Here is a 57,397-nt window from a genome sequence, read left to right on the forward strand (position 1 = left end):
AGCATAGACAGGCGCTGAGTGCATAACTACGAGACAAAGTCCCTCGTGATGCACTCCAACAAAACATCCGCAGCCCCCGAAAAAGGGATTACTACCATCCTGTTACTACCTTTTAGGTTTTACGGCCGAGCCTCACCTCATCGATGCAGCACCCCGGGCAGCTTCAACATACCCGTGTGCAGCCCGAACGCGACAGCACCACCGATCAACACCGCCAAGATTCCGAGCACGATACCAACGATGCTGCCCGTCGAGGAGCCTGGCGTAGGTGCTGCCGTCGGTTTCGCTTGAACAGTCATTTTCGTTTCGTTGCCGGCAGCATCACGAACCTTCACGACGTCCCCCGCACGCAACGGCCGCGACAACCGGAGACTCCACCTCTTTTTGTTGTTCGCCTGCACAGCCGACTCGCCCTGACCTGTTACCGACACTGTTAGCCTCTGCCCCGCATGGTCAGCGCCACCTCGGAGCTCTGTCACCCCCTCAACGAGGGCATCCAAAGTCGGTGCCTTCGTTGTCCGCGGGGCGGACGGTTTCGTGGTCGCGGTTGTCCGCGGGGCGGAACTTTCAGCGCTCGACGGAGCAGGCCTAGTTGTCCGCGGGGCGGACGGTTTGGTCGTTGCGGTTGTCCACGGCGTGGACTTCGGAGCCGGCCTCGTAGCCGACGGTTTCGTGGTCGTGGTTGTCCGCGGGGCAGACGGTTTGGTCGTTGCGGTTGTCCGCGGCGTGGACTTCGGAGCCGGCCTCGTAGCCGACGGTTTCGTGGTCGTGGTTGTCCGCGGGACGGACGGCTTGGTGGTCGTGGTTGTCCGCGGCGCGGAACTTTCAGCACTCGACGAAGCAGGCCTAGTTGTCCGCGGCGTGGACTTCGGTGCCGGCCTCGTAGCCGACGGTTTCGTGGTCGTGGTCGTGGTTGTCCGCGGCGCGGACGGTTTCGTCGTTGCGGTTGTCCGCGGCGTGGACTTCGGAGCAGACGTCGTGGCTGACGGTTTCGGCTTCGCGGTTGTCCGCGGCGCGGACGGTTTCGTCGTTGCGGTTGTCCGCGGGGCGGACGACTTGGTGGTTGCGGTTGTCCGCGGAGAGGTCTTCGGAGCAGACGTTGCAGTTGAAGGCTTCGGCTTCGCGGTTGTCCGCGGCGTGGAACTTTCAGCACTCGACGGAGCAGACGTAGTTGTCCGCGGCGCGGACGGCTTCGACTTCGGAGTAGACGTCGAACTAGGCGCTACACTCGGCACCACACTCGGCGCCGAACTCGACGGCGTGGCCTCAGCCTCAGCTGCGGACACTGTCACAGCGACAGTAACCGTCTCGGTGGACTGGTCCGGGTAGGTAACCAAAACCGGGACGTCGTGGCGCCCGGCCTTTGTCCCGGCGGGCGGTGCGACAGTGAGGGAACCGTCGGAGGATACGGTGACCCAATCTTGTGTGTGGGCGTCGCGGGCGAAGCTGATGTCGTCAGGCGCGGGACGACTTGTGGGGGCGAGTGTGGGTGACGGCGCCGTGGTGCGCTTCCCTGCCTCGACGGTGATTGGTTGCCATTCCGGCTGGTAGTCCTCGGCGAGTGGTTTGGCGCTGACTGAGAATTGCGCGGAGTCCACAATTTGGGACTCGAGCATCAATCGACCCTGGAAGGTGGCGCCGTCGGGGGTGTCATCGGGGACGGTGAAGGTGCAGGTGTTGAGGTTGTCGTCGTTGCAGGCGCCGACGATTTCGCCTCGTGCGTTGGTCCACTCGATGTCGGCGGACTGGCCAAGTGCGGAAACCATTTCTACGAAGGGGTGCACGTCGGCTCCAGGCGCGGCGCGGTGCAGGCCGGTGGAGGCGCTGAGGTGGAGGCGGGGGTCGGAGGCGTCGGGGACGAGGGCGAAGTGGACGCCGTCGGCGGCGAAGATGCCTTCCGCGCGGTACTGGGCTGCGGGGAGTACGGAGTGTTCGCCGGCGGGGCCAAACATCGGCACGGACCATCCCGAGTACGCCGGGAGCACCTGCTGCGTTGGCCCAGAGTGCTTCGAGCCTGCGACGACGAAGCCGTACAGCGAGTCTTCGGTTACGCGGCCGCTGAATCGCACGGTGTAGTGGCCGTGCTCGACCTTGGCCATCACGGTTTCAGCGATCGCTTCGGGGTGTTCGCGCAGGTATGCGGCTTGTGCGCGGGAAAGCTCGGCAGGGTCTGCGATGTCGCCGGTGGCCTCGCTGAGCTTTTCGACGCCCTCTTCGCTCAACCGGCTCATCACCACGTAGTGGCCGTCGCCATCTTGGCCTTCGGTTTTGCGCGGGAATCCGTCTTCCTGGTTGATACTGGACCAGTACACCGCGCCGGAGACTGAGTACTGTGGTCGATCTCCGGCGGGGCCGTGCTCGTCGAGTTGCCACTCAGCGCGCGGGCGGGCGAACGCGAAGGGGGCGTCGGCGGTGGAGGGTTGTTCGGAGGCGTAGATGTGGGCGTGCGTCAGTGCGGAGCCTTCGATGACTTTGGCGCCGAGTAATTCGTCGGTGTCGGGGCTCATGAATCCGACACCGGAACCTGGTCCCTGGCGCAGCGTGACCAGGGTGTTGCCAGCGGGGCCTTGCTGGTTGGGGCGCAGCCACAGCTTGTAGCGGGTCCGTTTGCCTCCAGATTCCGGGGCGAAGCGGTGCAGGGCGCCTTCGGAGTCGACCCAGTCGAGGTTGTCGAAGACGAAGTAGCCTTCTCCCGGAGGGGTGCCGTCGGCAAGTGTGTGGGTGCTCGCAGTGAACACTGGCGACGCCGGGGACGTGTTGTCCATCCACTGCAGGTAGACGGTGTAGCCGTTTCCAAGTCCCTGCTGTTGTGCATTCAGCGAGTAGGCGTCCGTAGCCAGCACTGCGCGGCCCTGCACGACTCCCTGCACCTGCTGCTGCTCGATCTGCTCCAACGAGGTGACGCGGCCGGCGGCGATGGCGTCATTTTCAGATTGTGCCTGCTCTACAGCGGGGTGCGGGTCCGCCGCGAGAGCGGGCGCGTCGTTAAGCGCGAGTGAGCAGATGATGGTTCCGGCGATCAGCGCACGTCGGCGGGCGGCGCGGGACGCTCCAAAGTTTCGCATGAGGGGTGTCCTTTCGGAGGCAATAAAATCGCCCTGATGCTACTTCAAAGTTTCCCGAAAACACGCATCCTAATTAGCCCGACAAAAACATATGAAACACGGTAGACAATTCTCCTGCCTGCACGTTTACGAGCTGTCACACCTTGGCCCATTCAGTACATTTTCAGCGCCTGGTCACAAACAGGCGCCGCACACTAACGAAACTTCAAGGTCACAAAAACATCCACCACGCACTCGCGCGGTGGATGCCTCACAAAGAATATAGACCGTAAATTGCGTGGTGATTTCCACCACACTCGGCGCTGAGGGGCTACGCCTCGTCGGTCGACAGCGCCGCGACGAACGCCTCCTGCGGCACGGTGACCGAGCCGATCGCCTTCATACGCTTCTTACCGGCCTTCTGCTTCTCCAGCAGCTTGCGCTTACGCGAAATGTCGCCGCCATAGCACTTGGACAACACGTCCTTGCGCAGCGCACGGATGTTTTCACGCGAGATGATCTTCGAACCAATCGCCGCCTGCACGGGGACCTCGAACTGCTGGCGTGGGATGAGCTCCTTGAGCTTCTTGGTCATCTTGTTGCCGTACCACTGCGCGGAGTCCTTGTGCACGATCGCGGAGAACGCGTCCACGGGGTCACCCTGCAGCAGGATGTCCACCTTGACCAGGTCCGCTTCCTGCTCGCCGGCGTCCTCATAGTTCAGGGAGGCGTAGCCCTTGGTGCGGGACTTGAGCATGTCGAAGAAGTCGAAGATGATCTCGCCGAGCGGCATGTAGTAGCGCAGCTCGACGCGGTCCTCCGAGAGGTACTCCATGTTCTTCATGGTGCCGCGCTTCGACTGGCACAGCTCCATCGTGGTGCCGACGAACTCCTGCGGGACGATGATTGTCATGTTGACGATCGGCTCATACACCGCCTGCAGCTTGCCACCTGGCCAGTCGGATGGGTTGTGCACCATCTGCTCCGAACCGTCCTCGGCGATCACGCGGTAGGTGACCGACGGCGCGGTGGAAATCAGGTCCAGGTCGAACTCGCGCTCGAGGCGGTCGCGGGTGATCTCCATGTGGAGCAGCCCCAGGAAACCACAGCGGAAACCGAAGCCCAGCGCCACGGAGGTCTCTGGCTCCCAGGTCAGGGAGGCGTCGTTAAGCTGCAGCTTCTCCAGCGACTCGCGCAGCGCCGGGAAGTCCTCCTGCGAGACCGGGAACAGGCCCGAGTACACCATCGGCTTGACCTCTTCGAAGCCGTCGAGTGGCTCCTCTGCGCCCTTGTTAGCCCAGGTCACGGTGTCGCCGACGCGGGTTTCGCGCACATCCTTCACGCCGGTGATCAGGTAGCCGACCTCGCCGGGGCCGAGCCCCTTGGTCTTCTTCATGGTTGGCGAGACGACGCCGATCTCGAGGATCTCGTGGCGCACGCCGGTGTTCATCATCTGCACTTGCTGGTTCGGCAGCAGCTTGCCGTCCATCATGCGGATGTAGGTAACGACGCCGCGGTAGGTGTCGTAGACGGAGTCGAAGATCAAGGCGCGGGCTGGCGCGTCGGCGTCAAACTCTGACGACGGTGCCGGGATTAGTTCGACGACCTTATCCAGAAGCTCCGGGACGCCCTCACCTGTCTTGCCGGATACGCGCAGCACGTCCTCCGGCTCGCAGCCGATGATGTTGGCGATCTCCAGCGCGTACTTCTCCGGGTCGGCTGCCGGTAGGTCGATTTTGTTGAGGACCGGGATGATTTCCAGGTCATTGTCCATGGCCATGTACAGATTCGCCAGGGTCTGGGCTTCGATGCCCTGGGCGGCGTCGACAAGCAAGATTGCGCCCTCACACGCCTCGAGTGCGCGCGAGACCTCGTAGGAGAAGTCGACGTGGCCCGGCGTGTCGATCATCTGCAGGACCATCTCCTGCCCCTCGTACTCGCCGGAGCGCGGTGTCCATGGCAGGCGCACGTTCTGGGCCTTAATAGTAATGCCGCGCTCGCGTTCAATATCCATATTGTCCAGGTACTGATCACGCATCTCACGGGCCTCGACGACATCAGACAGCTGCAAAATGCGGTCCGCGAGCGTGGATTTTCCGTGGTCAATGTGGGCAATAATGCAGAAGTTTCGGATCCGCTCCGGGTCCGTGAACGTGGTTTCCGCGAAATTTCGTTTTTGGGCAGCCATAATTGTGCCACTCTACCTCGCAGTGCCCCATTTCGAAACACAACCTTGCCCAGGCCAGGCAAAACACTTAAAGTTTGCACCATGGTTTTCTGGCGCAAGCTTCAACAGCAACGGCGTGCCTCCCTCGAGGAGGGGCTCGCGCTGCTCAACGAGCGCCTCGGGCTCACCCCCGGCACCAAGACCCGCACCACCGCCACGCGTATCGACGTCCAACCTACGGAGCAACACGCCCGGAACCTGTATTACGGTCCGGACATGGACGGCAACGCCGAGCCCGGCGAGGTCGTGTGGGCGCTCGTGCCGTCGACTCCCCCGGAGGAACGCGCGATGCTCGTCGTCGGACGCGACCACCACGATGTTCTCGCCCTGCTCATCCACTGCGGCGAGGAGCCGGTGTCGGACCCTGCGTCCGCCACTGAGGAGTGGCTCGGCATCGGCACCGGGGACTGGGACGCCTCCGGTCAGCCCGGCTGGCTGCGCCTGGACCTGCTGCTTGTCGTGCCGGAGGCAAGTATCCACCGGCGAGGCGCCACCCTCCCCGCTCGGCGCTTCGATCGCGTGGCGAACCGGCTGCGCGACACCTACCACTGGACCTAGTAAGCCTGCCACTTGCCCCGTTTCTCGTGGTGGGGTATCTTAGTCGAGTTGTTTGTATCCGGTTTCGGGTGCGTGATCTACGCGGGCAGGACCTTGGGTTCGCGTCAAGTTCAAAGCATTACGCAGCAACAGCCCGTTGCCGAATCTTCGACATTGCAATCGATACCAACTTATTTAAGAGGTGCACATTATGGCTAACATCAAGCAGCAGAAGAAGCGCGTTCTCACCAACGAGAAGCGTCGCGTTCGCAACAAATCCGTCCGTTCCGCTGTCCGCACGGAGATCCGTAAGTTCCGTGAGGCTGTTGAGTCCGGCGACAAGGCTGCCGCTGAGAAGCAGCTCCGTTTCGCTTCCCGCAAGCTGGACAAGGCTGTGTCCAAGGGCGTGTTCCACCGCAACAACGCGGCGAACAAGAAGTCGAACATGGCTCGCGCTCTGAACAAGATGGCCTAAGCTTTTCGCGCATAGCAATCCTGTGCCCCGGCTCCGTCCGGTGCGCAGGATTTTTTGCATTCGTAACATTGCTGGATCTGCTCTACGATACTGAATTTGTGAAGAACTATCGTCGTGCGCTTTGCGCAGCAGTAACAGCTACAACTCTGACGTTGGGCGCCGTAGCGGTGGCCCCTGAGCAGTCCGCCGTCACCCCTACCGCTCAGGCGCAGCAGATGCCTGACCTACGTCAGCTCCAGAAGATGTTGAACCCGCAAAACATTCGGTTGGACCGGCTGGCGCTGCTCGTCGGCCTTGTCGCGGCCATTGTGATTTTGGGCCCGGTCACCGGCACGATCGGCTCCTCGCACGAGCCGGGCCGCCGCGGTTCCCAGGAGCGCCGCACCGTCAATGCTGATGGCCTGTCGCGCTCCTACAATGTGGTGTTGCCTTCGGGCTATGAGGAAGGAAAGTCCTACCCCGTCATCATTGGTTACGGCGGGTGGCAGCACACCGCCGACCAGATGCAGGGCTACGCCCACCTCGAGTCCGCTGCTGCGGGCCGCGCCATCGTCGTCTACGCCGAGGGCGAGTCCCAGGCTTGGGCGGGTGCACCGTACGCACGTACGTCGACGCGCGAGGACATTGCATACACCCGCGCGATTATCGACGACCTCGTCGAGAACTTCGGCGCCGACCGCAACCGCGTGAGCGCCGTCGGACTTTCCAACGGCGGTGGCATGGTGGCCTCGCTCGCCTGCCACGCCCCTGAGCTTGTCAACGGTATCGCCTCTGTGGCGGGCGCCTATTACAACCCGACCGTCGAGGGCTGCAAGAGCGGTTCCGTGCCGACGCTCATCATGCACGGCACCAACGACAACGTCGTCGGCTACGACGGCGGTAACCGCCACGGCAAGCCGTTCCGTTCCGTCAACGACGTGTTCAACCTGTTCATGGACAAGAACGGCTGCATCGCGGGCTCCGCCACCGAGACCCGCCTGGGCAACGTCACCACGTTGAGCCCTGCCTGTGGCGCCCGAACTGAGCTGCAGCGCGTCGAAGGTGGCGGCCACACGTGGTTCACGGATCCATCTGCAAGTACCGCCACCGTGGACTTCCTGCTCAGCCTGCGCTAAGCAGACCACGCACCACGAGGAGCGCGCCAACAACGCAGAAGAAGCCGCCGGAGCCCATATCGATTGCGGGCCCGGCGGCTAGTAATTTGCGCCGCACCCGGTTCGTAGACACCACCTGCGTGAGCACGCCGAACAGGATGAACGAGCTGGCCCACAGCGACAAGATCACCACAATCTGCGTTGCCCACGACGGACTAGCTGGCAGCAGTGGCGCAATCATGGCGGACAACGCCAGCACGATTTTCGGGTTCGCCAGGTTGGTGGACAGCCCCCGAACAAAGCTCGTGCGCAGGCTGCCGAGCCGCTGCTCTGCTTCCTCGAGGGAAAGCGGTGGGTTGCGCCGGTCGCGCCAACCCTGGCGCACCGCGTTGATACCCATCCATACCAGATACGCTCCGCCGATCACCTGCACTACCTGCAGCGCGCGCGGCACGGCGGTCAGCAGCGCCGCCGCACCGAACACGGTCAGCGAGCACCACCACAGCACACCGAGCTGGATTCCGCACGTCGTTGCCCACGCGTGCGGCCGCGAGCGCGTCGCGGTACGCGTGACCAGGATGACGTCGGGCCCAGGCGCGGCTGCACCAACCAAGTTCAGACCGACAATGACCGCGAGATCTGCCGGCGCGATCACCGCTGCGTGCCCTGAAGCAGGTCGATGAGGTCCTCACGGCCGAACATGCTCGCTGTGTCGATGGCGTTTGGGGTGCCGATGGTGGCGTCGGCACCCGCGTTGATAAGTGCACGGGCGATGTCGTCTTCTTTCTTGAAGATCGTCCCTGCCAGCGGGCTTTGCCCGCGCGCGTTCAGCGCGTTGACGTCTGCGCCGCGCGCGATGAGCCCTTCGGTCAGGGCGAGGTGCCCGGAGTAGCCGGCGAGCATCAACAACGAGTTTCCGTCCTGGTTCGCCAGATTGACGTCGACGCCCTGGTCAACGTAATCGAGCAGGGTTGCCTCGCCGCCACGCGCCATCTGAAAGAGGCGGGTGGCGAAGGCTTGAACGTCTTCGGGGATCTCGTTCGGTTGTTGCTGCGTCATAGTTTTCCTACGCTATCACGCGAGTTGGGCAATCCTGCGGACTGCTTCTTCCACCGCGTACTCCGGCTCCCCACCATTGCCCTTCACCGTAGACTCCAGCTCAGCGACGATGATGACGGCTTGCGACACCGCATCACCCGACCACTGGCGCGCAACGTTCATGGTCTTCTTCACCACAAAGGGGTGCATCCCGACCGTTCGCGCGAGCTGGTCCGGGTTACCCCGCACCCCGTACAGCTTGGCGATGTCCCCGACCTTGTGCGCGAGCGCCGCCGCGATCGCCACTGGACTCGTGCCCAGCTGCAGTGCCCGGCGCGTGGAGGCGAGCGCGCGGTCGGCGCGCCCGGCGATGGCCTGCTCCGCGATGTCGAAGCCCGCGACTTCCGCCACGCCCGTGTAGTAGTTGCGCACAGCGTTTACGTCGACTTCCCCGTCGGTGTCCGCCACGAGCTGGCTCACCGCACTGGCGAGTTCCCGCAGGTCAGAGCCGACGGATTCGAGCAGCGCAGCGACAGTGTCCGGGGTTGGGCGCTGCCCGTAGCGCCTAAACTCCTGGGTGAGCCACGAGTGCCGGTCGCGGTCGCGCAGCGGGTTCGCGCGGTGGACCTCGGCAATCTTTTCGAACTTCTTCACATAGGCTTTTTGACGCCCACCTCCGGAGTGCTCGATGATCAGCGTCATACCGGGCGCCGGGTCCACGCAGGCGCGCAGCAGGATCTCGAGCGGTTCCTTGCCTGCCAGCTCGGTGTTCTTGATCAGCACGATGCGTTCCTCGGCGAACAGTGACGGGCTCGTCGCCATGGCCAGCTCGCCTTCGGTGACGTCGCCTGCGCGCAGGGTGGTGCGCTCCGCAGCTGGGCTGAGCTGGGCAATGATGGCTTTGGTGGCGCGTTCGGCGAGGAACTCGTCTTCCCCGAGGACCAGGTGCACTGGGTTGAGCATGCTTCTTAGCGTAGCTGTTGCCTCCCATCTGCGTAGAGGACGGGCACCGCTCCCCGGTTGGGGAAGATGACGGGGATGCCGTCCGGGGTTGCTGCCGGCCGCTTGGGCGCGCTGCCTTCTTCCAACACCACAACGAGCTCGGTGCCTGGCGGGACGGGGAGGATGTCGTCTTTGGTGGCCACGACGTGGCTGCGGAGCGTCGCGGGATCCACAACGGTGCCTCGTGGCCACGCGAAACAAGCGCTTGCTACCACCGCGCAGGTCAGGCACAGCGCCAGTGTCCGGCGGCGCCACGGCACAAGCAACAGCACGGCGACCACCCACCCGTAGCCGATGAGCACCGTCACCGGGTTCGCAGCGACTGTGGCGGCGGGCAGCGCCGCTCCACGTTCAGCCACAGTGTGGACCCACCAGGTCAGCGGGGAGATCACCCACAGCACGATCGCCTCAAGACCTCCCGGCAGCACCGCCAGCACCACCGCGCACAGCCCGAGCACCGTCACCAGGGGCGTGACGGGGGCCACCAGCACGTTCGCGCCAACAGAGACCAGCGAGACCTGCCCCGCCATCGCGGCCACGAGCGGCATCGTCGCAACGTCTGCGGCGATGGCGACCGCGACGGCGCGCACGAGGATGTCCGGCAACGCCGTCGGTGCCAGCGCCCTGTAGAACAGCGGGAAGAGCACCACGATGCCGACGGTCGCAGCCACCGACAGCGCAAACCCGTAGTGCATCGCCAGGTCAGTATCGAAGAAAATAAGCGCAATCACCGCCAGGCACAACGCGTGAATAACCTCCGTTTGACTCGACGCCACCACCGCAACGAGTCCCACCAGCCCCATCACCGATGCCCGCAGCACGCTCGGCTCCAGCCCAACGAGCAAGGCGAACACCGCCAACGCAGCACCCGCTGCAACGAGCCTGCCGTAGAGTCCGATGCGCAGCGCTGCAGCTACTACCACGGCGAACGTCGTCACAATGGCAACGTTCGAACCCGATACCGCCGAGAGGTGCGATAGCCCGGTAGCGATGTACGCCTGCTGCTCCGACGCCCCCTGCATCGAGGTGTCGCCCAGCACCATGCCCGGGATGAGGCCCTGCGAGTGTTCCCCGACGTGCTCGCGCACCGCATCGGCGAACGTTGCCCGCACGTGCTGCGCCCACCCGGATGCACCCGTCGGCCCGGCCAACGGCTCGACCGTGCCATTGACCGCCCACGGGTTCACGCCCACCCGCGACGACTCCGACACGGTGCCGTCCACCCGCACCGTCGCACCACTGACCACCCCATCGGGGACGCCGCCGCGGACAAACACCGGCAGCTCGGCGCCACCGCTCCCGACGCGCACGCGTACCAGCATCCCGCCAGAGGCAAGCTCCTTTGGGGCAGCGGTCACGGTGGCCTCCACCGGCAGGCGCAGCGTCCCCGCCCGCGCCACCGTGATGCGGACCCAGGCCACCACGACGGCCGCCACGCCACCAGAACCGACCAGCACCGCCTGGCCCACCGCACGCGCACACCCGCACAGCACTACCGCCACGGCAACTACAGCGAACCCCGCCCACGGCGCGAGGGCAACAGCCGCGATCGTCGCTATCCAGACGCACAGCGCCGTGGGCACCAGCCGAAGCTCCTGCACCGCTTACAGCCCCACCAGCGGCGCAATCGCCTCAAACTTCGCAGGGCCGATCCCCTTGACCTGCATCAGATCCTCGACCTTCTGGAACGGGCCGTTCGCCTCCCTGTGCGCTACAATCGCCGCCGCGGTCGCCTCCCCCACCCCGGGCAGCGTGACCAGCTCCGCGGCCGACGCCCCGTTGAGCGAAATCTGACCTGTCGCCTCCACAGCACCACCACCATCCCCACCCGGCACGGCAGGGCCTTCACCGATTGCGACGACGTGGAGCTGTTGGCCGTCGACAAGCACTTGAGCGAGATTCAACTGCAGCAAGTCCGCGTGGTCGAGCGGCTGCGCAATATCCAGCGCATCCGCCACGCGGGAACCCTGGTTCAGCGTCACCAGCCCAGGATTTGCCACCTCCCCCACCACCGCAACCACCACGCGCTCCGGCACATCGGTCGCAGTAGCAACGTTTTCCCAAACAGGTGCGTCCTCTTCCGCAACATCCGGTCCGCGGACCTGCACCACCGCCCACAGCACCAGTAGGCTCATCACAACCCCCATCACCGCGGCCGCCGGCTTCACCGGAACGTGCACGCGAGGAGTCGGGTACTTCACCTGCAGCAGCGCCTCCTCACCAGTCGGGCGCGTAAGCTCTTGAATCCGTTCACTGACCTGCATAACCACAGGCTAAAACCGGCGTCCTCGCCCCAACAGACCAAGCAAACCCGCTGTGGACAACCCCCAAACCGCACACCCCGTGCAGGCTACTTCTCCACAGTCGCAGCCAACCCCCTTGACAGCGCCGCTACGTGCGTGAACCAAACACGACCGACAGCCCGATCGCGCCGGGCCCGGTGTGCGCGGCAAGCACATCGACCATTGGCTCCACCAGCACTCGTGAGTGCCGCGGCAGCACCTCATCAAGCATGCCCGCCAGCTGCTGCGCGGACTCTTCCGCGTCCGCATGCTGCACCGCAGCAAACACCGGCTGGGAATCCGCACGCTCCAAAACAAGCTCCGTGAGCTTGGAAAACGCCTTCGTCTGGGTGCGAGTCTTGCCGGCTAACTCGAGCTTGCCGTTGTGCATCCGCAGAATCGGCTTCGTTGCCAGCAACGCCGCCGACAACACCGCAGTCCCCGTGGAAATCCTGCCAGACTTGCGCAACCAGTCCAGCTGGTGCAGGTAGCACCACGTCTCCGAGCGCTTCAGCGTGGACGAGGCCATCGCTTCTACCTCGTCGAGGCTCGCCCCCTCGCGCGCGACGGTCGCCGCGGCCATCGCTGCCGCTCCGACCGCCATACCAACGGTACTGGTGTCGAGCACCCGCACGTTCCCCGGGAACACCCCCGAAGCAGAAACCGCCGCGGACCAGGTGGAAGAAAAGTGCTTCGACAGGTGTAGAGCTACCACGCCATCGTCCCCAGAGCGCTCGAGCTGACGCCCGTAAGCCGCTGCGAGTTCCAAGGCCGACAGCCCGCTCGTCGATACTTCATCGTCTTCGACATGCTCCATGACGTGCAGCGGGAGCACCGTAATGTCGAGCTCACTGGCAATATCAGCTGGCAAACCCGCCGAGGAATCAACAACAACCCGTACCGACATTTAGACCGTCAACCCCTGGTTCCACGCCTCGAGGTACCACTGCACGCCAGTGTCCGGCTCGCCGTAGCGCGGCAACGCCTGCAGCTGCGCAAAGTTCGCGTTACGCAGGCTCTTCATCATCGGGTACTGCGAGATCTCCAGGTCCAGCAGGCTCGACGTCAGCGCCGCGATCGTACCTCCGTGGGCGACAAGCAGCACCGCCGCGTCATCCCACTCGTCGAAGTGCTCCATCAACTCGTCAACAACCGGGCGTGCCCGTTGCGCGACGTCAATCCGGCTCTCGCCTTCCGGCGGCGCCCACGTTGGGGTATTGCGCCAGTGGGCGCGAACGCTGCCGTCGGCACCATCGACCTCGGCGTGTGTCTTGCCCTGCCACTGCCCGAGGTGCGTCTCGCGCAGGCGCCCATCATAGGTCACCGGCAGCTCGAGGTGCTCCGCAACGATCTGCGCCGTGACTGCAGCCCTGCTCAGGTCAGAAGCCACAATCTTGGCGACGCCCATTTCTGTCAACACCGGCGCAATGTTTCGCGCCTGCTGCCTCCCCTCTTCCGACAACTCCGTGTCGAGTTGCCCCTGCATCCTCGACGTGGCGTTATACGTGGTTTGGCCGTGTCGCAGCAAGATGAGTCGTCGCGCCATGGTGTTAGAACTCGTCCTCGTCCTCAGGGGCATCGCCCGCCAACGGAAGGTCTTCAATCTGCTGCGCCGAACGCACACTCTCGCCGTCCGCGAACGCACCAGGGCGTTCGTAGGCTGGTAGGCCCTCCACGCTAATTGCCGGGCAGTCTGCGTACAGGCGGTCCAGGCCGTAGAAGTCCCGCTCCGGGCTGCGCTGCACGTGCACCACGATGTTGCCGTAGTCCAGCAGCACCCAGCGGTTTTCGCGAACGCCCTCGCGGCGCTTCGGCTCGAAGCCGGCGTCGGTCATGTCGTCCTCAATCTCCTGGACGATCGCGTTTACCTTGCGTTCGTTGTCCGCGGAGACAATCACAAAAATATCGGTAATGCCGATCACGTTCGACACATCGATGACGCCGATGTTCTCGCCGAGCTTCTCGTCGGCGGCCTTCGCGGCGATCGCGGCCTGATCAAGAGAGATCTGCAGAGCAGTCAAGTACTCAGTCCTTCGTCAGTAATGAAAAATAGCAGTAACGCGCCTATTGTCCCACGCTAAGGGCGCTGTTCGCCACTTGAACGATATAGGTCGTTTTTCGCAATGTACTGCACCACGCCATCTGGCACCAGGTACCACACCGGGCGGCCTTCTTTGGCGCGCTCGCGGCACCCCGTGGACGAGATCGCCATCGCAGGAATCTCAATCAAATGCACCTGCTCCTGCACGTCTTCGGGCAAGAAGGCCTCGCTCAGCTCGTAGCCGGGGCGCGTCACGCCGACAAACTGTGCCAGGTCAAACATCAGGTCCCAATCGCGCCACGACATTATCGACGCCAAAGCATCCGCACCCGTGATAAAGAACAGTTCCGCCTGCGGCAACAGGGCGCGCAAATCCCGCAGCGTGTCCAGGGTGTAGGTCGGCCCCTCTCTGTCAATGTCTACCCGAGAGACCGAGAACCTCGGATTCGAGGCAGTCGCGATGACCGTCATGAGGTAGCGATCTTCAGAGTCGGTGATCTGCCGATCCGCCTTCTGCCAGGGCTGACCCGTCGGCACAAACACGACCTCGTCAAGGTCAAAACGGTCGGCGACCTCGCTCGCGGCCACGAGGTGGCCGTTGTGGATCGGGTCGAAAGTACCGCCCATGACGCCCACTCGTCGGGCGTCGCGCAATGATGCTGCTACGGCCTCTGCCACGTGCTTACCCGATCCAGACGTTCGCCTGCTCGAAAGCGAGCCAGAACGCTGTAAGCCCCACGCCAACAATTGAGCCAAGCACAATGAGCAGGATGCCCCACCACGGCAACTTCTCCTTGCCTTCTGGGGATGAATCTGGGCGCTGCTTCATCGATGACATCGAGCTGGCGTTGAGGTCTTCACACACCGGCTTGCCATGCTCGTCAAGCACTGGGATGCGCTGCCCGTTGGCGTCGACAAGTACGTTGCCCTTGCCATCCGTCCGGAACTGGCACTTCTGCGACTGGATGTATACCCCGCGTGACGGCGTCGGCACCGCCACGCCTGCTTCAGTCTCCTGAGCCTGCGCAACCGACACCCCACTGGTCAACAGCGTCGCTGTTACAAGAGCGCTACACGCTGCCCGCTTCCACGAAACCATGACTGTGTCCTTATCCTTCCTTCAACTCTTAGCGGTACCGAACCTGATCAACAAAGCGACCAAAAGAGTCTGCCACCTGGTCATCCCAACGGTTCCACCGCAGGAAGTACTGGCCGTGGGTACCGCCCGTCGGGGCAGCGGCCCGCAGGACCTGGACGGAAAGATCGCACACTGCATCCAGCGGCAAGCAGTAGTTGACCTTGTTGCGGGTCGCACCCGCGGTGCGAGTGTTAAACGGCAGGAAGCCGAGCATGCCGCCTGCACCGCCGTTTGCCACGCCCACCGTGCCAGCATCACGCGCGGCAGTCATCGGGTTGCCAAAGTAGACAACGCCCGCCAGCTTGCCGCGGCGTGCCAGCTCACGCTCGTGCTCCAGCAGGATCATCGCGCCCTGTGAGTAGCCGGACAGCACGTACTTCGGATGGCACCCGCTCGCGCGTTCGTAGTCGTTCACCAGCGCCATCACGCCAGTGCGCCCAATGTTGACGGAGTCCATAAAGTCCGTGCCAGCCTGTCGCGCCATCGTAAACAACGGCACCGCGTACTGGATAGCCAAACCCAGCGCCTGCAGCAGCGTCGCGGGTGCTGCGACGGAAGGGACATCATAATCCGGGTAAATCGCTGGGTAGTAGCGCGGCTCCATACCGAGGACTTCCACGTCCTTCATCAGGGAGTTCCCGCCGTGAGTGGCACGGTAGCGCGACTCCGAATAGCGAAGGAAAGCGCGAATGGTCTCCCCCTCCCAACCATTCGAGGTCCACGGGGCTTCCCCGGCATAGCGTGTTCGGTAAATCTGGTTATTCTGACCGGAGCCGCGTGCAGCGATTACCGCGACCGAAGGGCACCGCTGCTGGGCGGTCGCTTCCTCCGTCGGCAGCACGGGGGTAACCACCGCAGCTGCTGCTGCGGCGAACGCAACTGCAGTCACGGGTAGCCGACGACGGAAAAACGTACGCATTTTGCGGAACACTATGCACCTTCTCTATGGATGAGTCACACCTTGGACTCCGGGTGTGAAGAAACTGCGCATTAGTGTAGCCCGCCCACACCATTTTCCTAACTTCGAGTCTGCCCGCTGCCCTCCAGGATCCACTTCGTGCTTGTCAGTTCAGGCAGCGCCATTGGTCCACGTGCGTGCAGTTTCTGGGTAGAGATCCCGATCTCTGCACCCATGCCGTATTGCTCGCCATCCGTAAACGCGGTCGAGGCATTGAGCATGATGGCTGCCGAATCCACGTGGTCCGCGAAGTACTGCAGCACGCGCGCATCGGTGGCGACCACGGCTTCTGTGTGCCCCGAGGAGTAGCGTGCGATGTGCTTCGCGGCCCCCTCAACGCCGTCGACGACGGCGACGGCAACGTCCATCGAAAGGTACTCCTCCGCCCAATCGTGCTCGTCGGCCTCGACTACGTCGCAAGCCCCGAACGCACCAAGTGCTGCCGGGTCCCCGTGGACGGTCACGTCGGCGTCCTGCAGTGCCTTTACGACGGCCAGCTTGTCCGCATCCGGCAACGCCGCGTCAAGCAGCACCGTTTCGGTCGCGTTGCACACCGACACCCGGCGCGTCTTGCCATTGACGACAATGTCGGTCGCCTGCTGAATGTCCGCTGAAGCATCCACGTATACGTGGCAGTTGCCAGTGCCGGTCTCGATGGTTGGCACGGTTGCTTGGGTAACGACGGCGTCGATAAGCCGGGCGCTGCCGCGCGGAATGACCACATCGACGAGGCCGCGTGCCGTGATGAGCGCGGTGACGGAGTCGTGCGAGTCGCTCGGCAGCAGCTGGACCGCCTCGGTTGGCAGCCCCTCCTTCGCCAGCACGTCCTGCAGCACCGCGACCAGCGCCGCGTTCGAATGCGCCGCCGACTTCGAACCACGCAGCAGTGCCACGTTGCCTGACTTCAGCGCCAGGCCAAACGCATCGACCGTGACGTTCGGGCGGGCCTCGTAGACCATGCCCATCACGCCGAGCGGCACGCGAACCTGGCGCATCCGGATCCCGTTGTACATCGTGCCGCCGCGCACCACATCCCCAACTGGGTCGTGGAGGCTCGCGACCTGACGCAGTCCGTCCGCGATGCCCGCGATGCGTTGCTCATCCAGCGCGAGCCTGTCTACCAACGCTTCGTCCATGCCAGCCGCGCGGCCTTCCTCGATGTCGCGGGCGTTGGCCTGCAGAATCTCCGCAGTACGTGCTTCCAGCGCCTGCGCCGCGTGCTGCAGCACAGCGTTTTTGCGGACGGTCGGTAGCGTCGCGATCACCGGCGCCACCTGCTTCGCAGCCTTCGCCAACTGCAGTACCTGAGCTTCGATAGTCGTCATTAGTATCCTTCCTCCACATCAATCTGCGTCGGCAACGGGCGGCCCTCTTGCAGTGCCTCCCAGTTTCGGCGTGTCAGTTCACCCACGCGCGCTTGCATGTAGCGCGGGATGTTCGCGGTGTGCGGGGTAATCAGGCAGCGGTCCATCTGCCACAGCGGGTGATCCTCCGGCAGCGGCTCAGGGTCCGTCACGTCCAGGCCAGCGCCAGCAATCGTGCCATCCTGCAGGGCCTTGGTCAGCGCCTCCGTATCAATCAGTGGGCCACGGCCAACGTTGACCACCACCGCGTTCGGCTTCATCGCGCGCAGCACCTCCGCGTTGACGAGGTGGTGCGTCTGCTTCGTCAGTGGCGCGATGAGCACGAAGTAGTCCGCCTCCGACCACACATCCTGCGCCTCGGACATCGCCACGGTGCGTTTGGCCCCCGGCACCGGGTTGCCGGAGCGGTTCACCGCAATAATCTCCGGCCCGAACGGCTCGAGGAAGCGGATCAGCATCTTACCGATGCCACCCGCCCCAATCACCGCGACCTTCTTGTTGTCGAACAGGTAGTCCGTCTCCTCGTTGAGCTGCCTGTCGTTCCACTGCGGCGTCACCGCCTTGTGCCGGTGCAGCACCCCCAACAGCAGCGCCAGTGCCGCCTCGGCCACAGTGTCGTCGTATATCCCAGCGGCATTAGCCACCGGCACATCGACATCGAGCACCCCTGCCTCTACCAGCTTTTCGACGCCCGCATACGCCACCTGCACAAGCTTCACGCTCGGCGGTAATTCCTCTGGGAAATCTTCCGGATTCCCGCGAAACACCAACACGTCTGGAGACTCGTCGAGGTCCACAAACGTGTGGCCGTGATCTGTCAGGTCATCGACGACTGCGTCCCAAGGTTTCGGTAAGAATGCAAATTTCATGCACCCCAACCTAGCGTGTATTTACAGACGGGTGGCGAAATTTGATAAATAGTCGGCGTGCACGACGGGTTTGCGCTGCCCTTCCGGCAGCTCATCCGTGTGCTTGCCCAGCATGCCGGCAAGCTCCGCGGCATCATACGCAACCTCGCCGCGCCCGACGGCTTCCGAGTCGGGCCCCAGGATCTCCACGATGTCACCGGCGTGGAAGTCCCCCTCGATGTCGGTGATACCCACCGCGAGTAAGCTCGTGCCCCCACTGGTGACGGCCTGCACGGCGCCTTTATCCAGGCGCAGCACGCCTTCAGCGTCCGCGGCGTAGAGCGCCCAGAATTTCCATGCCCTAAGCGTTGACTGCTCACGGGTGTGGAATACGGTTCCGCAGCTTGCGTCCTGCAGCGCCTGCGAGATTTTGGTCGCGCTGGTCAGCAGCACTGGCACTCCGCCGCGGGCTGCGAGCCGCGCCGCCGACACCTTCGCCGCCATCCCCCCGGTCCCGAGCGCACCACCGTCACCGGCCACGACGCCCTCGAGGTCAGCGCCGGTGCGGACCTCAGAGACAAAGCGCGCGCTCGGGTCGGCCGGGTTGCGGTCGTAGAGGCCGTCGACGTCTGAAAGCAACACGAGCGCATCGGCTCCGATGAGCGTCGCCACAATCGCCGAGAGCCTGTCGTTATCGCCGAAGCGCATCTCGGAGGTCGCCACCGTGTCGTTCTCGTTCACGATCGGCACAGTGCCCAGCTGCCGCAGCCTGTCGATCGTGCGCTGGGCGTTCCGCGCGCGCTCCCGCACGCCGGCATCGGCCTGCGTCAGCAGCACCTGGCCCACCGTGCGGCCATGCCTGGCGAAGGAGGCACCCCACTCCTGCGCGAGGTGCACCTGCCCCACCGCTGCAGCCGCCTGCTTCGTCGCAAGGTCGCGCGGGCGCGTTCGCAGCCCCAGAGGGCTCATGCCCGCCGCGATCGCGCCGGAGGACACCACCACGACGTCCGTGCCCGCATCCATGCGGTCCACCAGCGCATCAACGAGGCGGTCAATCTTGACCCTGCTCACCGAGGAATCCTCATTGACCAGTGAGGAGGTACCAAGCTTGACGACGACCCGCTTCGCACCAGCAATGTGCTCGCGAAGCTGCGCCTCCGAAGTTGTTGCTGCGTTCATAGCAGCTCAGTGTAGCGCTAACCCTGCCAACGTTCCCGGTCGGCTGTCTCCCCGTCGCCGAAATCGAACTCGTCGATAAGGCCGCGGCGCGCCTGAGACGCGCGCTTGCGCTCCGATGCGGACGCGCGCGTGGTGTCGTAGAGTCGGGCGTCCTGGCCACGTCCCGCCATGGTTGGGTCACCCGCTCGCGATGGCTCCCAATCAAACGAGATCTCGCCGATGGTGACGGTGTCGCCCTCCTTCGCGCCGATCTTGCGCAACTGGTCCTCCACGCCGGCCTTGTTCAGGCGGTCCGAGAGGTAGCCGACCGCCTCGTCGTTTTCGAAGTCGGTCTGGCGAATCCAGCGCTCCGCCTTCTCGCCAGTGACCAACCAGCCGCCCGGCCACATCGGGTCAGCAACTACTTCGATGCCGCCCTCCTGCGCGTGCCCACGGCGCCTTGGCACAACCGCCTTCGGCCGCAGTACCTCCGTAGGAGTTGCCTTCTCGGCTTTCACGCGTCGCTTCCTGGCACGCTCCACGATGTTCCACAGCGCCCACTTCAGCGGGTCAAGGCCCTCGCGGGTCGCGGTGGAGATCATGTATACATCCCAGCCGAACTTTTCCTTGATGTCATCCTCCAAGAACTCGGCGAGCTCCCGGGCCTCCGGCACGTCCATCTTGTTCAGCACAACGATGCGAGGGCGCTCACGCAGGTCACCGAGACCAGAGTCCAGGTCAAGCTGGTCGGCGTAGGAGTCAAGCTCGTGCTCGAGCGCCTCAATGTCAGAAATCGGGTCGCGCCCCGGCTCCATCGTGGCCACGTCCACGATGTGCGCGAGCACCGCGGTGCGCTCGATGTGGCGCAGGAAGTCCAGACCCAGGCCCTTGCCCTGGCTCGCCCCCGGGATGAGGCCTGGCACATCCGCAATGGTGTACGTGTCATCGCCGACGTTGACCACGCCAAGGTTCGGAGCGAGCGTCGTAAAGGGGTAATCCGCGATCTTCGGCTTCGCAGCCGAAAGCACCGAGATCAGCGACGACTTCCCCGCCGATGGGAAACCAACCAGCCCCACATCCGCCATGGACTTCAGCTCGAGGATCAGATCATGGGCCTCACCCGGCTCGCCTTTCAGCGCAAAACCTGGAGCCTTCCGCTTCGCGGTAGCCAGCGCCGCATTGCCCAAACCACCGAAGCCGCCCTCCGCAGCAAGGAAGCGGGTGCCCGGGACTGTCAGGTCGGCAAGGATCTCGCCGTCCTCACTGCGCACCACGGTGCCCACGGGAACCTCGAGGATGAGGTCTTCCCCTCGAGCGCCGTTGCGGTGGTCGCCTTCGCCGTTGCCGCCTCGCTTCGCTTTGACGTGCGGACGGTACTGGAAGTCCAACAGCGTGTGCACCTGGTTGGACACCTCCAGCACGATGTCACCGCCGTGGCCGCCGTTACCACCATCCGGGCCGCCGAGGGGTTTGAATTTTTCGCGGTGGACAGAGACACAGCCATGTCCGCCGTCACCGGCCTGGAGGTGCAGCACCGCGCGGTCAACAAATTGGGCCATTAGTTCCGCCTTCCTTGCAAAAGAGTTCTAGTAATGGAGGGTACCGGGTTGTGGGAAAGAAAAACACCGCGCACCCGGTCGGGGTGTGCGGTGTTTCAAGTATTGCTACGGGTTACGCAGTTTCCTGTGCGACGCCAGCTGCCTCTGCAGCCTCGAGCACCTCTGCCGAAACGCCTTCGCCGTCCGCTGGGACGATGTTGACGATGCGACGGTTGCGCTTAATGCCGAACTGGACTGCGCCAGCTGCCAGTGCGAACAGCGTGTCGTCGCCACCGCGGCCGACGTTGTCGCCTGGGTGGAACTTGGTGCCGCGCTGACGAACGAGGATCTCGCCCGCCTTTACCTGCTGACCACCGAAACGCTTCACACCGAGGCGCTTCGACTCTGAGTCACGACCGTTCGAGGAGCTTGATGCACCCTTCTTCGTTGCCATTGTCTATTTCTCCTTAGTGCAAGTCTTACTTGATAGCAGTGATCTTGATGGTTGTCTGTGGCTGACGGTGGCCCTGGCGGACCTTGTAGCCGGTCTTGTTCTTGTACTTCAGAATGTCGACCTTCTTGCCTTTGCCGTGCTCGACAATCTCAGCCTCAACAGAAACCTTGGACAAAGCATCAGGGCCTGCGGTGACATCCGCGCCATCGACGAGCAGAACCGGGGTGAGGGCAACCTTGTCGCCCGCTTCACCCTCGATCTTCTCGACCTTGACGAGGTCGCCTTCGGCAACCTTGTACTGCTTGCCGCCAGTCTTGACGATCGCGTACATAGAGGGTTACCCCTTATCTAAACTCGTTGTGTCTCCCCGCATGCATAGAAGACAGTTGGTACAGTTCTCTAGCGCTTTGTGGCCTTTCGTGTTCCACCGTGCCTGCATGCGTAAACGGCGCGGCTTCACAGCCCAAAACAGCGACTGTCAAATACTACACAGAAGCGGGTGCGATTATCAAACCGCACCCCTCTGTCCCTCTATTTGGAAGAGGTTCGGCGTGTCGCGCGTCGCCGCCTGCGCCGCGCACTCGCCTTCGACTCCTGTTTCTTCGTCGCAGGCTTGGTTGCCTTCTGCTTCGTTTCCTTCGCCTTCGGTTGCTCCTGCTGCTGCGGCTGGGACGTCTTGCGCACTGCGCGCCGACGCCCGCGCCGGCGAGGAGACTCCGTCACCTTCACCTTCGGCTGCTCTTGCGCTTCCTCGGGTGGAGCTTCCTTCGCAGGTTCCTTAACGTGCTCCTGGCGTTCAAAGTCTTCACGCTTTGGCTTGTGGTCCGAACGGGAGTTACCGCGGGTCGCTCGCTTCCGGCGCGGGGAGCGCTCGAAGGCGTCGACGGCCTCCTCGTACGTCTGCTCAGGCTTGCCCTTCTCCTGAGCGTGCTCCTGCGGCTTGTCCTGTGGCTTGTCCTGTGGCTTGTCCTGTTCCTGCGCGCGCCCACGCCCGCGGCTCGTGCCTCGACGTCCACGGCGGCGCGAACCAGACTCGCGCTTGGAGGATTCACCTACTGTAGGCGGCTTCGGCTCGTCGTTGCCCTCATGTGCTTCACTCTCTTCGGACACAACCGAGCCGACCAGCTCGTCGATCGCCTTTTCGTCCAGCTTGCTGCGGCGCTTCTCCTCCGCCTTCTTGTTGGAACGCTCGCCGTTCGACTTCCCGCGACGCTTGCCGCGGCCACCGCGGTGCTGCAGGTCATCTTCCTCCGGGTTGTACGTCGCGTGCTCTACAGGCTCCTCGGTGATGATCACACCGCGGCCACCACAGCACTCGCACGGCTTGGAGTAGGTCTCAAGCAGACCATCGCCGAGCTTCTTGCGGGTCAGCTGCACCAGGCCGAGCGAGGTGACCTCGGAGACCTGGTGGCGGGAGCGATCACGGCCCAGCGTTTCCTTCAGGCGACGCAGCACCAGCTCCTTGTTTTCATCCAGGATCATGTCAATGAAGTCGATGACCACCATGCCGCCGATGTCGCGCAGGCGCAGCTGGCGGACGACTTCCTCCGCGGCCTCCAAATTGTTCGCGGTGACCGTCTCCTCGAGGTTGCCGCCGGAGCCAGTGAATTTGCCGGTGTTGACGTCAATCACCGTCATGGCCTCGGTGCGCTCAATAACGAGCGTGCCGCCCGACGGCAGCCACACCACGCGGGCAAGCGCCTTCTGGACCTGCTCGTCGATGCGGTGCTCCGCAAAGGCGTCGGCACCGTCGTGTTCGGAGCGGTCAAACTTGGTCACGCGGTCCAACAGGTCAGGCGCGACGGACTGCAGGTAAGCGTGCGCAATGTTGTAGGACTTCTTGCCGTCGATGATCAACTCAGAGAAGTCCTCGTTGAAGACGTCGCGGACGACGCGGACGATCAGGCGCGGCTCTTCGTAGAGCAGCACCGGGCGCGAGCCCTTCCCGTTCTTCGCGGCTTCTGCCTTTTCCTGCACCATTTCCCACTGTTTGTGCAGGCGCTGGACGTCCTCAGCAATCGCTTCCTTCGACATGCCCTCGGCAGCCGTACGAATAATCGCCCCACCCTTGCCAGGCACAACCTCGTTGAGGATGCCCTTGAGGCGCTTGCGTTCGGTGACGGGCAGCTTGCGGGAGATCCCAGCGTTACGGCCACCCGGCACGTACACGAGGAAACGTCCGGCCAGCGAAATGTGCGTTGTCAGGCGAGCACCCTTGTGCCCGTTAATATCCTTCGAGACCTGCACCATCACCTGGTCGCCGGACTTCAGCGCGTGCTCAATCCTGCGCTTCTTTCCGCCAAGCTTCGCAGCCTTCCAGTCAACCTCGCTGGCGTAAAGCACCGCGTTGCGCCCGGTTCCGATGTCGATGAACGCCGCCTCCATGCCCGGCAGCACGTTCTGGACACGGCCCATGTAAATATTGCCGATGATCGACGCGTTATCGTCCGTGGACACAAAGTGCTCCGCAAGCAGCCCGTCTTCCAGGACCGCTACCTGCGTGATGCGGCCTGGGCCGTCGTTGCGGTCGCGCTCGCGCACCACCATCGTGCGGTGCACCGACTCGCGCCGCGCAAGGAATTCCGCCTCAGAAACAATACGGGAGCGCTGGCGCTCCGCTTCTCGACGCTCACTCCGCCGACGACGCTGCGCCTCCAGACGGGCGGAACCGCTGATCCCCTTCGGCTCGTCAATAACCTCGACCTTAGGTTCTTCCTCTTTGGGCTCCTCAACTTCACCCTTCGGTGCGGCATCCTCATCCGCTTCCTTCGGTTCGGAGGTGCGCACTGCTCGGCGGCGCTTTGGACGCGTCGGCGCCTTGAAGATCGGCGCGTATTCGACCGTTGCTTCCTCTTCAGGTTCGGGCTCCGGCTCTTGTTCGGGCTCCGGCTCTGGTTCAGGCTCTGGTGTTGGTTCCTGCTCTGGCTCGTCGGCGACCTCGAAGGTGGCATCCACCTTCTCCTCGATCTGGTGGATTTCGTTTTCTACGTCCTTGCGCACCCGCTCGCGGATCTTTTCGTCGCTACTGTCTTTCGACTTCTTCGCCTCAGCTTCATCCGCGGGCTGCTGCAGCGCATCGATGACCTTCTCGGCTTCCTCCCGAGTAACCGAGGACTGCGCAACCTTTGTAATTCCCAACTCAGTCAGCGCGACGACAACGTCCTTCGATGCCACCCCCAACGCCTTCGCGAGCTGGAACACCCGCATTTTGTCTTTCAGGGTTGATCGATCAAAGTCCTGAATTTCGGTATGAGATTTTTTCGCCACGTACGTGCTCCTATATTTTTGCATCTGCAAGCTGCGTCAACCGGGCGCGAAGCCGTTGCCGCTGCCACACGGCTGACACACGTTCCTACAGAAAGTTGTAAAAAGCTTGCCTCCATTGTGACACACGACGCCGACTGCGCCTATTTCAACGTCGCCGCCTACACAACAAAACCGCCCACCCTGCCATACACAGCAGGATGGGCGGCTGAAGCGTGGTTCTTACTTGTTCGGGAACCAGATTGCGATCTCGCGCTCGGCGGACTCTGGGGAGTCGGAGCCGTGGACGACGTTCTCACCGACGGTGAGGGCGAAGTCGCCGCGGATGGTGCCAGGGGTTGCCTTGGCGACTGGGTCGGTGCCGCCGGCGAGCTGGCGCCACGCCTCGATAGCGCGCTCACCCTCGACGATGCCCGCTACCAGCGGAGCAGAGGTGATGAAGTCAACGAGTTCACCGAAGAACGGCTTGTCCTTGTGCTCTGCGTAGTGCTTCTCAGCGGTCTCGCGGTCTGCGGTGCGCAGGTCCATCTCGACCAGCTTGAGGCCCTTACGCTCAATGCGGGAGATGATCTCTCCGACGTGGCCGTTTGCAACGCCGTCTGGCTTAATCAAAATCAGTGTACGTTCAGTCATGTCTCCATACCCTACTAAACAACAACCACCGGGTGCGAACATCTTGATGTGGGGGTGATTAAAGTTTGCTCCATGACATATGAGAGTCCCCTGCCGCCAATTCCGGACGTCGGCACGCGAGCGCGCTCCATCACCGATCTGCTCTTCGGCAACCTCGGCGAGCATGCGTCGGCGCCGGCGCTCACGGAGGTCGAGACGGGGCGAAGCGTGACCTATGCGCAGCTTCACCAGGAGGTGCTGGCGCTCGCCGCCACGTTGCGCCGCCGCGGCATCGGTCCCGGGGATTGCGTCGCAGTGCAGCTGCCCAACGGCATCGACTTCGCCGTCACTTTCCTCGCGTTGGTGCAGGTGGGGGCGTCGGCAAGCTTGTTGGGGACGAGTCTCACCGCGGCCGAACGTGACCACCTCTGCGCGCTCGCCAAGGCCAAAGTTCTTCTCGACGCCCCCATCGCCCCCACCGAACCTGCCGAGCACAGCGCCTCCCCAGCCGGGCCGGAAGATATCGCCGCGGTTGCGTTTTCCTCCGGTACCACCGGCCTGCCGAAGGCTGTCGAGCTGACCCACCGCAACCTGTGCGCGAACATGCTGCAGTTTTCGGCCGCGCTGCGCGCAAGCGGTATCGGCGCGGGCACCCCGACACTGGCGCCGCTGCCGTTCGCCCACATCTACGGGCTGAACACGCTGCTGCTGTCGTCGCTCTACGCGCGCCACCATATTCACACGATGGCAAGCTTCGACCTGGGAGCGTTTATTGAGGCGCAGCGGAGCCACCGTATTGAGCTGAGCTTTATTGCCCCGCCGATCGCGCTTGCGCTCTCACGACACCCGGAGGCGACCGCGGAGGCGTTCGCGGACTCCCGGTTCATGGTGTGCGGTGCCGCCCCGCTGGATGCTGCGTTGGCGGACAGCGTTGAGCAGCGGCTCGGCACGGTGATCCTGCAGGGCTACGGCACCACGGAGACGTCCCCGGTGACCCACGTGGGCATTGCCGGGAGGTCGAAGCCGGGCTCGATTGGGTTCGCGGTGCCGAACACGCAGTTCCGCATCATCGACCTTCGCGACGGCCACGACGTCGCCCCCGGCAAACCCGGTGAGATGCTCATCCGGGGCCCGCAGGTGATGCGGGGCTACCGCAACGACCCTGAGGCAACCCAGGCAACGATCACTGGTGGGTGGCTGCACACCGGGGATATCGTCACGCTGGCTGAGGACGGCACCGTCTACATCGTCGACCGGGCGAAAGAAGTGATTAAGTACAAGGGCTTCCACGTCGCCCCCGCTGAGCTCGAAGCGTTGCTGCGCACCCACCCCGCGGTTGCCGACGTCGCCGTCGTCCGCCATATCGTGCGCACCCACGGGATCGACTGCGAGGTCCCGCGCGCCTGCATCGTCGTTGCCGACGGTGCTACGTTGAGCCGCGAGGAAATCATGGAGTGGGTTGCCGAGCGCGTGGCCGGATACAAAAAGATCCGTGAAGTCACCTTCACGGATCTCATCCCCCGCAACGCGGCGGGGAAAATTCTGCGGCGCGAACTCTAGTCGGCGTCCAAGTGCTGCGTGGTCAGGTAGCCGCCACGCATGCGCTGCACAATGTCGGAGCGCAGCTTCACGATGAAGAACCACACCAGGCCGAACATCAGGCCAACCACCGTGACCGACCAGTGCACGAAGAACCCAAAGATGAGCGGCACCTGCAGGGCCAAGTTAATCCACATCGCGCCCGGCGCCTTCTGTGCGAACACCATCACCGCGTGGGCGACGCCGATGACCACGATGTACACCCAGTTGAACGTGGTCCAGTAGGCGCCACCGTCGACTTTAAGAATCACGAGCAGGATGAGCAGCACGGTGATCGATTCCATGATCAGCGTGCCGGAGAGCACCCCGCGCAGTCCTGCGATTGGGTCCTTGACCGGCTCGTGCCCGAGCCCGAGCGGGCTAATCGGCGGTTGGCGTTTTTCTCTGCTCACTCTGGGTCCTTTCCAAACATGGTGCGGGCCTCCCCCGCGGTCACGACAGAGCCGGTGATGATCACACCGGAGCCGGACTGCACGCCGACTTCCGCAAGGGCGTCTTCGGCAAGCTCAACAGCCAGCTCGTAGGCGGACGGCAGGTGCGGCTGCACGTGCACGCGCTCATCGCCGAAGATAGAGCGGGCGATCTCGGCAAGGTCTTCGGCCTCCATCGCGCGTGGCGAGGAGTTCTGCGTAATCACGACTTCCGTGAGCGCCGGCTCAAGCGCCTGGAAAATGCCAGCGGCGTCCTTGTCACCGAGGATGCCCAGCACGCCGATGAGTCGGGTGAAGTCGAAGTCGTGCTGCAGTGCCTCCGCAAGGGCGGTTGCGCCGTGTGGGTTGTGGGTGGCGTCGATAAACGTGGTGGGTGTAGCGCGCACTCGCTCGAGCCTGCCCGGAGAGCGGACCGCCGCAAAGCCTTCCCGCACTGCCTCAATGTTGAGCGGGTGCTCGGCGTGTGCGCCGTGGAATGCTTCGACCGCCGCGAGCGCGACGGCCGCGTTGCGGGCCTGGTGTGGGCCGGACAGCGGCAGGAAGATGTCGTCGTAGCTGCCGGCGAGCCCGCGCAGCCGTAGCTGCTGGCCTCCGACGGCCACTCCGGCTTCCTCAACGCCGAACTCGGAGCCGAGGCGCGCGACGGCGCTACCGACCTGGACGGTCTGCTCCAGCACTACGCGCATGGCCTCCGGCTGCTGGTCGGCGATGACCGTGACGGAGTCCGGATTCGTGATGATGCCGGCCTTCTCGCCCGCGATCTGCTCGATCGTGTCGCCGAGGTACTGCGTGTGGTCGATGCCGATCGGCATGATCACGTTGACGTCCGCATCGATCACGTTGGTTGCGTCCCAGCGGCCACCCATGCCGACTTCTACCACGGCGATGTCCACCGGAGCGTCGGCAAACGCGGCGTAGGCGATGCACACCATGGCTTCAAAGAAGCTCAGCGGCTGGCCGAAGTGGTCGTCAGCCATCGCGAGGTACGGCTGGATCTCCTCGTAGATGCGCACAAAGTCCGCGGGGTGGATTGGTTGGCCGTCGATCCCGATGCGCTCGGTGATCAACTGCAGATGCGGGCTCGTCGTGCGCCCCACCCGGTGCCCGAGGCTGCGCAGCAGCGACTCGATCATCCGGGTTGTCGACGTCTTCCCGTTCGTCCCCGCGACGTGAATCGCTTTGAATGAACGCTGCGGGGAGCCCAGCAGATCCATGACGTACTCGACGCGCTCCAGCGTCGGGTCAATTTGCGTTTCGCCCCAGCGTTCCTCGAGCTGCTGCTGGACCTCACGCAATGCCGCGAGGTCCTCAGGCGTGACCTCGCGCGCGACGACGTCTTCCGTCTCCTCCGCCTGCGGCGCGCCCAGGTTCAGGCGCAGCCCGGACTCCTCGACAGAGATATCGAACTGCTCGGGTAGCTCCGGAAGCTCCGGCAGGTCAGCATTGTCGGCCATCTACGCCTCCGGCAGCTGCGCCAGGCGCGCCGTCACACGTGCGAACTCTTCCTTCGCAACCTGCTGGCGCACCTTGATCTTCTCAACGACCTGCTCCGGCGCGTTCGCCAGGAACTGCTCGTTGCCGAGCTGACGGCCAGTGGTATCGAGCTCCTTCTCCGCCGCCGCGAGTTCCTTCTCCAGGCGCTTGCGCTCGGCCGCAACGTCGACGGTGCCGGAGGTGTCCAGCGCCACGTCGAGCGTCGCCTGGCTCAGGCGCATCTCAATGCTTGCCGACGCCGCAAAGCCCTCAGCAGGCGTCTCCACCCGCGCGATATCGCGGATAACGTTTTCCAGCCCAGCCAGGTCCGCCTTGGCAAAGTCAAGCTTCGCCGGCACCTTCTGGTTCGGCTTCACACCCTGGTCAGCGCGGAAACGACGCAGCTCGGTAATCAGCTTGATCGCATCCTGGATCCTGCGGCGCGCCACATCATCCGTTTCGACGCCACCATTGGTGTCCTCCGCAGTCGGCCAAGGCGCCTGCGTCACCGAAGGCTGCTGCGTCAACGCGGTCCACAGGACCTCGGTGATGAACGGCATCGTCGGGTGCAGCAGGCGCAGCACCACGTCGAGCACGCGGCCGAGCACGATCTGCGTGTTACGGCCCTGCGCAGTCTCGCCCTCGCGCGGGATCTGGGTCTTTGCAATCTCCAGGTACCAGTCACACAACTCATCCCACGCGAAGTGGTAGAGATCCTCGTTCGCCTTCGCGAACTGGTAGTCGTCCAAGTAGGCGTCGACCTTCGCGCGGACTTCTTCCGCGCGGTCCAGGATCCAGCGGTCGGCGTCCGTCAGCTCCTCGCGGGCCGGCAGCGGACCAACCGCTGCGCCGTTCATCAGAGCGAAGCGGGTCGCGTTGTACAGCTTGGTGGCGAAGTTACGCGCGGACGTGGCGTTGTCCTCACCGATCGGCAAGTCCACGCCCGGGTTCGCGCCGCGCGCAAGGGCGAAGCGCAGCGCGTCAGCGCCGTAGCGCTCGACCCAATCCATCGGGTCGATGCCGTTGCCCAGGGACTTCGACATCTTGCGCCCCTTCTCGTCGCGCACCAGGCCGTGCAGGTACAGGTCCGTGAACGGGATGATCGGGCGGCCGTCAACCCCCTCGCCGAGGATCTCCGGGGTGTTCTTTCCAGCAAAGGTGCCGAACATCATCATGCGGGCAACCCAGAAGAACAAAATGTCATACGCGGTGACCAGCACGGACGTCGGGTAGAACTTCTCCAGGTCCGGGGTCTTCTCTGGCCAGCCGAGCGTCGAGAACGGCCACAGCGCAGAGGAGAACCAGGTATCCAACACGTCCGGGTCCTGGGTGTAGCCAGCCGGCGGCTCCTCGTCAGGGCCGACGCAGACCACTTCGTCGTTCGGGCCGTACCAGATCGGGATGCGGTGGCCCCACCACAGCTGGCGCGAAATCGTCCAGTCATGCATGTTGTCCACCCAGTCGAAGTAGCGCTTCTCCATCGACGCCGGGTGAATCTTCGTATCGCCGTTGCGGATCGCATCGCCGGACATCTTCGCCAGCTCTTCAACCTTGACGAACCACTGCAGGCTCAGGCGTGGCTCAATCGGTTCACCGGAGCGCTCCGAGTGGCCCACCGAGTGCACGTACGGGCGCACCTCCTTGACGATGCGCCCCTGCTCCGCCAGCGCCTCGCGCACCGCCACGCGCGCCTCTTCGCGGCTCATACCGTCAAACTTGGTGCCGGTATCGGCGATGTGGCCGGTCTCGTCCATGATGATCGGCATGTCCAGGTTGTGGCGCAGGCCCATCTCGTAGTCGTTCGGGTCGTGCGCAGGCGTGATCTTCACCGCGCCGGTGCCCAGTTCCATATCGACGTAATCGTCGGCAATCACCTGAATCTTCAAGTCATCGCGGAACGGGTGGTCAAACTCCTGGCCAACCAGGTCCGTGTAGCGCTCGTCGTCCGGGTGGACGGCAATGGCGACGTCGCCAAGCATGGTCTCAACACGGGTCGTGGCAACGACCAGGTGCGGCTCGTCGTCGTTGAGCGAGCCGTAACGGATGGAGACGAACTCGCCCTCAACGTCCTTATAAACGACCTCAATGTCGGACACCGCGGTCTCCAGCACCGGCGACCAGTTCACCAGGCGGTAGTCGCGGTAGATCATTCCGGCGTCGTACAGCTGCTTAAAGATCGTCTGCACTGCGCGCGAGAGGCCGTCGTCAAGCGTGAAGCGCTCGCGCGACCAATCCACGGAGTCACCGATAGCCCGCATCTGCGTGGTGATGGTGCCGCCGTACTGGTGCTTCCACTCCCATACCTTGTCCACGAACTCTTCGCGGCCATAGTCGTAGCGGTCCTTGCCCTCCTCGGCCTTCAGCTTCGCCTCGACCTTCGTCTGCGTAGCGATGCCCGCGTGGTCCATACCCGGCAACCACAACACCTCGTAGCCCTGCATGCGCTTGCGGCGCACCATAACATCAATGAGCGTGTGGTCCAGGGCGTGGCCCATGTGCAGCTGGCCCGTCACATTCGGCGGGGGCAGCACCACAGAATAAGCAGGCTTGTCCGAGGAAGCGTCGGCGGTGAAGTATCCCTTCTCCACCCAGCCCTCGTACAAAGCCTGCTCGTGTTCGCCGGGCTCCCAAGACTTCGGGAGCGCATCGGCTCGGTTCTTGCCTACCAAATGTTCAGTCGCGTCAGTCACGGTTGACTATCTTAGCCATCAACCTCCGGTAGGCGCGACCGGTTAGAAAAGCTTGGACGCAATCTCCCACTCGCCGCGCATCGCTTCGACGTTCTTGTCGATGCGCTCGCGCTGGAAGTCGCTGATCTCCAGCCCCTCGACGACCTCCCACTTGCCATCACGGCCAATCACCGGGAAACCGAAGAGCAGCCCCTCCTCGACGCCGTACTGGCCGGTGGAAGGCAGCGCTGCCGTCGTCCACTTGCCGTCGGTGCCATTGACCCAGTCACGCATGTGGTCAACCGCCGCGGAAGCAGCGGACGCCGCCGAGGACTTACCACGAACCTCGATGATTTCGCCACCGCGCTTGGCAACGCGCGGGATGAACTCGTCGACGTACCAATCGCGGTCCAGCTTGTCGGCAATCTTCTCGCCGCCGACCTCAGCGAAGGTCACATCCGGGAACTGAGTATCCGAGTGGTTGCCCCACACCACCATCTTTTCAATTGTCGACGACGGCACCTCCAGCTTCTGGCCCAGCATGGACAGTGCGCGATTCTGGTCCAGTCGCATCAAGGCATTGAAGCGCTCGGCAGGGACATCCGCCGCGGCCTTCGCAGCGATACGCGCGTTCGTATTCGCAGGGTTACCCACGACGAGCACCCGGATATCGTCCGCAGCGCCAGCGTTGATGGCCTTGCCCTGCTCGACGAAGATCTTGCCGTTCGCGGTGAGCATGTCCGCGCGGGACTCGCCCTTACCGCGTGGCTTCGCGCCAACCAGGAACGCGGCGTTTGCGCCCTCGAATGCCTTGAACTGGTCATCGGAAACGTTGATACCAGTCACCAGTGGGAAGGCAGAGTCGTGCAGCTCCATCGCGGTACCCTCCGCCGCGCGGACAGCTGCCGGGATCTCGAGCAGCGTCAGCTCGACCGGCTGATCCGCACCGAAGACGTCGCCGGAGGCAATACGCCACAGCAGGGAGTACGCGATGTTGCCTGCTGCGCCGGTGACAACGACTTTAACGGGAGTGGAAGAATGGTGTGTCATAGAAAAACCTCGGGTCAATAGTGTGCGGTATCTGACATTCAAAGTATAGGTAGCTCAACCGACACACTACCCCCGAAATCGTGCATACCCTCCCCCCTTTAGGCCTAAAAGGCATAGTAAGGCAGACAAATTCCCGTTTTGCACGGTGCAAATTCTCAAATGGGGGCATCATAGAGAAAAGTAGATGTCACCAATGAGCCAACATTCACGCATGCGTAGTAATTCAGGAGCGGATACAACGATGGATTTCCCCACCGACCCCACCTCGGCGAGTATCAAAGCACCTGAACCAGATATCAACGCAGAAATCGATAGTGTTGTTGACATCGCCCTCGACATGTTCGCCCGCGGTGGCTTCTCCCAAACAAAGCTGGGTGCCATCGCGAAGGAAACCGGCATGTCGAAGAGGATGATCCATTACCACTTCAGCGACAAAAAGGGCCTCTACGCAAAAACGATCAGGCGCGCGCTCGACCGCCTGGCTCCACCCGAAGAGATCCTGCAGCGCTCCTACGCAGTCCCAGTTGATGGCATGCGCCGCTTCGTAGACAGCATGTTCCACTCCTTCCAGGACAACCCTGAGGCAGTTCAGCTGCTCATTCGTGAGCGGCTCGAGCCGGTCCTCGAGGACGCCTCGACGGACATTGTGCACGGCCGCAGCGAGATCACGCTGCACGTCGAGCGCCTCCTGCTCGTGGGCCAGGACGCCGGTGCCTTTCGGCCGGGGATCTCCGCCGATGACGTACTCGCGCTGCTCACGGCGCTGAGCACGCTGCGGGTATCGGGCAACGCGGCGTCGATAATTACGAGCCACCTCGACCTCGACGAGCCGCGAAACGTCGAAGGGATGCGGCGCATGGTTATTGATACCGTGCTGGCGTTTTTGACATCCAACATCGCGCCCTCGGGCTACGAAAGCTACCTCGAGGCCACTCCCCTGCCGGACAGCGAAGGCACCGGCACCAGCGACGACCTCTACGACATCTACTAACTGCGACTCGGCAGCCTTAGGCCGAGCGCTGCCCTTCAGCTTCCACGAACTGCGGCTCTGCAGCGCCCCGCACCACGTCGCCGTTGATGACGACTTCGCTGACGTTCTCGCGGTCGGGCAGGTCGTACATGATGGGCACGAGCACTTCCTCCATGATGGCGCGCAGACCACGGGCGCCGGTGTTGCGCTCGGCAGCGCGGTCGGCAATCTCCTCGAGGGCGTCCTCGGTGAGCGTGAGCTGGGCGCCGTCCATCGAAAAGAGGCGGCTGTACTGCTTCACCAGTGAGTTCTTCGGCTCGGTGAGTACGCGCACCATGGCGTCGCGGTCGAGGTTCTCCACGTTCGCGATGATCGGCAGGCGCCCAATGAACTCAGGGATGAGGCCGAACTTCACCAGGTCACCCGGCTGCACCTGCGCCAGCATGTTGGCTTCGTCGCGCTCCTGCTTCGAGTCGATCTCCGCACCGAATCCGATGCCCTTCTTGCCCACGCGCTCCGCAATCACCTTGTCCAAGCCCGCGAACGCACCGGCGACGATGAACAGGATGTTCGTCGTATCAATCTGGATGAACTCCTGGTTCGGGTGCTTGCGCCCGCCCTGCGGCGGCACGGACGCGACGGTGCCCTCCAGGATTTTCAGCAGTGCCTGCTGCACGCCTTCGCCGGACACGTCGCGGGTAATCGAGGGGTTCTCGGACTTGCGGGAGATCTTGTCTACCTCGTCGACGTAGATGATGCCGTGCTGCGCCCGGTTAACGTCGAAGTCCGCGGCCTGCAGTAACTTCAGCAAGATGTTTTCGACGTCCTCTCCGACGTACCCCGCCTCGGTGAGACTGGTGGCGTCGGCAATTGCGAATGGCACGTTGAGCATCCTGGCAAGCGACTGCGCGAGGTACGTCTTGCCGGAGCCCGTCGGCCCCAGCAGCAAAATATTCGACTTCGCGATTTCCACTTCCTCATCACGCTTGCGGTTCGTTACATTCTCCGACTCCGCTCGGATGCGTTTGTAGTGGTTGTACACCGCCACCGCGAGCGTGCGCTTCGCCGAGTCCTGCCCGATGACGTACTGGTCCAAAAACTTGGTGATCTCACTTGGCTTCGGCAGCCGATCCGCAGCCTCATCCTGCTCAGCCTGCGCCCCGCCGAGTTCTTCCTCGATGATTTCGTTGCACAGCTCGATGCACTCATCACAGATGTAGACTCCGCCACCGGCAATAAGCTTGCGAACCTGCTTCTGCGTCTTGCCGCAAAAGGAGCACTTCAACAGGTTTGAGGTGTTTTGGGATGTTGCCATAGATGCGTTGGACTCCAGCTTCTTCGTCTCGCCTAAGGGTTGACCTTAGAGCTTAGCGGGTACGTCAAACTCACACACTCTCGCACGTTGTCGCGCATCGTGGCGATCAAGGGCACAATGGAGCGCATGACGCATATACATACTGTGGAATACGGCAATAAAGACAACACCAGCACCGTGGTGCTCCTCTCCTCCATCGCGACGACGCACGAATCCTGGTCGAAGCAGATTCCTGAACTGGCGAAGCACCACCGTGTCATCGCGGTCGATCATCGCGGGCACGGCGGCTCCGACGTCGCCCAGGTGGCTCCCAGCTCCGCAACCGTGAAGCTGCTTGCGCAGGATATCTTGAGCGCACTCAACCGCGAGGGGGTCGACCGCTTCAGCGTTGTCGGCCTCTCCCTCGGCGGCGCCATTGCGCAGTATCTTGCGGCGTACAGCGGGCGCGTGGAGAAGGCAGTCTTCGCTTGCACCGCGACTTACCTCGGTGGCAATGCGCAGTGGGACGAGCGCACGCGCATCGCACGGGAGGAAGGCATGGGCCCCATCGCCGACATGCTCATTCCTAACTGGTTCACCCCAGCATTTATCGACGCCCACCCAGGGGAAGTCGAGCGCATCCACGACATGGTCAGCGCCATCGACCCCGAGGGTTACGCCCAAAACGGCGATGCCTTGGCAAAGTGGGACTTCGCTTCCCACCTGGATCAGATCACCTGCCCAGTGCTGACCATCGCGGCCACCGGCGACGCCGGTACCGGCCCGGACAAACTGGCCGAAATCGCCGACGGCGTCGCAGGCCCCGTGGAGTCTGTGGTCATTGAGCCGGGCTCGCACCAGGTGCCCATCGAGAACCCTGCTCCGTTCAATGAAGCGCTGCTGAAGTTTTTGGGCTAAGATTTGTCGGCTACGCTAGACGCAGAAGTCTGTCAGAAAGGATCCCCTAGTGATGAACACCCGGCCCAAACTTGTGCTTGCCGCACTCTTGACGTGCACGACGCTGTTGGCCGGGTGTAACTCGTCGCCGGAGGATCGTTTGGCGGAGCCTGAGATCTCGTTCCCGGCGAAGGAGACGTCGACAAGCCCGGCGCCCGACGATGATGACGAGGACGCGACCGAGACCGAGACGTCCACCTCGACAAAGACCTCAACGAGCACCTCGAAGAAGAGCTCAAGCTCGTCTAGCTCCTCGAGTTCTTCGAAGAAGTCGAGCTCTTCTGCTTCCTCTAGCGATGATGACAGCGACGAGCCCGCGCCGGTACAGCCTGCAGAGCCTGCGCCTCAAAACGGCGCGGCGTGCGCGTGGCCGAAGCAGGGCCAGCAGTCCGCGAGCGACGAATACAGCACCTTCTGCGACGGCGACTGGGCCCGCACCGTGATGCCGAACGGCCAGGAGTACTTCTGGGCTTCCAACGGCAACTCTTGGGCATCCGTTGACCCCGTCGGCGAGCACGAAGGCAACGCCTGCTGGGACCGTAAGGACTTCACCTCCGCACCGGCCGCGGTGCGCGACGCGGTCCCGTACTGCCCTTAAGCCTGCAGCACCTCCGCTGGCTTCTTGACGACGACCGGCTTCGCGGCCGGCGCTCGCAGCCCTACCAGGGCGACCGCACTCAGCACGAACACGCCTGCTGCAACGATGTAGAGTCCACGTGGCCCCAGCCCGGCCTCGGCGAGGTAGCCGATGAGCAGTGGTCCGCAGACCGAACCAACTCGTCCCACAGCCAACGCCACTCCAACGCCGGTCGCCCGCAAGTGCGTCGGGTAGGACGCCGGGGTCACGGTGTACATGCCGGTAACACACGCGTTCAGCAACATACCAACCAGTACGCCCAGCGGGAACGCCACCAACGACGCGCCCGCGGAGAAGATGAAGGCCACCAACGCGCCCGCGCCACCGATGGCGAAGGCGATGAGCAGCACGCGGGCGTCAACACGCGTGGTAATCACTCCGAAGATCAGCGAGCCGATCGTGCCGCCGAACGCGATCATGATGCCGCCGAAAATACCCTGCTGCGCGGACAGTCCCAGTTCATTGAGCAACTTGGGCGTCCAGGAATTAGCAAAGGCAAAACCAAAGCTGATCAGCGAGAATGCAATCCAGATCCGTACAGTCGTCGACAGCCATACTGGGGAGACGATTGCGCGCAGGGCGCCCGAGGCGGAAGCCGGGGCGCTCGTCTGGGCCGGAACCACTGCTCCCCCGTGTCCAATACGGCGTGCGATACGCTCAACGCGCGCAGCGTCACCACGGCTTGCGAGCACGTCCACCGACTCCGGCAGCAACGCCGTTGCAAGCACCAGCGCCACGGCAGACAGAGCCGCGCCCACGAAGAAGATCCAGTGCCAGCCGTGGCTCTCCACAACCTTGGACGCCAGCACGCCGCACAGCGTCGCTCCAACGCCGTACCCCGACGCGTAGACCGCCATCGCCAGCCCACGGAACCGGTCGTTAGAATACTCACTGACCAGCACCGTCACGCACGCGAGCACGCCGCCCACGCCCACACCAGTGACGAAGCGCCACGCGATAAACGCCGCGGTACTCCCCGCGAAGCCCGACAGGAGCAAGCCCACGGTGTCAATCAGCAGCGCCACAAGAATCACGTTTCGACGCCCCCATCGATCCCCCGCAGGCCCAAAGACCGCCGCGCCGACACCAACGCCGAGCAGCGCCGCCGACAGCACCCAACCCAGCAGGGACGAGCCGATCGCGAACTCCTCCGCCAGGTGCGGCGCCGCAAATGCGGTTGCGACGAGGTCATAGCCGTCAAGGGCGTTCAAATAGGTAATGACGGCAATGATCAGCCACTGGTACGGGCTCATCGGCCGAGTGTTAATGGAGGTTCTAATATCCACCGCGGTCTTTCCTTTATCTTCACGTGTCGTGTTTTCGCAGATGTGTGAAGAATGTACCGCACGGTCTGTCTATTCGCGCCCTTTTATTCACGCTTTGTCAAGCACACAAAAAGACGCCACCCGGTTACCCGTGGTGGCGTCGACAAGCGATCAGAAGTTAGCCGTTCAGCTTGCGGTAATCAAAGACCTGGTCGATGATGCCGTACTCGACAGCTTCCTGCGCGGTAAGGATCTTGTCGCGATCCGTATCAATACGGACCTGCTCCGCAGTGCGACCGGTGTGGTGCGCGAGTGTGTCCTCCATCAGGCGACGCATGCGCTCGATCTCATTGGCCTGGATCTCAAGGTCAGAAACCTGGCCCTGGGTACCCTGCGTCGCCGGCTGGTGGATCAGCACCCGCGAGTTCGGCAGCGCAGCGCGCTTCCCCGGCGCACCAGCGGCAAGGATGACCGCCGCAGCGGACGCAGCCTGGCCGAGGCACACCGTTTGCACGTCCGGGCGGACGTACTGCATCGTGTCGTAAATCGCCATCAGCGCGGTAAACGAGCCACCTGGCGAGTTAATGTACATCGTGATGTCGCGGTCCGGGTCCTGAGACTCCAGCACCAGCAGCTGCGCCATGATGTCATTCGCGGAAGTGTCATCGACCTGGGTGCCCAGGAAGACGATGCGCTCCTCGAAAAGCTTGCCGTATGGGTCGATCTGCTTCGTGCCGAAGGAAGTCTCCTCCAAGAACTGTGGCAGCACGTAGCGGGAGGAAGGCATTTGGAAAGACATACGTAAATTCTCCTGTCTACTTAGTTGCTGATCGAGCCCTGAGCGCTCTCGATAACGTGGTCCACGATGCCGTACTCCATCGCCTCTTGGGCCGTGAACCAACGGTCACGGTCGGAATCCTTCGTAATCTGCTCGAAAGTCTGGCCGGTATGCTCAGCGATAAGCTGGGCCATCTCGCGCTTCGTCGCAGCGAACTGCTCAGCCTGAATAGCAATGTCGGCAGCAGTACCGCCAACGCCTGCGGACGGCTGGTGCATCATAATCCGAGCGTGCGGAAGCGCGTAACGCTTGCCTTTCGTGCCGCCGGAAAGCAGGAACTGCCCCATCGACGCCGCCAAGCCCATGCCGTACGTAGCAATATCGCACGGCGAGTACTTCATCGTGTCATAAATCGCCATGCCGGCAGTCACGGAACCACCCGGGGAGTTAATGTACAGCGAGATGTCGCGAGTTGGATCCTCCGCGGACAGCAGCAAGATCTGCGCGCACAGCTTGTTCGCAATTTCGTCGTCAACCTGCTGGCCCAGGAAAATAATGCGCTCGCGCAGCAGGCGCTCATAGACAGAATCACCCAAGTTCATGCCCTGCGATGGGGATGTCATAAAAATGGCTCCTTTGTGGTTCAAACTCTTTTATGTAGCGTCAACAATGCCACCACCCTACTCCGATAGTCCACTTTGCACGGGGTTGTTCGCTGATGGCGTACACGTACGTTGTGAACCCGTAGTGAATGGCGAAACGCCCCGGCGTAGGCGCAACGCGTGCGCATCGCCGGGGCGTTTCAACTCACGATTTAGTCTTCGGAAGCCTCTGCTTCTTCCTCTTCAACCTCACCGAAGTAATCGTTCGGGTCGACGGTCTCGCCCTTGTCGTCCTTCACGGACACGCGGCAGATCGCGGTAGCGAGTGCCTTGCCACGGCGGACGTCTGCGAAGAGGTTACCGATCTGGCCTGCCTGCTGCAGCTGCGCCACGAACTGGTTCGGGTCCATGCCGTAGGACTGCGCGGTGAACAGGATGTGGTCGGTCATCTCCTGCTGGGAAACCTCAGGCTCCTCCTGGTCAGCAACAGCGTCCAGGAACAGCTGGGTACGGACAGCGGACTCAGCCTGCTCGTGGTTCTTCTTGTCGAACTCCTCGCGGGTCATGCCCTGTGCCTCGAGGAACTGTGCGACAGCAGCCTCGTCGTGTGCCAGCTGGCCGAGCATCTGGTGGAGCATGTTGTGCTCCTGCTCCTCGACGATGGACTTCGGAAGCTCGAACTTCGTCTCCTCGAGCGCTGCCTTCAGTACCTCGTCGCGGATGTCAGCTGCCTGCTGGGTCTTCTTGTCCTCAGCGAGCTGCTCCTTGGTGGATTCACGCAGCTCCTCAGCGGTGTCGAACTCGGAGGCCATCTGAGCGAACTCGTCGTCAAAGTCAGGAAGCTTGCGCTCCTTCGACTGCTGGACGTGTACCTTGATGGTGGCTTCCTTGCCCTTGTGCTCGCCGAACTCGATCGTCGCTGTGAACTCGTTGTCCTCGCCGGTCTTCATGCCGCGCAGCGCGGTGTCGAGGCCCTTGATCAGGTCGTCCGAGCCGATCTGGTAGGTCAGGCCCTCGGTGGAAGCCTCCTCGACCTTCTCGCCGTCAACCTCAGCGTGCAGGTCGATGACTGCGAAGTCGTCGGTCTTCATCTTGCGCTTGGTGTCCTTGAGCTCGCCGAAGCGCTCGCGGAGCTGGTCGATCTCCTTGTCGACGTCCTCGTCGCTGACCTCGAGGGCCGGAACAGTGACGTCAATCTTGGAGAAGTCAGGGACAGTAATCTCTGGGCGAACGTCGACCTCAGCGGTGAACTCGACGACGTCGTTGTCCTCGATCTTGGTGATGTTGATCTCTGGCTGACCGATCGGGTTCAGGCCATTTTCCAGGACAGCCTTCTCGTAGCGGGTTGGCAGCATGTCGTTGACAACCTGCTCCAGGATCGGGCCACGGCCGAAGCGGGCGTCGATCAGCTGGCGAGGAGCCTTACCGCGACGGAAGCCAGGAATGTTGACCTGCTGCGCAATTGACTTGTACGCCTGGTCGATTTCCTTGCCGAGCTCATCGAAAGGAACGCTGACGTCCAACTTGACACGAGTCTCACTGAGCTTGTCGACGGAAGTCTTCACGGATTACTCCTGTAATTAATCGGGTAAATTGTACGGATATGTAAACAAGCCCGCTATTTCTAGCGGGCTTGTTGATGTCGGGGCGACAGGATTTGAACCTGCGACCCCCTGCTCCCAAAGCAGGTGCGCTACCAAACTGCGCCACGCCCCGCGAATGATTGCTCATTGCGACGTTGGCAACTATAACCATGCCCCAGAACAATACGCAAATCCACAGGACAACACTGCTTTTAAAGCTCAACGCGCGAACAAACAAAAAACGCGGCTACACATCTCGTGCAACCGCGTCTTCCGCTTAAACATTTGGAGGGAATGACGGGAATCGAACCCGCGTCTTCAGCTTGGAAGGCTGAGGTATTAGCCACTATACGACATTCCCACTTCACCAAAAGGTGATGGGCGCAAGTGTAACCTACCGCCCACTTTGAGACAAAACCACCCGCTTAGCGTGGAACTTTCTCCCGACCACGTGCGTTGCACGTTGTAAGTACTAATAATTTGTGGCCGATTCCGAAGGAGCTTTCCCTCACTATGAACCTCATTTTGATCCTCGCTATCGTTGGCGCCGCGGTGTACCTGATAAAGAGCCGCCAGAATGGCGCGACCAACCAGCGCGAACAGCTCCAGCTCGAGGATGCGATTGCGGACGCACGCCGCTGGACAGAGCGACTTGGCTCGCAAGTCCTTACTATCTCCGGTACCGACGCCGCTTCGACCCAGGCGATGGCCGACGCCTCTGAACGCTACAACGCAGCAAGTGGCGCGCTGGGCCAGGCGACCACACCGAAGCAGGCTATGCTCGCTCGCGAATCTGCGCTGGAGGGGCTGCACTATGTCAACGCAGCACGCGAAATCATGGGCATGCCCGCTGGCCCAGAGCTTCCAGAACTGGAAGGCCAGCGTCGCGCGGGCCGGGTGACCGAGGAGCGAACGATCCGCCAGGAAGACGGCACCACCGTCACCGCATCCCCGTACGCTTCTGAACGCACCCCGAACTACTACCCTGGCGGCGTTGTCGCCGGCCGCCCAGTACCGGCTGGCTGGTACTCCACCGCCTGGTGGGCTCCAGCGATGATGACTGGCATGTGGGCTGCAAGTTCGATGATGTTCTACTCCGCGATGTTCGCAGGTATGGCCGGCACGCCATCGCCTGAGGCCTTCGCAGCGGGTGACTTCGGGGACGCCGGCGCAGGCGACTTCGGCGATATGGGAGATGCTGGAGACATCGGCGATGCCGGGGAGATGGGCGATATGGGCGACGTCGGCGGCGAGGGCCTGTTCGGTGACGGCGGCCTCTTTGGGGATGGCGGTGGCTTCGACTTCGGGGGATTTGACTTTTAGTCCAGGCCAGTGCGCTAGAATGCCTACCGTTTAGCACCCCACCGCTGAAGGAGCGTTTCGTGAACATTGCAGTGTTGCTCAAGGAAGTCCCGGATACGTACGGCGACCGCGACCTGAATCTGGAAACCGGCCTGACCGATCGCTCCGGTGATGTCGTCGCTGACGAGGTCTGCGAACGCGCCGTCGAAGCCGCGATGCGGCTGAAAGAGTCCCGCGGCGACGAGGAAACGATCGTCGACCTCATTACGGTAGGGCCAGAAACAGCGCATGCCAGCGTGCGCAAGGGCATTGCGATGGGCGCGGATGATGCCTACATCATTGCCGACGACGCCCTCCTCGGCGCGGACGTGACGCTGACGGCAGAAGTGCTCGCGGCGGCACTGCGCAACAAGGACTACGACCTGGTTGTGCTCGGTACCGCGTCCTCTGACGGCGGTGGCGGCGTCATGGCTGGACTGCTCGCAGAGATGCTCGGCTGGCCCGCCATCGCCAACGCGACCGAGGTCACGCTCAACAACGACATGGTGACTGCGACGCAGGTCAGCGATCACGCCACGCTCACCCTGGAGGCGCAGCTCCCGGCGCTGGTCGCGGTCTCGGACGAGTACCCTGATGCCCGCTTCCCGAACTTCAAGGGTCTGATGGCGGCGAAGAAGAAGGAACTGCACACGCTGACGCTGGCGGAGCTCGGCGTCGACGCGGAGGATTTCGCACGGCCGCGGGCGATCATGGTGGACGTCGAAAAGCGTCCTGCGCGTGAGCGTGGCGAGATCATTGACTACGGCCCGAACGCTGTGGGCCAGCTGGTCGACTTCCTTGCAGAGAAGCACTACATCTAACCCGCCGAACGAAGGATAATGACATGGCAACCTCTCCCCGCACAGTTTTGGTCGTGCTCGATGCGTCGCACGACGACCAGCTCGACTCCACCGCCGCCGAACTCATCGGCGCAGCCGCGCCTCTGGGTACCCCGGTGGTGCTGACCACCAACCCTGCACACACCGAAGCGCTCGGCGAGCTCGGCGCAGCCGTGGTGCTGACCACTAACGTTGACGCGCAGCAGCAGGCAGTCCCACTTGTCGACGCCGCCGAGGCCGCGTTCAACGCCACCGACCCGGCAGCCGTGATCCTCGCCCACTCCGTCCGCGGCCGCGACGTCGCGTCGCGCCTGGCCGTGCGCAAGGGCAAGGCCCTGCTCACCGACGCGATTGATGTCCGCCGAGACGACCAGGGCATTGTGACGGACCACGAGAACTACGGCGGCGCCTACACCGCAACCGCTGCAGCGACCCACTCGGCGCCAATTATTACGGTGCGCATCGGCGCGATCGATCGCCGTGCGGACGCCACCGCGCCCGAGGTTCACGAGTTGGACGTCACTGCCTCCGGGACACGCGCCGCGACGGTGACTTCGGTGACACCGGTGGTGCGCACCTCGACGCGCCCGGAGCTACTCACCGCAGATCGCGTGGTTGCAGGAGGCGTTGCTTTAGGTGACGCGGACATGTTCGAGCAGCTCGTGGGCGGGCTTGCCGACGAGCTCGGCGCCGCAGTCGGCGCGACCCGCTCCGCTGCGGACGAGGACCAAATCAGCCACGACGCCCAGATTGGGCAGACCGGCATCGTGGTCAGCCCGAAGCTCTACATCGGCATCGGTATTTCCGGCGCTGTGCAGCACCTCGTGGGCATGCAGACAGCCGATACCATCATCGCGATCAACAACGATGAGGACGCTCCGCTGTTCGATATCGCGGACTTCGGCATCATTGGCGATCTCTTCGACGTGGTGCCGGAACTCATCGAGCAGATCGCAGCTCGCCGCGGCACGGAGGCGTCCGAGTAATGCAGGTGCACCTTCGTCGTGGCCTGCCCCGTGTAGCGAGCGGCCAGCCGTGGCCACCAGTTGATGAGGTCGCGCTCGAACCCGACCCGGCCATGACCGGTGATCTGGTCGGCGCTCAAGCGGCTCCGGCCCCAGCGCAACCCGAAGGCGTATCGACGCCCCTCCGTCGCGGCCTGCCTCGTACCCCGAGCGGCCAGCCATGGCCTCCTACAGACTCGGTCGCAGTCGCTGCGGACCCTGCCGTGCAGCAGGTGTTTCCAGCGGCTGCAGAACGCGCTGCCGCCGAACAGCCCGCGGAAGAGCAACCAGCTGGCCCGCTCACCACGGTCGCCGTGCGCCAGGGCCTTCCACGTACTGCCGGGGCTGGCCCGTTCCCGCCTGTCGCCAATGTCGACGTCCCAGAGGACCCCGCTGTGGCGGTTCCTCCGCTCTACGGCGCAGCGGCGCAGACTGCAGAACAGGCACCGGAACAGGTAGCGGCAGTCGAGTCCTCGCCGCAGCTAGCACAGCCCGAGCGGCCGAAGTTGGCGGCACAGCCCGTGCCTGCGCCGACTCAAACTCCATCGCGTCGCTGGTGGGCGTACGGTGGCGTCGCGCTGCTCGCTGCGTTCGTAGTCGCGGTCCTGGTGGCGCGCTGGTTCGTCGGCACCCCGACGGGCAGCAGCTTCATCGAGCGCTACACCGGCCAGCAGCCCCTGCCGGAAGGCGCACCTGTTGGGCTGCCCGCATGGTTGGGGTGGTCGCACTTCTTCAACATGCTGTTCATGGCGCTCATCATCAAGACTGGTATGACCGTGCGCCACGAGCGCAAACCCGAAGCGTATTGGGCGCCGCGCACAAACCCCAAGAAGAAAATTTCTCTTACCCTGTGGCTGCACCTCACCATTGACGTGCTGTGGGTGGCGCTCGGCGTGGCGTTCTACATCGTCCTGTTCGCCACTGGCCAGTGGATGCGAATCGTGCCCACGAGCTGGGAGGTCATCCCGCAAGCGGTCTCCGCGGGGATCCAGTACCTCAGCCTGGACTGGCCGACGGAAAACCCGTGGGTGCACTACAACGCGCTGCAGGAGCTGTCGTACTTCGCGGTGGTGTTCCTTGCCGCGCCGCTGGCGATCCTCTCCGGCGCTCGCATGAGCGAGTGGTGGCCGAAGTCCTGGTCCTTCTTCTCGCTGAAGGCTGCACGCGCTATTCACTTCCCCACCATGCTGTTCTTCGTCCTGTTCACCGTGGTACACGTCTTCCTGGTGCTCACCACGGGTCTGCGCAGGAATATGAACGCGATGTTCGCTGCCTCCGGCGACGTCGACCCAGACGTGTACGGTACGAGCTGGACTGGCGTCATCGTGTTCCTCGTTGCGGCAGCCGTGATCGCGGTGGTGTGCAGGCTGGCTCGCCCCGCGCTGGTAGCCCCGGTGGCGCAAGCGACTGGCAAGGTGACAAGCCGCTAAAGTAAAGCGCATGGTACCCATGTTTGCGCTTCACGACGGCACATCAATCCCCCAACTCGGCTACGGCCTCCACCGCGTAGATCCGCAGGAGGCCGAGCGGTTGGTTAGCGAAGCGCTGGAGGCAGGTTACAGGCACTTCGACACCGCCCACATTTATGGGAACGAAGAGGGCGTCGGCAAGGCAATCGCGAAGTCGGGGATCCCGCGCGAGGAGCTGTACATCACCACGAAGTTGTGGAACAACCGCCACCACGATGCCCCGGCGGCGCTCGAGGAGTCGCTGGAGAAACTCGGGCTTGACCACGTGGATCTTTACCTCATTCACTGGCCGCTGCCCGGGCAGGGTGCCTACGTGGATGCGTGGAAATCCCTCATTGGACTCCGCGAGGCTAAACTCACGACCTCCATCGGCGTCTCAAACTTCCTGCCAGAGCACATTGAGCAGATTGAGATGCGCACCGACGTCACCCCTGTGGTCAACCAGGTTGAGCTGCACCCGCTGTTCCAGAACTGGAAAGAGCTCGACGCGATGCGTGTGCACAATATCGCCATCGAGGGCTGGGCTCCGCTCGGTGGCGGCGCCTACGACCTCACGGACTTCCCCGAAATTACTGACGCCGCCGAGGCACACGGCAAAACGCCAGCGCAGGTGGTGCTGCGCTGGCATCTACAAAACGACGTGATCGTGTTCCCCAAGACCACGTCCGCGGAGCGCATGCGTGAAAACATGGACATTTTCGACTTCACGCTCAGCCCCGAAGAAATGTCCGCCATCGTCGCGCTCGACGAGGAGGAGTTTGGGCGCCACGGCCCGCACCCCGCGGACTACGAAGAACTGGGCTAGATAGCCGGGGCTTCGCCCGTCTCCTCGTACTTGGACAGGATGTCGATGCGGCGCTGGTGACGCTCCTCGTTGCTCCACTCCTGACCAATGAACGCGTCGACGATCTTCAGTGCTTCTTCCTCGGTGTGCATGCGCCCACCGATACCGATGAGCTGCGCGTTGTTGTGCTCGCGTGCCAGGCGCGCGGTCTCCTCAGACCACGCCAAGGCGCAGCGAGCGCCCTTCACCTTGTTCGCGGCGATCTGCTCACCATTGCCAGAGCCGCCCAGCACGATGCCGAGGGAGCCTTCGTCCGCTACCGTCCGCTCAGCTGCGGCGATGCAAAACGCCGGGTAGTCGTCGAGGGCGTCATACTCGTGCGCACCACAGTCGATGACTTCGTGGCCCTGCTTTTCCAGGTGGGCCTTAATCTGATTCTTTCGTTCGAAACCGGCATGATCTGCCCCAAGGTAAATTCGCATGCGCTCTACCCTACCTTCCTGCTAGCTCACCTGCGGCGGTTCCGTGCGGGAACGCTTCAGTTCGAAGAAGTAGGGGTATTCGCTCAGTGCCAGGGAGGCGTCGAAAAGCTTGCCTGCCTCCTCACCCGTTGGGACGCGGGTGATGACCGGCCCAAAGAATGCGGTGTCTCCGAGCTTGACCACCGGGGTGCCCACCTCGTCACCGACGGCGTCCATCGCACCCTGGTGGTAGGTGCCGAGCAGCTCGTCCATCTCGTTGGTGTTGGCAAGGTCGGCGTAGCTGGCGTCGAGACCTACCTCTTCGAGTGCTGCCGCGATGATCTCGTCGTAGGCGCCGTAGCCCTTCTTGCCGCCCTGCTCCCCGGCGTGAATGGCGGTGCCCATCGCGGTGTAGAGCGCGTCGATCTTCTCTGGGTGGTCGCGCTTCACCGCTGCAAACACGCGCGCTGGACCCCAGTTGGCCTCCATCATCTTGGCGTAGTCGGCGGGGATGTCGCGGCCGTCGTTAAGAATGGACAGTGACATCGGCACCCACTCGACCGTGATGTCGCGGACCTTTTCTACTTCCTTCATCCAACGCGAAGTGAGCCAGCAAAATGGGCAGCTTACGTCGAACCAAAAGGTAACTGGTGCAGTCACAGAATCATTCCTCCATTCGTTCCGGAAATTATGCAGCCACCATAGCGAAAAACACACAGGTACGGCGAGTATGTTGGAGGACATGAAGACAAACCTCAAGCGCAGCGACGCACAACTTCGCGCACAACTTATCTCAGATGTCCATTACGATATTGCGCTCGATGTCAACGGAGCAGAGCAGTTCACGTCGACCACCAAGGTCACGTTCCGCTCGGGCGCAGGCGAGACGTTCTTCGATCTGGTCGCCGACGAGTTCTCCGCAACGCTCGACGGCCGCCCCGTCGACGGCCGCACCCTCACTCTCACCGAGGGCGAGCACACGTTAGTTGTCGACGCCACCATTACCTACAACCACACCGGAGAAGGCCTGCACAAGTTCGTCGACCCGGTGGACAACAAGGATTACCTCTACACCCAGTTCGAACCCGCGATGGCGATGAAGGTGTTTGCCTGCTTCGACCAGCCGGATATCAAGGCCACGTATAAGATTGCCGTCGACGCGCCAGAGGCCTACACGGTCGTACTCAACGAGGAGGCGACCCGTGAGGGCAACGTGTGGTCCTGCACCATTGATTACCCACTGTCGACGTACCTGGTGGCAGTCTGCGCCGGTGAGTACGAGTTCGTCGAAGACGAGTACATCGACGACCTGAAGCGTATCCCGCTTCGCATCTTTGCCCGCGCCTCACTCATGGAGCACCTCGACGCAGAACGCTTGTTCCGCCAGACGAAAGACGGCTTCGCGTACTACCACAAGAATTTTGCCATTGCGTACCCGTTCGGCAAGTACGACCAGATTTTCTGCCCCGAGTACAACATGGGCGCAATGGAGAACGCCGGCGCGGTGACCTTCCGCGATGAGTACGTCTTTACTTCCGAGCCAACCCCGTATCGCCTCGAGCGCCGCAACGACACGATCCTGCACGAGATGGCGCACATGTGGTTCGGCGACCTCGTCACGATGCAGTGGTGGGACGACTTGTGGCTCAACGAGTCCTTCGCTACCTGGTCCGCGGCCATTGCCCAGACTGAGATCGGCGAGTACCCGAATGCGTGGACGACGTTCGCGGCCGTCGAGAAGGCATGGGCCTACCAGCAAGATCAGCTGCCGACGACCCACCCAATTGCCGCTGACGCCCCGGACATCGAGACCGCCGAGCAGAACTTCGACGGCATCACCTACGCCAAGGGCGCATCTGTGCTGAAGCAGCTGCAGGCATACGTTGGCCGCGACGAGTTCTTCGCGGGCGTGCGCGATCATTTCAACAACCACAAGTTCAGCAACGCTACCTTCGACGATCTGCTAGGCGCGTTGGAGAAGTCGTCGGGCCGCGATTTGAGCGAGTGGTCCCAACAGTGGCTGCGCACCACTGGTGTGTCCACCCTTCGCCCCGAAATCACTGAGGATTCCTTCGCAGTCGTGCAGGAATCCGATGTGCTGCGCACCCACCGGGTCGGCATCGGGCTGTACAAGCTTGACGGCGACAAGGTCGTGCGCACCCACCACGTAAAGGTGGACATCGAGGGGGCTCGCACTGAGGTTCCCGAGCTCGCCGGCATCGACCACGACCTCGCGCTGGTCAACGACGAGGACCTCACCTACTGCAAGATGCGCCTCACGCCGGAACACACCGAGTTCGTGCTGGAGCACATCGGGCAGATCGAGGACCCACTTGCACGCACCCTGTGCTGGTCATCCCTGTGGGAGGCCGTCCGCGACACGCTGCTTCCGGCTCGCAAGTTCGTGATGGCCGTGGCAAACTTCAGCCGCCTCGAAGACCAACCGAGTGTGCAGGAGCGCCTCCTCACGCAGGCGACGCTGGCGGTCAAGCAGTACGTGGCATGGTCCTGGCAGCGCACCGGCTTCTACATGCTCAGCGAGGCATTCCGCGGCCAGGAGCCTGCAGGTATCTACCAGCGCGCGCTCGCCCGCCTGCAGCCTTCGAAGCAGAACACGACGTACTTCCACGAACTCCTACAGTCGCTGGATAACCAGGAGATTCGCTGGCTCGTGCTCACGAACCTCGTCGCAGGCGGCGCCATGCTGGCCAAGACCTCCAAGAACGAGGAGGATCCGTCCTCCGAGGGTGCGCTGTCGCGCCTGCGCATCGACGCCGTCACGAACAAACAGTGGGCGTGGGATGAGATCGTCAGCGGTACACGCACAAACCTTGAGGTGCGCTTCCTTATCGACGGCCTCACCTTCACCTCCGAAGGCATGGACGGCTTGGCCGAGCGCTACTTCGAGATCGCGCCAGAGCTGTGGGACAAACTGACCAACGAGATGGCTCAGAACACGCTCGAGGGCCTGTTCCCACTGTGGGATATTTCGATTGCTACAGTCGAGCGCGCCGAGGCGCTCCTTGCGCGGGAGGACATTCCGGCGGGCCTGCGCCGCATCGTTTCGGAGGGTAAGGCCCGCGTGGAGCGCGCGCTGCGCAACCGTGTTGGTGACGCAGGCGCGGAAGGCGCAGCGAAAACGCTGCGCTAGAGGCTAGAGCTCCTCGACGATGCGGATCTGCGCCGCATCCGTGCGAGCCACGATAGAGGCGAACATGACCAGCGTGTCACCCTCAAAGAGCTTGCGCGTGATGCGGTGCACCGGGGTGTTCGCCGCCAAGGAGAGGCTCTCGCGCTCCTTATCGGTCGGGTTGGCCGGGAACAGGATGTCCTCGCGGCGCAGGTGAGGAGTCACGCCACCCAGGTCGGTACGCTGGCCACGTGCGTAGTCGTCGGAGCTACGGCTGTACTTGGACTCGTAGCCGGGACGCACATAGGTGGTTTCAGCGAACACCGGGTTACCGTTGGCGAAGTGAACGAGCTCGCTGGTGAGCAACTTATCGCGGGAGTCTACGCCGAATGCAGAGACGACGATCTGCGGTGCGGGCGCAGCGGTCTCCGAAATCAGTTCGGAAGAGACGTCCAGGCCATGCGCGATAAGCTGCTCCGTCAGCGATACCTTGCCCGTCAAGTCGATGATCGGAGGTAGCGCGCGAACGAATGTGCCACCGGTGCGGCCACGCTTACGCTCAATAATTCCCTCGAGTTGCAATAGGTCCAGTGCATGGCGCACGGTCATGCGTGCCACCCCGTACATGTCTACAAGTTCGCGTTCTGGGGGTAGCTTGTCGCCGGGTTCGAGCTCGCGCGATTCGATCTGGCTCCGCAGAGCGTCAGCAATCGCTACATACGCTGGCTTTTTCGCCATAAATTCCTCCTATTTTTGCGGCTGCGTTTAGGTTCACTGCCGCCCGCCCATAACTCCAGGTGTGACGCCAAAAGGTACAACACCAAAATCTCAGTTGTTTCTAATATAGTTCATTGGACCATAAAAGTACCTAACAATAAATTTGAACAAAGTGCGCGACACTTGACACGTCCATAAATTGCAAAGTCATACTTTCAGTTGAACCCTATCGACGTGCCAAATTCAGGAATCTCCAACGCCAATTACAACATCGCCCAAGCCACGGCCAATACCCCCATTTGCGGTAACCCGGGTGCTCGACGGCTGCTCGAGACGTAGCGCGTAAACTAGAGCACAATGTTTTCTCTTACGCAGTTTTCTCCATCAGTCTTAGCCAAATCCGTGAGCGTTCCAGATGTCGACGAAGCCGTCGACTCCGTCACCTCGTGGTGGAATGACCCCGCCACGCGAGACATCTTTGTGACCCGCCCCCTGTGGATCCTGGTCATCCTGGCCATTGCCCTCGTGCTGCACATCGTGGTGCGCAGAATCATCACGAAGGCCGCGAACAACGCCATCAACTCCTCCAGCGCGGCTCTCCCCTTCCGCCGCCGCGCTGGCGCCGTGAAACCCGACACTGCGCATTCGCGCTCGCGGGAGCAGCGCCGCCAGCAGCGCATCCTCACGCTGGCGAACGTAGGACGCTCCGCGGCAGCAATTGTGATTTGGGTGTGGGCGGTCCTCGCGGTGCTCGACCAACTCGGGGTCAACGTCGCCCCGCTCGTGGCCTCTGCGGGCGTCGTCGGCGTTGCCCTCGGCTTCGGCGCGCAGTCCCTTGTGAAAGACTTCCTCAGCGGCATCTTCATGCTGCTGGAAAACCAGTACGGTGTCGGTGACGTCATCGCGGTCAATGACATTGAGGGCACTGTAGTGCACGTCACGATGCGCATCACCACCGTCCGCGATATTGACGGCACCCTCTGGTACGTCCGAAACGGTAACATCGATCTGCTTGGCAACCAGAGCGACGTCTTCTCCGTTGCCCGCCTCGAGATCCCTGTTTCCATCCAGGCTGATCCGGAGCAGGCAGCCAGCGTCGTCGAGGCCGCAATGCAGGACGCAGTGACGCGCCCCGAGATCAAGGACAAACTCGTCGGCGAGGCCACCATGCTGGGCATTTCCAAGTTCGACCCGGAGTGCGCAACCCTGCGCGTGATGGTCAATACGCTGCCTGGCGAGCAGTGGGGCGTCTCCCGTTTCATGACCGCGGTCATCCTCGAGGCGCTTCACACGCACGGCGTGCCGCTGCCTGGCACGGAGCCGACCTACATCCGACACCTGGACCGCACCCCTGGAGGCGAGAACACCGATGCAGATCAGCAATAGCAACGAAGCGCAGCAAACGCTCTACGAAGCCGTCGGCGGCGAGGAGTTCTTCCACACGCTCGTGCACCGCTTCTACGCCCAGGTCAAAGAAGATGACCTCATCGGCCCCATGTACCCCGACGAGGACTGGGAAGGCGCCGAATCACGCCTGCGCTGGTTCCTCACGCAATACTGGGGCGGCCCGCGCACCTACCAGGAGCGCCGCGGCAACCCGATGCTGCGCCGCCGCCACTTCCCGTTCGCAATCGGCGAGGCGGAGGCTGACCGCTGGCTCGAGCTGATGGGCAAGGCAATGGCAGAGTTTGACGACGCCACCCTGCCCCAGCCCTACCGCGACGCTATGTGGAATCACATGCAGCGAGTCGCGTACATGATGATCAACCAGGGCCCGCGGTCATACGAATAGGCTCAGCGACTTGCTGTGGTAGACGGTGCCGAAGGGAGCGTCGATACGCACCCACCTGCCTGCGCTCGAAACCCTCAGGTAGCGAGGCACTTCGACCGGGGCTTCGAACCCCGGAATGAGCCCAAGCGAGGTGCAGGTAAACACCGCGCGCATGGGTATTTCAAGTTTCGGGCCGCGGTCGTCCGCGTCGACGGTGATGACCACGGCGTCGAGAAGTGAAACCGGCGGGCCGAGCGGGCCCGCGAACTGGCGCGCAAGGTTTCGGCCTTCGTCGGCGAGCTGACGCGCTGTAGAAATAGGCACCTCTTCGCGCAGCACGAACCCTTGCGCCGGTGGCAGTGCCCCAGGCCAGTTCTGGTCCTGCGCCGCGCCAAGTGTTCCCGTCGCAGTTTCGAGTGCCTCGAGAACCCGGCGCGCAGGCACCACCGCACCGTCGCGGGAGATAGTTCCGCGGACCCGGCGCGAGGCGACGCAGTCGAACGGGGTGGTGACAAAGACGTCGACGTCGTGTTCCCCGACTCGCTGGAACCGCGCGTAGGCGTCATCCTGGAGTGCGAGGGCGCGCTGCAGCAGGGCGCGCAGTCCGCGCTCCCCTTGCTCAACAACAAGCGTTTCGGTGGTAGCCACCTATGCCTGCCCCAGCTCGTCGTCACCGTCGAGCGTTGTGTAGGCGCGGGCAAGGATGCCGAGCTCCTGCGAGGTGATTGCTCGCGGGCTCGCCGTCCGTTTATCCACGGTGACCTGTACGCAATCAATCACGCAACAGACGCTGCCTTGTGCGTCCTTGATCTCCTGACGCGTCGTAAAGGACGTGTTGCCGAGGTGGATCACCTGCGTATCAACGGTCACTGCCTGCGTGTTCGGCAGCACTGGGCGAACGTAGTCCGCTTCGATGCGCCGAACGAACACCACAAACTCGTACCCCTGAGACTCGAAGAACTCCTGGGCAAACGCGAGTCGCGCCTGCTGCGCGATCTCGATGTAAGCCGAGTTTGTCACATGGCCGTACCGGTCAAAATCGTTCCACCTCAGCGAGATGGAGTGCGTGTGAATCCTGCCGCGCATATTCTGTTCCGACATAGCCAATTCCTACCTTTTCCGCTGTTAGCGGCTGAGCTTGCGGTGGGTGACGCGCGACGGCTTCGCCGCTTCCTCACCGAGGCGCTCAACCTTGTTCTTCTCGTAGTCGCCGAAGTTGCCCTCGAACCAGTACCACTTGCCTTCCTCAACGTTGCCTTCCCAGGCGAGGATGTGGGTACAGGTGCGGTCCAGGAACCAGCGGTCGTGCGAAATCACGACAGCGCAACCTGGGAACTTTTGCAGCGCATTCTCAAGCGAGCCAAGGGTTTCGACGTCCAAGTCGTTGGTCGGCTCGTCGAGCAGGATCAGGTTGCCGCCCTGCTTCAGCGTCAGTGCCAGGTTCAGGCGGTTGCGCTCACCACCGGAGAGCACCTTGGACGGCTTCTGCTGGTCAGCACCCTTGAATCCGAACGCGGAGAGGTAGGCGCGCGACGGCATTTCGTTCTGGCCAACCACGATGTAGTCGAGCCCGTCGGACACAACTTCCCACACCGTCTTTTCCGGGTCGATGTTTTCGCGGTTCTGGTCAACGTAGGACAGCTTCACAGTCTCGCCGACCACGACGGTGCCTGCGTCTGGTTCTTCCAGCCCAACGATGGTCTTGAACAGTGTGGACTTACCAACACCGTTCGGGCCGATGACGCCCACGATGCCGTTACGTGGCAGTGTGAAGGACAGGTCCTTGATCAGGACGCGGCCGTCGAAGCCTTTGTCCAAGTGCTCGACCTCGACGACCTTGTTGCCCAGGCGTGGAGGCGTCGGGATCTGGATTTCTTCGAAGTCCAGCTTCTTGTACTGCTCTGCCTCGGCAGCCATCTCCTCGTAGCGTTCCAGACGCGCCTTGTTCTTTGCCTGGCGTGCCTTCGGCGAGGATCGCACCCACTCGAGCTCGTTCTTCAGGCGCTTCTGCAGCTTCTGATCCTTCTTGCCAGCAACCTCGAGGCGCTCGGCCTTCTTCTCCAGGTAGGTGGAGTAGTTGCCCTCGTACGGGTAGAGCTTGCCGCGGTCGACCTCACAGATCCACTCGGCCACGTTGTCCAGGAAGTAGCGGTCGTGGGTAATCGCCAGAACTGCGCCCGGGTAGGACTGCAGGTGCTTCTCCAGCCACAGGACGGACTCGGCGTCCAGGTGGTTCGTCGGCTCGTCGAGCAGCAGCAGGTCCGGCTCGGACAGCAGTAGCTTCGCCAGCGCGACACGGCGGCGCTCACCACCGGAAAGCTTGGTCACCGGGCTATCGGACGGTGGACAGCGCAGCGCCTCCATCGCCTGCTCAATCTTGGAATCGACTTCCCAGGCGTCAGCGGCGTCGAGCTCCTCCTGGAGCTTGCCCATTTCTTCCATGAGCTCGTCGGTGTAGTTCGTCGCCATCTCTTCAGCGATTTCTTCGAAGCGCTGCTTCTTCTCGAAGATGTCGCCGAGGCCCTCTTCGACGTTCTCACGAACGGTCTTTTCCTCGTTCAGCGGTGGCTCCTGCAGGAGGATGCCGACCGTTGCACCAGGGTCCAGGAATGCCTCGCCGTTGTTTGGCTGGTCAATCCCCGCCATGATCTTGAGCAGCGAGGACTTACCTGCGCCGTTTGGCCCAACGACACCAATCTTGGCGCCGGGATAAAAGGCCATGGTGACATTGTCCAAAATGACCTTGTCACCGATGGCCCTGCGAACGTTTTTCATCGTGTAGATGAACTCAGCCACGTAAAAACCCCTTTAACTGAAGCGGACATACATCGTTTCACAGGGTACATCAGCGAAAGGTGAACGTGCGCTTCCCCGGCGCCGAGCAGGAGCGCAACCGCGGGCGTCAGAACGGCGCGGGGCCGTCGTCACTTTTGCCGCTGCCAGCACCCACAGCGACCGGCTCGAGCTCAGGCGACTGCGGTTGTGGTTCCGTAGCCGCCGCCGAGTCCGACGCCGTCGCCTGCATCTTCATTTGCTCGAAGTAGAACTCGCGCTCCTCCTCCGTCATGAAATCGACCGCAGTCTTGATCTTCACCGCAGGCTGACCCTCGAGTGTGTGGCCGTTCTCGGTGATCTTCCAGGAAGAAATTTGGTGCATGCCGAGCTCGAACGCAACCTTGTCGGCTTTCAGCACGGTGCGGTACCGGTTGAGCTTCTCACCGGCGTCGTTAGTTTCTACCCAGGTCTCCGTGACCAACCGGCCGGAGACCATCACCGGCGCGCCACGGAACAGTGAGGTGCGCGCGTTGATGGCGAGCTGGTTCCAACACTCGACGTCGATGTAGAGCTGGTCCGTGTCCTCCCAAATGTCGCGGCCCTGGTTGTCTTGTTCACCTGTGCGCCGCCTGCGAGAGGACGCGATGCGCATCTTGCACACCGAGTTTCCCGACGCCGGGAACCACTTAAAGTACGGTGCTGCCGTCAAGTTTCCGCATACGGTGACGTTCATTTGGCTCATTGTTGTGTCCTTTCAATTGTTTGCTGAACTGGTACAACTCGGAGCTTTCCAGCGCAGAAACAGAAAAGAAAGGATGCGGCCTGGCAGCCTGTGGATTGATTTTTAGAATTCCACAGTTCTCAACAGATCCTCGGCTACCCCTTGTGCTGCGGGGTATCCGACGTGTACTGTGCGAGCATTTCGTTATAGGCGCGCCACTCGGCGTCGTCAGTCTCGTCCGCGATGCGGTCAACCTCTGCGGTTTCTGCGCGGTCCTCACGCCACCACAGGATGAACAGCACACCGAACACGATAACAAGCGGGAACGAGCCCGACGCCCAGGCGATACCGCCGCCCACCTTCTGGTCCGCCAGCAAATCCGGGTCCCACGGCAGGAGCAGCGAGCGGTAGAACTCCTCGCCCATCACGGTGTTGAGCTGCATGAGGTACACACCCATAAAGAGGTGCACCGGCATGGAGATCCACAGCCACAGTAGACGCGTCTTCGCCGTCACGCGCCCCTCGATGTAGTCCGGGCCGATGAGCTCCCAGAAGTAGAAGTAGCCCGACACCAGGAACACCGCGTTCATGATGACGTGGCCCGCGTGCTCCGAAATCATCAGTTCGTAAAGATCAGTGAACACGTACATGACGTAGAAGAACACCAGGAACTGCACCGCGGACACCGGCGGATACGTCACGATGCGCAGGAACTTACTGCGCTGGAAGGACTGCGCCCACAGCCGGGGGTTGAACTCCCCGGACGGGTAGGCGTCGATAATGAGCGTCAGCGGCGCGCCCAGCACGAGGAACACCGGCACACCCATCGACAGAATCATGTGGACCGTCATGTGCGCCGAGTAGGACGCCGGCATGTGCAGCCCAATGCCGGAGCACATCGTGACTACGACGGTCGCGCAGCCCAGCAGCCACCACGCCGTGCGCCCCTTCGACCACCCGCTCACCCGGCGCGTCAGGTGCAGGTAGTAAACCGCCAACAGGATCGCGATCACGCTGTAGAGCAGCTCGAAACGCCACAGACCGACCCAGTTCGACCAGGTCAATGGGTCCTCGAGGTTGTACCCCATCTGGATCTGCATCGGGGTGAGGTTCGGGTCCCGCGGCGGTGGCGGCGGAGTGCGCCCGAGCGTCACCGCAAGGCCAGTCACAGCAGCCATCACTAGCACTTCAACCGCACCGAGTCGCACGAACGCTCTGCGTTGCGACGGCCCCTCCGCCTCAAGCGCCGGAATCGTCCGCTCGCGGTGTGCGTACCCCATCAAACCAAGCAGCAGGATGCCGACCAGCTTGCCCACCAGCACCCAGCCGTAGGCGTAGCGGGTGATGTCGTCCAGGTGCACGCGGATCGCACCGTTAATCACGCCCGACACCGCCATCGCTACGAAGGCGAACAACGCGATGCGCGAGTATCTGCGCACCGCTGGCGCCAAGTCCGGCCCCAACCTGAAACCGTGCGCCACCAGCGCCATCAGGGCACCAACCCACACCAGCAGGAATACCAGGTGCCAGATGAAGGAGTTCGTGCCGAAGTCGTGGTCGCCACCGGTCGCGGAGTGACCAGTCAGCGCCAGCGGCATAATCGCCAACAACGAGCCGATGAACAACGCCACCTGCGACCACCAACACGACACCCGATACCCCGCCACGGACACACACGCCGCGATCGCAGCGACAATCAGCCAGACGCGGGCGTCAGCAACCTTGTCCAGCGCCAGCGCCCACGCGTCGACCTCAAACATCACGGTGCTCAACGGCTGGCCTGAGACGTCGGAAAGCACCAGCGGCACCATCACCACACCGATCAGCGCCAACCCCGCCGACGACGCCGCCCCCGTCCGCGACGCAATCACCCCGTCGACGGTCAGGCGCGCGCCGTTGAGGTCAGAGCCCGTCTGCTTCGGCGGCAGCAACCACGCAGAAAAGAGGAAGGACCCGGCAGCCAGCGCGGCCAGCACCCACGCTGCGCCCCGCAGCGCCGGCAG

Annotated in this window: 53 protein-coding genes and 2 tRNA genes (1 of these 55 cut by a window edge); 15 read left to right on the plus strand and 40 right to left on the minus strand. The window is 62.9% G+C overall.

All coding sequences use genetic code 11. The annotated features are described in order from the left end of the window. Positions 1–137: 137 nt before the first annotated feature. Together QP802_RS09400 and lepA are read right to left on the minus strand one after the other, a co-directional pair. Positions 138–3,065, minus strand: coding sequence for a Rib/alpha-like domain-containing protein (locus QP802_RS09400; protein WP_284818517.1), 2,928 nt, complete (start codon positions 3,063–3,065; stop codon positions 138–140). A gap of 310 nt (positions 3,066–3,375) precedes the next feature. Continuing rightward, positions 3,376–5,232 carry a translation elongation factor 4 gene (gene lepA, locus QP802_RS09405; protein WP_070362058.1) on the minus strand — a complete coding sequence of 619 codons (1,857 nt, stop codon included), beginning with the start codon at positions 5,230–5,232 and terminating at the stop codon, positions 3,376–3,378. A gap of 81 nt (positions 5,233–5,313) precedes the next feature. On the opposite strand from lepA, the gene QP802_RS09410 reads away from it, so the two are divergent. The 3 genes from QP802_RS09410 (at position 5,314) to QP802_RS09420 (ending at position 7,398) form a co-directional block, all read left to right on the plus strand. Continuing rightward, positions 5,314–5,829 carry a type II toxin-antitoxin system PemK/MazF family toxin gene (locus QP802_RS09410; protein WP_070362057.1) on the plus strand — a complete coding sequence of 172 codons (516 nt, stop codon included), beginning with the start codon at positions 5,314–5,316 and terminating at the stop codon, positions 5,827–5,829. Between the two features lie 190 nt (positions 5,830–6,019). After that, positions 6,020–6,283 (plus strand): 30S ribosomal protein S20, encoded by a 264-nt coding sequence (gene rpsT, locus QP802_RS09415; RefSeq protein ID WP_070362056.1) that lies wholly within the window; start codon positions 6,020–6,022, stop codon positions 6,281–6,283. A 98-nt stretch (positions 6,284–6,381) separates the two neighbouring features. Next, a complete protein-coding gene (locus QP802_RS09420) occupies positions 6,382–7,398 on the plus strand; it encodes a CE1 family esterase (RefSeq protein ID WP_141742220.1) in 1,017 nt (338 codons plus the stop codon). Here QP802_RS09420 and QP802_RS09425 read toward each other — a convergent pair. The 19 genes from QP802_RS09425 to ndk all read right to left on the minus strand — a co-directional run bounded on the left by QP802_RS09425 (position 7,385) and on the right by ndk (position 25,095). Then, positions 7,385–8,029, minus strand: a complete 645-nt coding sequence (locus QP802_RS09425) for a LysE family translocator (RefSeq protein ID WP_284818577.1) — start codon at positions 8,027–8,029, stop codon at positions 7,385–7,387. The genes QP802_RS09420 and QP802_RS09425 overlap by 14 nt on opposite strands. Beyond that, positions 8,029–8,436, minus strand: a complete 408-nt coding sequence (locus QP802_RS09430) for an ankyrin repeat domain-containing protein (protein WP_284818520.1) — start codon at positions 8,434–8,436, stop codon at positions 8,029–8,031. The genes QP802_RS09425 and QP802_RS09430 overlap by 1 nt, the downstream gene beginning before the upstream one ends. Before the next feature lie 15 nt (positions 8,437–8,451). Next, the gene (gene holA, locus QP802_RS09435; protein WP_070362053.1) at positions 8,452–9,378 is read right to left on the minus strand and encodes a DNA polymerase III subunit delta; all 927 of its coding nucleotides are present in this window, start codon (positions 9,376–9,378) and stop codon (positions 8,452–8,454) included. A 5-nt stretch (positions 9,379–9,383) separates the two neighbouring features. Next, positions 9,384–11,018, minus strand: a complete 1,635-nt coding sequence (locus tag QP802_RS09440; RefSeq protein WP_284818522.1) for a ComEC/Rec2 family competence protein — start codon at positions 11,016–11,018, stop codon at positions 9,384–9,386. A 3-nt stretch (positions 11,019–11,021) separates the two neighbouring features. Further along, a complete protein-coding gene (locus tag QP802_RS09445) occupies positions 11,022–11,681 on the minus strand; it encodes a ComEA family DNA-binding protein (protein ID WP_407933413.1) in 660 nt (219 codons plus the stop codon). Between the two features lie 127 nt (positions 11,682–11,808). Then, the gene (locus tag QP802_RS09450; RefSeq protein WP_284818526.1) at positions 11,809–12,606 is read right to left on the minus strand and encodes a DegV family protein; all 798 of its coding nucleotides are present in this window, start codon (positions 12,604–12,606) and stop codon (positions 11,809–11,811) included. Further along, positions 12,607–13,245 (minus strand): histidine phosphatase family protein, encoded by a 639-nt coding sequence (locus tag QP802_RS09455; protein ID WP_284818528.1) that lies wholly within the window; start codon positions 13,243–13,245, stop codon positions 12,607–12,609. A gap of 4 nt (positions 13,246–13,249) precedes the next feature. After that, positions 13,250–13,720: a ribosome silencing factor gene (rsfS, locus tag QP802_RS09460; RefSeq protein WP_070478390.1), complete on the minus strand. Its 471-nt coding sequence runs from the start codon at positions 13,718–13,720 to the stop codon at positions 13,250–13,252. 56 nt (positions 13,721–13,776) lie between these two features. Beyond that, entirely contained in the window at positions 13,777–14,418 is a 642-nt protein-coding gene (gene nadD / locus QP802_RS09465) for a nicotinate-nucleotide adenylyltransferase (RefSeq protein WP_256000919.1), read from the minus strand. Positions 14,419–14,422: 4 nt separating this feature from the next. After that, positions 14,423–14,839 carry a hypothetical protein gene (locus tag QP802_RS09470; RefSeq protein WP_284818530.1) on the minus strand — a complete coding sequence of 139 codons (417 nt, stop codon included), beginning with the start codon at positions 14,837–14,839 and terminating at the stop codon, positions 14,423–14,425. Positions 14,840–14,867: 28 nt separating this feature from the next. Continuing rightward, positions 14,868–15,797, minus strand: coding sequence for a cutinase family protein (locus QP802_RS09475; RefSeq protein ID WP_070478481.1), 930 nt, complete (start codon positions 15,795–15,797; stop codon positions 14,868–14,870). 98 nt (positions 15,798–15,895) lie between these two features. After that, positions 15,896–17,161, minus strand: coding sequence for a glutamate-5-semialdehyde dehydrogenase (locus QP802_RS09480; protein WP_284818532.1), 1,266 nt, complete (start codon positions 17,159–17,161; stop codon positions 15,896–15,898). Then, positions 17,161–18,069 (minus strand): D-isomer specific 2-hydroxyacid dehydrogenase family protein, encoded by a 909-nt coding sequence (locus QP802_RS09485; RefSeq protein ID WP_070478395.1) that lies wholly within the window; start codon positions 18,067–18,069, stop codon positions 17,161–17,163. The genes QP802_RS09480 and QP802_RS09485 overlap by 1 nt, the downstream gene beginning before the upstream one ends. Before the next feature lie 21 nt (positions 18,070–18,090). Beyond that, complete coding sequence (gene proB / locus QP802_RS09490; protein ID WP_284818534.1) at positions 18,091–19,227, minus strand: glutamate 5-kinase; 1,137 nt, start codon at positions 19,225–19,227, stop codon at positions 18,091–18,093. A gap of 17 nt (positions 19,228–19,244) precedes the next feature. Continuing rightward, positions 19,245–20,765, minus strand: coding sequence for a GTPase ObgE (obgE, locus tag QP802_RS09495; protein ID WP_284818536.1), 1,521 nt, complete (start codon positions 20,763–20,765; stop codon positions 19,245–19,247). A 112-nt stretch (positions 20,766–20,877) separates the two neighbouring features. Continuing rightward, entirely contained in the window at positions 20,878–21,198 is a 321-nt protein-coding gene (gene rpmA, locus QP802_RS09500) for a 50S ribosomal protein L27 (protein WP_071567666.1), read from the minus strand. Positions 21,199–21,223: 25 nt separating this feature from the next. Then, positions 21,224–21,529, minus strand: coding sequence for a 50S ribosomal protein L21 (gene rplU, locus QP802_RS09505; RefSeq protein ID WP_071567665.1), 306 nt, complete (start codon positions 21,527–21,529; stop codon positions 21,224–21,226). A gap of 200 nt (positions 21,530–21,729) precedes the next feature. Then, positions 21,730–24,405, minus strand: a complete 2,676-nt coding sequence (locus QP802_RS09510) for a translation initiation factor IF-2 N-terminal domain-containing protein (protein ID WP_479684164.1) — start codon at positions 24,403–24,405, stop codon at positions 21,730–21,732. 279 nt (positions 24,406–24,684) lie between these two features. Then, positions 24,685–25,095, minus strand: a complete 411-nt coding sequence (gene ndk, locus QP802_RS09515) for a nucleoside-diphosphate kinase (RefSeq protein ID WP_070478404.1) — start codon at positions 25,093–25,095, stop codon at positions 24,685–24,687. Between the two features lie 72 nt (positions 25,096–25,167). Here ndk and QP802_RS09520 point away from each other — a divergent pair, with 72 nt between their 5' ends. After that, positions 25,168–26,634, plus strand: a complete 1,467-nt coding sequence (locus tag QP802_RS09520) for an AMP-binding protein (protein ID WP_284818541.1) — start codon at positions 25,168–25,170, stop codon at positions 26,632–26,634. Here the strand turns inward: QP802_RS09520 and QP802_RS09525 are convergent. The 4 genes from QP802_RS09525 to QP802_RS09540 are packed head-to-tail and all read right to left on the minus strand — an operon-like array spanning position 26,631 to position 32,296. Further along, complete coding sequence (locus QP802_RS09525; protein ID WP_284818544.1) at positions 26,631–27,065, minus strand: DUF4233 domain-containing protein; 435 nt, start codon at positions 27,063–27,065, stop codon at positions 26,631–26,633. The genes QP802_RS09520 and QP802_RS09525 overlap by 4 nt on opposite strands. Continuing rightward, entirely contained in the window at positions 27,062–28,558 is a 1,497-nt protein-coding gene (gene folC / locus QP802_RS09530) for a bifunctional tetrahydrofolate synthase/dihydrofolate synthase (protein WP_284818546.1), read from the minus strand. Before folC ends, QP802_RS09525 begins: the two co-directional genes overlap by 4 nt. Next, positions 28,559–31,267, minus strand: coding sequence for a valine--tRNA ligase (locus tag QP802_RS09535; protein ID WP_070975228.1), 2,709 nt, complete (start codon positions 31,265–31,267; stop codon positions 28,559–28,561). A gap of 42 nt (positions 31,268–31,309) precedes the next feature. Beyond that, positions 31,310–32,296 carry a malate dehydrogenase gene (locus QP802_RS09540; RefSeq protein ID WP_256000909.1) on the minus strand — a complete coding sequence of 329 codons (987 nt, stop codon included), beginning with the start codon at positions 32,294–32,296 and terminating at the stop codon, positions 31,310–31,312. A gap of 193 nt (positions 32,297–32,489) precedes the next feature. Between QP802_RS09540 and QP802_RS09545 the strand changes: the two genes are divergently transcribed. Beyond that, positions 32,490–33,287, plus strand: a complete 798-nt coding sequence (locus tag QP802_RS09545) for a TetR/AcrR family transcriptional regulator (RefSeq protein WP_284818550.1) — start codon at positions 32,490–32,492, stop codon at positions 33,285–33,287. Positions 33,288–33,303: 16 nt separating this feature from the next. Here the strand turns inward: QP802_RS09545 and clpX are convergent, their stop codons facing one another. Further along, a complete protein-coding gene (gene clpX / locus QP802_RS09550) occupies positions 33,304–34,581 on the minus strand; it encodes an ATP-dependent Clp protease ATP-binding subunit ClpX (protein WP_070362031.1) in 1,278 nt (425 codons plus the stop codon). 87 nt (positions 34,582–34,668) lie between these two features. Here clpX and QP802_RS09555 point away from each other — a divergent pair, with 87 nt between their 5' ends. Continuing rightward, entirely contained in the window at positions 34,669–35,478 is an 810-nt protein-coding gene (locus QP802_RS09555) for an alpha/beta fold hydrolase (protein ID WP_284818552.1), read from the plus strand. A 49-nt stretch (positions 35,479–35,527) separates the two neighbouring features. Continuing rightward, positions 35,528–36,115, plus strand: a complete 588-nt coding sequence (locus tag QP802_RS09560; RefSeq protein ID WP_284818554.1) for a hypothetical protein — start codon at positions 35,528–35,530, stop codon at positions 36,113–36,115. On the opposite strand, the gene QP802_RS09565 is transcribed toward QP802_RS09560, so the two are convergent. From QP802_RS09565 to QP802_RS09590, 6 genes are all read right to left on the minus strand, one after another. Next, positions 36,112–37,440 (minus strand): MFS transporter, encoded by a 1,329-nt coding sequence (locus QP802_RS09565; protein ID WP_284818556.1) that lies wholly within the window; start codon positions 37,438–37,440, stop codon positions 36,112–36,114. The two genes, QP802_RS09560 and QP802_RS09565, sit on opposite strands and share 4 nt — an antisense overlap. A 157-nt stretch (positions 37,441–37,597) precedes the next feature. Continuing rightward, on the minus strand, positions 37,598–38,218 hold the full coding sequence (locus QP802_RS09570; protein ID WP_070362028.1) for an ATP-dependent Clp protease proteolytic subunit: 621 nt from the start codon (positions 38,216–38,218) through the stop codon (positions 37,598–37,600). Positions 38,219–38,238: 20 nt separating this feature from the next. Beyond that, a complete protein-coding gene (locus tag QP802_RS09575) occupies positions 38,239–38,820 on the minus strand; it encodes an ATP-dependent Clp protease proteolytic subunit (RefSeq protein ID WP_070362027.1) in 582 nt (193 codons plus the stop codon). Positions 38,821–39,011: 191 nt separating this feature from the next. Next, positions 39,012–40,364, minus strand: coding sequence for a trigger factor (tig, locus tag QP802_RS09580; RefSeq protein ID WP_070362026.1), 1,353 nt, complete (start codon positions 40,362–40,364; stop codon positions 39,012–39,014). A 77-nt stretch (positions 40,365–40,441) separates the two neighbouring features. Continuing rightward, positions 40,442–40,515: transfer RNA gene (locus QP802_RS09585), tRNA-Pro, on the minus strand. A gap of 153 nt (positions 40,516–40,668) precedes the next feature. After that, positions 40,669–40,743, minus strand: a tRNA-Gly gene (locus tag QP802_RS09590). A 152-nt stretch (positions 40,744–40,895) separates the two neighbouring features. Between QP802_RS09590 and QP802_RS09595 the strand changes: the two genes are divergently transcribed. The 5 genes from QP802_RS09595 to QP802_RS09615 are packed head-to-tail and all read left to right on the plus strand — an operon-like array spanning position 40,896 to position 45,840. After that, on the plus strand, positions 40,896–41,705 hold the full coding sequence (locus QP802_RS09595; protein ID WP_284818557.1) for a DUF1542 domain-containing protein: 810 nt from the start codon (positions 40,896–40,898) through the stop codon (positions 41,703–41,705). A 59-nt stretch (positions 41,706–41,764) separates the two neighbouring features. After that, on the plus strand, positions 41,765–42,544 hold the full coding sequence (locus QP802_RS09600) for an electron transfer flavoprotein subunit beta/FixA family protein (RefSeq protein WP_284818558.1): 780 nt from the start codon (positions 41,765–41,767) through the stop codon (positions 42,542–42,544). A gap of 23 nt (positions 42,545–42,567) precedes the next feature. After that, a complete protein-coding gene (locus tag QP802_RS09605; protein ID WP_284818560.1) occupies positions 42,568–43,548 on the plus strand; it encodes an electron transfer flavoprotein subunit alpha/FixB family protein in 981 nt (326 codons plus the stop codon). Continuing rightward, positions 43,548–44,996 carry a cytochrome b/b6 domain-containing protein gene (locus QP802_RS09610; RefSeq protein ID WP_284818562.1) on the plus strand — a complete coding sequence of 483 codons (1,449 nt, stop codon included), beginning with the start codon at positions 43,548–43,550 and terminating at the stop codon, positions 44,994–44,996. Before QP802_RS09605 ends, QP802_RS09610 begins: the two co-directional genes overlap by 1 nt. A 10-nt stretch (positions 44,997–45,006) precedes the next feature. Further along, a complete protein-coding gene (locus QP802_RS09615) occupies positions 45,007–45,840 on the plus strand; it encodes an aldo/keto reductase (RefSeq protein ID WP_284818563.1) in 834 nt (277 codons plus the stop codon). Here the strand turns inward: QP802_RS09615 and QP802_RS09620 are convergent. Further along, the gene (locus tag QP802_RS09620; protein WP_070362021.1) at positions 45,837–46,301 is read right to left on the minus strand and encodes a ribose-5-phosphate isomerase; all 465 of its coding nucleotides are present in this window, start codon (positions 46,299–46,301) and stop codon (positions 45,837–45,839) included. The two genes, QP802_RS09615 and QP802_RS09620, sit on opposite strands and share 4 nt — an antisense overlap. Before the next feature lie 21 nt (positions 46,302–46,322). Beyond that, positions 46,323–46,940: a mycothiol-dependent nitroreductase Rv2466c family protein gene (locus tag QP802_RS09625; protein WP_070362020.1), complete on the minus strand. Its 618-nt coding sequence runs from the start codon at positions 46,938–46,940 to the stop codon at positions 46,323–46,325. An 82-nt stretch (positions 46,941–47,022) separates the two neighbouring features. Here QP802_RS09625 and pepN point away from each other — a divergent pair, with 82 nt between their 5' ends. Continuing rightward, positions 47,023–49,431 carry an aminopeptidase N gene (pepN, locus tag QP802_RS09630; RefSeq protein ID WP_284818566.1) on the plus strand — a complete coding sequence of 803 codons (2,409 nt, stop codon included), beginning with the start codon at positions 47,023–47,025 and terminating at the stop codon, positions 49,429–49,431. Between the two features lie 3 nt (positions 49,432–49,434). Here the strand turns inward: pepN and QP802_RS09635 are convergent, their stop codons facing one another. After that, the gene (locus QP802_RS09635) at positions 49,435–50,148 is read right to left on the minus strand and encodes a GntR family transcriptional regulator (protein ID WP_071567646.1); all 714 of its coding nucleotides are present in this window, start codon (positions 50,146–50,148) and stop codon (positions 49,435–49,437) included. 336 nt (positions 50,149–50,484) lie between these two features. Here QP802_RS09635 and QP802_RS09640 point away from each other — a divergent pair, with 336 nt between their 5' ends. Continuing rightward, complete coding sequence (locus tag QP802_RS09640) at positions 50,485–51,513, plus strand: mechanosensitive ion channel family protein (protein WP_284818569.1); 1,029 nt, start codon at positions 50,485–50,487, stop codon at positions 51,511–51,513. Beyond that, entirely contained in the window at positions 51,497–51,919 is a 423-nt protein-coding gene (locus QP802_RS09645) for a globin (protein ID WP_070362017.1), read from the plus strand. The genes QP802_RS09640 and QP802_RS09645 overlap by 17 nt, the downstream gene beginning before the upstream one ends. Here the strand turns inward: QP802_RS09645 and QP802_RS09650 are convergent. The 5 genes from QP802_RS09650 to QP802_RS09670 form a co-directional block, all read right to left on the minus strand. Beyond that, entirely contained in the window at positions 51,908–52,546 is a 639-nt protein-coding gene (locus QP802_RS09650; protein WP_256005403.1) for a DUF8185 domain-containing protein, read from the minus strand. The genes QP802_RS09645 and QP802_RS09650 overlap by 12 nt on opposite strands. After that, positions 52,547–52,999, minus strand: coding sequence for an acyl-CoA thioesterase (locus QP802_RS09655; protein WP_071573570.1), 453 nt, complete (start codon positions 52,997–52,999; stop codon positions 52,547–52,549). Between the two features lie 24 nt (positions 53,000–53,023). After that, the gene (ettA, locus tag QP802_RS09660; protein ID WP_071573571.1) at positions 53,024–54,694 is read right to left on the minus strand and encodes an energy-dependent translational throttle protein EttA; all 1,671 of its coding nucleotides are present in this window, start codon (positions 54,692–54,694) and stop codon (positions 53,024–53,026) included. Between the two features lie 106 nt (positions 54,695–54,800). Continuing rightward, positions 54,801–55,415, minus strand: coding sequence for a single-stranded DNA-binding protein (locus QP802_RS09665; RefSeq protein WP_284818573.1), 615 nt, complete (start codon positions 55,413–55,415; stop codon positions 54,801–54,803). A gap of 134 nt (positions 55,416–55,549) precedes the next feature. Then, positions 55,550–57,397, minus strand: the 3' portion of a protein-coding gene (locus tag QP802_RS09670; RefSeq protein ID WP_284818575.1) for a bifunctional copper resistance protein CopD/cytochrome c oxidase assembly protein. It continues 171 nt past the right edge of the window; only the last 1,848 of its 2,019 coding nucleotides appear in the window; the start codon falls outside the window, past its right edge — the gene reads right to left on this strand; it ends in the stop codon at positions 55,550–55,552.

This window comes from Corynebacterium sp. UMB10119B, assembly GCF_030228125.1.
GTDB classification, from domain to species: Bacteria; Actinomycetota; Actinomycetes; order Mycobacteriales; family Mycobacteriaceae; genus Corynebacterium; species Corynebacterium pseudogenitalium.

What these genes read in the sequence shown, in the direction of transcription:
- QP802_RS09400 (WP_284818517.1), bottom strand. Translation starts at nt 3,065, where the DNA reads ATGCGAAACTTTGGAGCGTCCCGCGCCGCCCGCCGACGTGCGCTGATC.
- lepA (WP_070362058.1), bottom strand. Translation starts at nt 5,232, where the DNA reads ATGGCTGCCCAAAAACGAAATTTCGCGGAAACCACGTTCACGGACCCG.
- QP802_RS09410 (WP_070362057.1), top strand. Translation starts at nt 5,314, where the DNA reads ATGGTTTTCTGGCGCAAGCTTCAACAGCAACGGCGTGCCTCCCTCGAG.
- rpsT (WP_070362056.1), top strand. Translation starts at nt 6,020, where the DNA reads ATGGCTAACATCAAGCAGCAGAAGAAGCGCGTTCTCACCAACGAGAAG.
- QP802_RS09430 (WP_284818520.1), bottom strand. Translation starts at nt 8,436, where the DNA reads ATGACGCAGCAACAACCGAACGAGATCCCCGAAGACGTTCAAGCCTTC.
- holA (WP_070362053.1), bottom strand. Translation starts at nt 9,378, where the DNA reads ATGCTCAACCCAGTGCACCTGGTCCTCGGGGAAGACGAGTTCCTCGCC.
- QP802_RS09445 (WP_407933413.1), bottom strand. Translation starts at nt 11,681, where the DNA reads ATGCAGGTCAGTGAACGGATTCAAGAGCTTACGCGCCCGACTGGTGAG.
- QP802_RS09450 (WP_284818526.1), bottom strand. Translation starts at nt 12,606, where the DNA reads ATGTCGGTACGGGTTGTTGTTGATTCCTCGGCGGGTTTGCCAGCTGAT.
- QP802_RS09455 (WP_284818528.1), bottom strand. Translation starts at nt 13,245, where the DNA reads ATGGCGCGACGACTCATCTTGCTGCGACACGGCCAAACCACGTATAAC.
- QP802_RS09470 (WP_284818530.1), bottom strand. Translation starts at nt 14,839, where the DNA reads ATGGTTTCGTGGAAGCGGGCAGCGTGTAGCGCTCTTGTAACAGCGACG.
- QP802_RS09475 (WP_070478481.1), bottom strand. Translation starts at nt 15,797, where the DNA reads ATGCGTACGTTTTTCCGTCGTCGGCTACCCGTGACTGCAGTTGCGTTC.
- QP802_RS09480 (WP_284818532.1), bottom strand. Translation starts at nt 17,161, where the DNA reads ATGACGACTATCGAAGCTCAGGTACTGCAGTTGGCGAAGGCTGCGAAG.
- QP802_RS09485 (WP_070478395.1), bottom strand. Translation starts at nt 18,069, where the DNA reads ATGAAATTTGCATTCTTACCGAAACCTTGGGACGCAGTCGTCGATGAC.
- proB (WP_284818534.1), bottom strand. Translation starts at nt 19,227, where the DNA reads ATGAACGCAGCAACAACTTCGGAGGCGCAGCTTCGCGAGCACATTGCT.
- obgE (WP_284818536.1), bottom strand. Translation starts at nt 20,765, where the DNA reads ATGGCCCAATTTGTTGACCGCGCGGTGCTGCACCTCCAGGCCGGTGAC.
- rpmA (WP_071567666.1), bottom strand. Translation starts at nt 21,198, where the DNA reads ATGGCAACGAAGAAGGGTGCATCAAGCTCCTCGAACGGTCGTGACTCA.
- rplU (WP_071567665.1), bottom strand. Translation starts at nt 21,529, where the DNA reads ATGTACGCGATCGTCAAGACTGGCGGCAAGCAGTACAAGGTTGCCGAA.
- QP802_RS09510 (WP_479684164.1), bottom strand. Translation starts at nt 24,405, where the DNA reads ATGCGGGTGTTCCAGCTCGCGAAGGCGTTGGGGGTGGCATCGAAGGAC.
- ndk (WP_070478404.1), bottom strand. Translation starts at nt 25,095, where the DNA reads ATGACTGAACGTACACTGATTTTGATTAAGCCAGACGGCGTTGCAAAC.
- QP802_RS09520 (WP_284818541.1), top strand. Translation starts at nt 25,168, where the DNA reads ATGACATATGAGAGTCCCCTGCCGCCAATTCCGGACGTCGGCACGCGA.
- folC (WP_284818546.1), bottom strand. Translation starts at nt 28,558, where the DNA reads ATGGCCGACAATGCTGACCTGCCGGAGCTTCCGGAGCTACCCGAGCAG.
- QP802_RS09540 (WP_256000909.1), bottom strand. Translation starts at nt 32,296, where the DNA reads ATGACACACCATTCTTCCACTCCCGTTAAAGTCGTTGTCACCGGCGCA.
- QP802_RS09545 (WP_284818550.1), top strand. Translation starts at nt 32,490, where the DNA reads ATGAGCCAACATTCACGCATGCGTAGTAATTCAGGAGCGGATACAACG.
- clpX (WP_070362031.1), bottom strand. Translation starts at nt 34,581, where the DNA reads ATGGCAACATCCCAAAACACCTCAAACCTGTTGAAGTGCTCCTTTTGC.
- QP802_RS09570 (WP_070362028.1), bottom strand. Translation starts at nt 38,218, where the DNA reads ATGTCTTTCCAAATGCCTTCCTCCCGCTACGTGCTGCCACAGTTCTTG.
- QP802_RS09575 (WP_070362027.1), bottom strand. Translation starts at nt 38,820, where the DNA reads ATGACATCCCCATCGCAGGGCATGAACTTGGGTGATTCTGTCTATGAG.
- QP802_RS09595 (WP_284818557.1), top strand. Translation starts at nt 40,896, where the DNA reads ATGAACCTCATTTTGATCCTCGCTATCGTTGGCGCCGCGGTGTACCTG.
- QP802_RS09605 (WP_284818560.1), top strand. Translation starts at nt 42,568, where the DNA reads ATGGCAACCTCTCCCCGCACAGTTTTGGTCGTGCTCGATGCGTCGCAC.
- QP802_RS09610 (WP_284818562.1), top strand. Translation starts at nt 43,548, where the DNA reads ATGCAGGTGCACCTTCGTCGTGGCCTGCCCCGTGTAGCGAGCGGCCAG.
- QP802_RS09615 (WP_284818563.1), top strand. Translation starts at nt 45,007, where the DNA reads ATGGTACCCATGTTTGCGCTTCACGACGGCACATCAATCCCCCAACTC.
- QP802_RS09620 (WP_070362021.1), bottom strand. Translation starts at nt 46,301, where the DNA reads ATGCGAATTTACCTTGGGGCAGATCATGCCGGTTTCGAACGAAAGAAT.
- pepN (WP_284818566.1), top strand. Translation starts at nt 47,023, where the DNA reads ATGAAGACAAACCTCAAGCGCAGCGACGCACAACTTCGCGCACAACTT.
- QP802_RS09635 (WP_071567646.1), bottom strand. Translation starts at nt 50,148, where the DNA reads ATGGCGAAAAAGCCAGCGTATGTAGCGATTGCTGACGCTCTGCGGAGC.
- QP802_RS09640 (WP_284818569.1), top strand. Translation starts at nt 50,485, where the DNA reads ATGTTTTCTCTTACGCAGTTTTCTCCATCAGTCTTAGCCAAATCCGTG.
- QP802_RS09645 (WP_070362017.1), top strand. Translation starts at nt 51,497, where the DNA reads ATGCAGATCAGCAATAGCAACGAAGCGCAGCAAACGCTCTACGAAGCC.
- QP802_RS09655 (WP_071573570.1), bottom strand. Translation starts at nt 52,999, where the DNA reads ATGTCGGAACAGAATATGCGCGGCAGGATTCACACGCACTCCATCTCG.
- QP802_RS09665 (WP_284818573.1), bottom strand. Translation starts at nt 55,415, where the DNA reads ATGAGCCAAATGAACGTCACCGTATGCGGAAACTTGACGGCAGCACCG.